The 49399-nt window shown below is 53.3% G+C and carries 44 protein-coding genes and 1 pseudogene; 39 read left to right on the forward strand and 6 right to left on the reverse strand.

Annotation, left to right across the window (positions count from 1 at the left end):
- The 22 genes from GPK89_RS08595 to GPK89_RS08700 form a co-directional block, all read left to right on the forward strand.
- Nucleotides 1–506, forward strand: a 506-nt coding sequence (locus GPK89_RS08595; protein ID WP_215692471.1) for a tyrosine-type recombinase/integrase, incomplete at its 5' end; no start/stop codon positions are given.
- Nucleotides 493–1509 carry a tyrosine-type recombinase/integrase gene (locus tag GPK89_RS08600; RefSeq protein ID WP_113999125.1) on the forward strand — a complete coding sequence of 339 codons (1017 nt, stop codon included), beginning with the start codon at nucleotides 493–495 and terminating at the stop codon, nucleotides 1507–1509. The genes GPK89_RS08595 and GPK89_RS08600, both read left to right, overlap by 14 nt.
- A gap of 2 nt (nucleotides 1510–1511) precedes the next feature.
- On the forward strand, nucleotides 1512–1895 hold the full coding sequence (locus GPK89_RS08605; RefSeq protein ID WP_215692472.1) for a DUF3846 domain-containing protein: 384 nt from the start codon (nucleotides 1512–1514) through the stop codon (nucleotides 1893–1895).
- A gap of 85 nt (nucleotides 1896–1980) precedes the next feature.
- Nucleotides 1981–3165: a methionine adenosyltransferase gene (gene metK, locus GPK89_RS08610; RefSeq protein ID WP_252261581.1), complete on the forward strand. Its 1185-nt coding sequence runs from the start codon at nucleotides 1981–1983 to the stop codon at nucleotides 3163–3165.
- On the forward strand, nucleotides 3166–4113 hold the full coding sequence (locus GPK89_RS08615) for a DUF3991 and TOPRIM domain-containing protein (protein WP_215692473.1): 948 nt from the start codon (nucleotides 3166–3168) through the stop codon (nucleotides 4111–4113). It begins immediately after the preceding gene.
- A gap of 68 nt (nucleotides 4114–4181) precedes the next feature.
- Nucleotides 4182–4988 carry a DUF6017 domain-containing protein gene (locus GPK89_RS08620; protein ID WP_215692474.1) on the forward strand — a complete coding sequence of 269 codons (807 nt, stop codon included), beginning with the start codon at nucleotides 4182–4184 and terminating at the stop codon, nucleotides 4986–4988.
- A 17-nt stretch (nucleotides 4989–5005) separates the two neighbouring features.
- Nucleotides 5006–5725, forward strand: coding sequence for a hypothetical protein (locus tag GPK89_RS08625; protein WP_252261582.1), 720 nt, complete (start codon nucleotides 5006–5008; stop codon nucleotides 5723–5725).
- On the forward strand, nucleotides 5722–6306 hold the full coding sequence (locus tag GPK89_RS08630) for a hypothetical protein (RefSeq protein ID WP_215692475.1): 585 nt from the start codon (nucleotides 5722–5724) through the stop codon (nucleotides 6304–6306). The genes GPK89_RS08625 and GPK89_RS08630 overlap by 4 nt, the downstream gene beginning before the upstream one ends.
- Nucleotides 6307–6372: 66 nt before the next feature.
- The gene (locus tag GPK89_RS08635; RefSeq protein WP_346344847.1) at nucleotides 6373–7119 is read left to right on the forward strand and encodes a DNA-methyltransferase; all 747 of its coding nucleotides are present in this window, start codon (nucleotides 6373–6375) and stop codon (nucleotides 7117–7119) included.
- Nucleotides 7120–7195: 76 nt separating this feature from the next.
- A complete protein-coding gene (locus tag GPK89_RS08640; protein WP_215692477.1) occupies nucleotides 7196–7534 on the forward strand; it encodes a hypothetical protein in 339 nt (112 codons plus the stop codon).
- Nucleotides 7535–7599: 65 nt separating this feature from the next.
- Nucleotides 7600–7926 (forward strand): plasmid mobilization protein, encoded by a 327-nt coding sequence (locus GPK89_RS08645; protein ID WP_252261583.1) that lies wholly within the window; start codon nucleotides 7600–7602, stop codon nucleotides 7924–7926.
- Nucleotides 7927–7988: 62 nt separating this feature from the next.
- The gene (locus tag GPK89_RS08650) at nucleotides 7989–9263 is read left to right on the forward strand and encodes a relaxase/mobilization nuclease domain-containing protein (RefSeq protein ID WP_346344845.1); all 1275 of its coding nucleotides are present in this window, start codon (nucleotides 7989–7991) and stop codon (nucleotides 9261–9263) included.
- Between the two features lie 20 nt (nucleotides 9264–9283).
- Nucleotides 9284–9535, forward strand: coding sequence for a DUF4314 domain-containing protein (locus GPK89_RS08655; protein WP_215692480.1), 252 nt, complete (start codon nucleotides 9284–9286; stop codon nucleotides 9533–9535).
- Nucleotides 9532–10272 carry a PcfB family protein gene (locus GPK89_RS08660; RefSeq protein ID WP_113999116.1) on the forward strand — a complete coding sequence of 247 codons (741 nt, stop codon included), beginning with the start codon at nucleotides 9532–9534 and terminating at the stop codon, nucleotides 10270–10272. Before GPK89_RS08655 ends, GPK89_RS08660 begins: the two co-directional genes overlap by 4 nt.
- Nucleotides 10273–11187 carry an ArdC family protein gene (locus GPK89_RS08665; RefSeq protein WP_215692481.1) on the forward strand — a complete coding sequence of 305 codons (915 nt, stop codon included), beginning with the start codon at nucleotides 10273–10275 and terminating at the stop codon, nucleotides 11185–11187.
- Between the two features lie 82 nt (nucleotides 11188–11269).
- Complete coding sequence (locus GPK89_RS08670) at nucleotides 11270–11575, forward strand: hypothetical protein (RefSeq protein ID WP_215692482.1); 306 nt, start codon at nucleotides 11270–11272, stop codon at nucleotides 11573–11575.
- Between the two features lie 8 nt (nucleotides 11576–11583).
- Nucleotides 11584–12375, forward strand: a complete 792-nt coding sequence (locus tag GPK89_RS08675) for a DUF4240 domain-containing protein (protein ID WP_215692483.1) — start codon at nucleotides 11584–11586, stop codon at nucleotides 12373–12375.
- A 102-nt stretch (nucleotides 12376–12477) separates the two neighbouring features.
- Nucleotides 12478–14172 (forward strand): VirD4-like conjugal transfer protein, CD1115 family, encoded by a 1695-nt coding sequence (locus tag GPK89_RS08680; RefSeq protein ID WP_215692484.1) that lies wholly within the window; start codon nucleotides 12478–12480, stop codon nucleotides 14170–14172.
- Nucleotides 14169–14489 carry a glutamyl-tRNA amidotransferase gene (locus GPK89_RS08685; RefSeq protein WP_215692485.1) on the forward strand — a complete coding sequence of 107 codons (321 nt, stop codon included), beginning with the start codon at nucleotides 14169–14171 and terminating at the stop codon, nucleotides 14487–14489. The genes GPK89_RS08680 and GPK89_RS08685 overlap by 4 nt, the downstream gene beginning before the upstream one ends.
- A gap of 33 nt (nucleotides 14490–14522) precedes the next feature.
- Complete coding sequence (locus GPK89_RS08690; protein WP_215692486.1) at nucleotides 14523–15359, forward strand: hypothetical protein; 837 nt, start codon at nucleotides 14523–14525, stop codon at nucleotides 15357–15359.
- A 14-nt stretch (nucleotides 15360–15373) separates the two neighbouring features.
- Nucleotides 15374–15772: a PrgI family mobile element protein gene (locus tag GPK89_RS08695; protein ID WP_215692542.1), complete on the forward strand. Its 399-nt coding sequence runs from the start codon at nucleotides 15374–15376 to the stop codon at nucleotides 15770–15772.
- Nucleotides 15769–18105 carry a VirB4-like conjugal transfer ATPase, CD1110 family gene (locus GPK89_RS08700; protein ID WP_346344846.1) on the forward strand — a complete coding sequence of 779 codons (2337 nt, stop codon included), beginning with the start codon at nucleotides 15769–15771 and terminating at the stop codon, nucleotides 18103–18105. The genes GPK89_RS08695 and GPK89_RS08700 overlap by 4 nt, the downstream gene beginning before the upstream one ends.
- A gap of 69 nt (nucleotides 18106–18174) precedes the next feature.
- Here GPK89_RS08700 and GPK89_RS08705 read toward each other — a convergent pair whose 3' ends face one another.
- On the reverse strand, nucleotides 18175–18429 hold the full coding sequence (locus GPK89_RS08705) for a CPCC family cysteine-rich protein (protein WP_078785334.1): 255 nt from the start codon (nucleotides 18427–18429) through the stop codon (nucleotides 18175–18177).
- Nucleotides 18430–18476: 47 nt separating this feature from the next.
- Complete coding sequence (locus GPK89_RS08710) at nucleotides 18477–18683, reverse strand: hypothetical protein (RefSeq protein WP_078785333.1); 207 nt, start codon at nucleotides 18681–18683, stop codon at nucleotides 18477–18479.
- A gap of 319 nt (nucleotides 18684–19002) precedes the next feature.
- On the opposite strand from GPK89_RS08710, the gene GPK89_RS16245 reads away from it, so the two are divergent.
- Nucleotides 19003–20736 (forward strand): M23 family metallopeptidase, encoded by a 1734-nt coding sequence (locus GPK89_RS16245; protein ID WP_242979474.1) that lies wholly within the window; start codon nucleotides 19003–19005, stop codon nucleotides 20734–20736.
- Nucleotides 20737–20772: 36 nt separating this feature from the next.
- Here the strand turns inward: GPK89_RS16245 and GPK89_RS08720 are convergent, their stop codons facing one another.
- From GPK89_RS08720 to GPK89_RS08730, 3 genes are all read right to left on the reverse strand, one after another.
- Entirely contained in the window at nucleotides 20773–23163 is a 2391-nt protein-coding gene (locus GPK89_RS08720; protein ID WP_215692487.1) for a hypothetical protein, read from the reverse strand.
- An 81-nt stretch (nucleotides 23164–23244) separates the two neighbouring features.
- The gene (locus tag GPK89_RS16755) at nucleotides 23245–23490 is read right to left on the reverse strand and encodes a beta-propeller fold lactonase family protein (RefSeq protein WP_430750602.1); all 246 of its coding nucleotides are present in this window, start codon (nucleotides 23488–23490) and stop codon (nucleotides 23245–23247) included.
- Nucleotides 23390–25126: a class I mannose-6-phosphate isomerase gene (locus GPK89_RS08730; RefSeq protein ID WP_215692489.1), complete on the reverse strand. Its 1737-nt coding sequence runs from the start codon at nucleotides 25124–25126 to the stop codon at nucleotides 23390–23392. The genes GPK89_RS16755 and GPK89_RS08730 overlap by 101 nt, the downstream gene beginning before the upstream one ends.
- Before the next feature lie 231 nt (nucleotides 25127–25357).
- Here GPK89_RS08730 and GPK89_RS08735 point away from each other — a divergent pair, with 231 nt between their 5' ends.
- The 3 genes and pseudogenes from GPK89_RS08735 to GPK89_RS08745 all read left to right on the forward strand — a co-directional run.
- The gene (locus GPK89_RS08735; protein WP_215692490.1) at nucleotides 25358–26086 is read left to right on the forward strand and encodes a GntR family transcriptional regulator; all 729 of its coding nucleotides are present in this window, start codon (nucleotides 25358–25360) and stop codon (nucleotides 26084–26086) included.
- A complete protein-coding gene (locus tag GPK89_RS08740; protein WP_215692491.1) occupies nucleotides 26010–26963 on the forward strand; it encodes an ROK family protein in 954 nt (317 codons plus the stop codon). The genes GPK89_RS08735 and GPK89_RS08740 overlap by 77 nt, the downstream gene beginning before the upstream one ends.
- Before the next feature lie 15 nt (nucleotides 26964–26978).
- Nucleotides 26979–27128 (forward strand): annotated as a pseudogene (locus GPK89_RS08745) (IS3 family transposase); the annotation flags it as partial.
- Between the two features lie 101 nt (nucleotides 27129–27229).
- On the opposite strand, the gene GPK89_RS08750 reads toward GPK89_RS08745, so the two are convergent.
- The gene (locus GPK89_RS08750; RefSeq protein WP_113999103.1) at nucleotides 27230–28300 is read right to left on the reverse strand and encodes a LacI family DNA-binding transcriptional regulator; all 1071 of its coding nucleotides are present in this window, start codon (nucleotides 28298–28300) and stop codon (nucleotides 27230–27232) included.
- A 326-nt stretch (nucleotides 28301–28626) separates the two neighbouring features.
- Here GPK89_RS08750 and GPK89_RS08755 point away from each other — a divergent pair, with 326 nt between their 5' ends.
- From GPK89_RS08755 to GPK89_RS08815, 13 genes are all read left to right on the forward strand, one after another.
- Nucleotides 28627–29598 carry an ABC transporter permease gene (locus GPK89_RS08755; RefSeq protein ID WP_215692492.1) on the forward strand — a complete coding sequence of 324 codons (972 nt, stop codon included), beginning with the start codon at nucleotides 28627–28629 and terminating at the stop codon, nucleotides 29596–29598.
- A gap of 18 nt (nucleotides 29599–29616) precedes the next feature.
- On the forward strand, nucleotides 29617–30582 hold the full coding sequence (locus tag GPK89_RS08760; protein ID WP_113999101.1) for a carbohydrate ABC transporter permease: 966 nt from the start codon (nucleotides 29617–29619) through the stop codon (nucleotides 30580–30582).
- 146 nt (nucleotides 30583–30728) lie between these two features.
- Entirely contained in the window at nucleotides 30729–32234 is a 1506-nt protein-coding gene (locus tag GPK89_RS08765; protein ID WP_215692493.1) for an ABC transporter substrate-binding protein, read from the forward strand.
- Between the two features lie 104 nt (nucleotides 32235–32338).
- Nucleotides 32339–33328 carry a glycoside hydrolase family 130 protein gene (locus GPK89_RS08770; protein ID WP_215692494.1) on the forward strand — a complete coding sequence of 330 codons (990 nt, stop codon included), beginning with the start codon at nucleotides 32339–32341 and terminating at the stop codon, nucleotides 33326–33328.
- 148 nt (nucleotides 33329–33476) lie between these two features.
- The gene (locus GPK89_RS08775; RefSeq protein WP_252261586.1) at nucleotides 33477–36578 is read left to right on the forward strand and encodes an alpha-mannosidase; all 3102 of its coding nucleotides are present in this window, start codon (nucleotides 33477–33479) and stop codon (nucleotides 36576–36578) included.
- Nucleotides 36579–36655: 77 nt separating this feature from the next.
- Entirely contained in the window at nucleotides 36656–38503 is a 1848-nt protein-coding gene (locus tag GPK89_RS08780) for a glycoside hydrolase family 20 zincin-like fold domain-containing protein (RefSeq protein WP_275951429.1), read from the forward strand.
- A 3-nt stretch (nucleotides 38504–38506) separates the two neighbouring features.
- The gene (locus GPK89_RS08785; protein WP_215692496.1) at nucleotides 38507–39784 is read left to right on the forward strand and encodes an MFS transporter; all 1278 of its coding nucleotides are present in this window, start codon (nucleotides 38507–38509) and stop codon (nucleotides 39782–39784) included.
- Between the two features lie 13 nt (nucleotides 39785–39797).
- The gene (locus tag GPK89_RS08790; protein WP_113999096.1) at nucleotides 39798–42398 is read left to right on the forward strand and encodes a glycoside hydrolase family 3 C-terminal domain-containing protein; all 2601 of its coding nucleotides are present in this window, start codon (nucleotides 39798–39800) and stop codon (nucleotides 42396–42398) included.
- A gap of 22 nt (nucleotides 42399–42420) precedes the next feature.
- Entirely contained in the window at nucleotides 42421–43365 is a 945-nt protein-coding gene (locus tag GPK89_RS08795; protein WP_215692497.1) for an ROK family protein, read from the forward strand.
- An 11-nt stretch (nucleotides 43366–43376) separates the two neighbouring features.
- A complete protein-coding gene (locus tag GPK89_RS08800) occupies nucleotides 43377–45050 on the forward strand; it encodes a phospho-sugar mutase (RefSeq protein WP_215692498.1) in 1674 nt (557 codons plus the stop codon).
- A gap of 216 nt (nucleotides 45051–45266) precedes the next feature.
- The gene (locus GPK89_RS08805; protein ID WP_113999093.1) at nucleotides 45267–46172 is read left to right on the forward strand and encodes a type I phosphomannose isomerase catalytic subunit; all 906 of its coding nucleotides are present in this window, start codon (nucleotides 45267–45269) and stop codon (nucleotides 46170–46172) included.
- A 540-nt stretch (nucleotides 46173–46712) separates the two neighbouring features.
- Complete coding sequence (locus tag GPK89_RS08810) at nucleotides 46713–47036, forward strand: HTH domain-containing protein (protein WP_215692499.1); 324 nt, start codon at nucleotides 46713–46715, stop codon at nucleotides 47034–47036.
- A gap of 381 nt (nucleotides 47037–47417) precedes the next feature.
- On the forward strand, nucleotides 47418–49337 hold the full coding sequence (locus tag GPK89_RS08815) for an ATP-dependent DNA helicase (RefSeq protein WP_215692500.1): 1920 nt from the start codon (nucleotides 47418–47420) through the stop codon (nucleotides 49335–49337).
- Nucleotides 49338–49399: the final 62 nt, after the last annotated feature.

Below are 49399 nucleotides of genomic sequence, written 5' to 3' on the forward strand. Positions count from 1 at the left end.
ATCCACAGCACCTTGTCTATTGTAGCATTTTGTCCTTGGAGAGGGACTCTAATAACTACTACTTTATAATACGAGGAGGTAAGGATAGACTTGTCCCTGTCCACAATAGCGTAATAGAGTATCTCCGAAGCTACTCTGCTCAGTTACCAGATGAAAGAGAATGGTTCTTTCCATCTGCTTGTGGCCATTATTCTATTAAAACAATCTATGATAATTTTCGCGAGCTGCTATTCGCATGCAATATTCCTCACACCGGCAATGGCCCTCGTGTGCATGATTTTCGGCATACATTCGCAGTTCATACACTGGAAAAACAACTTTCTGATGGGTATGATCCCATGGTAATCGTTCCTCGCCTTGCCGCGTATTTGGGACATAAGAGTTACCGTGAAACCTGTTGGTATATTCACCTGACGGTTGCTTCGTTCCCGGAACTTTCCCAAAAACTTGACAGAGCATTTGTCGGCATTATTCCGGTTGGAGGTGAGACGGATGAGGAAAACTGACTTTACCAAAGCACTGACCGAGTATTTCTCAATCTATCTGCCTACTACATGCGGGGTGAGTCCCAATACCACCAATTCATACAGAGATACTTTCAAGCAACTCCTTCTATTTTTTCAAGAAAAGAAAGGCATCTCCGCAAATTATATAGAATTGCGCTATCTGAATATGGAACTTGTTTCTGAATTTCTGGATTGGTTAGAAACATCCCGCCATATTGCGGTTACAACAAGAAACCAGCGACTTGCCGCCATAAAGGCCTTTGCTCATTTTGTACAGTACAAGTTTCCGGAAAACATAGAAAACTGCGTTGACATTATTAATCTGCGACCCAAAAAGTACGAAAAGGCATTGATACCGTTTTTGACGGAGGATGATCTGTCACTTCTTCTGTCCCAACCAGATGCATCTACCCGACAAGGGCTCCGAGATTTGACACTTCTTGCACTACTGTATGACTCTGGCGCACGGGTACAGGAATTGGTGGATCTTAGGCTGAAAGATGTCCGTCTAACACACCCCCCAATGGTTATTCTAACTGGAAAAGGACGAAAAGTTCGTCAGGTTCCCCTGATGAAGGATACCTGCAAACTGTTGGACAGATATATCCGCAGCTTTCATTCCGATTCTCAGTCTCAGATGATTCCGCTATTTTATAATGCAAAAAAGCAGGCTTTATCTCGCTATGGAGTCACCTATATTCTGAAGAAGTATGCGGCAAAGGCATCTCCGGTACTTGAACCACAGAATATATCTCCTCATGTATTACGCCACACCAAAGCCATGCACTTGCTGCGAGCTGGTGTTAACATGATATATATTCGAGATTTTCTTGGGCATGCAGACATCTCTACAACAGAGGTTTACGCTCGCATCGATGCAGAGATGAAGCGAAAAGTATTTGAGGAGAAAGTGCCGAATTACACACCCAATACCACAATGCCTTGGGAGGAGGATGAAGATTTATTGCAATGGTTAACACAATTTGGAAAGAAAACTTTCTGATTATGTGTAGTAAATTATGCTTAAACGCCCGGGATTCTGGGCATTTTGCTCAATTACTACTCATTTGTAGGAACTACTCATTACAGACGTTATGTGGTGCACCACATAACGTCTGTAATGACAACGGCATTGCAGAAAACCTGCCGCTGAATCGTATGCTGGGCGACTATGACATTATCCACGGCACATTTTTCGTCTGCGGGCTGACCAGCAACGATTTTACTGACCTTACCCCGCAGCAGATGAAGCGCTACGAGGAACTGTACCACGATCCGCAGCTGTTTTTCCTGCTGGGCAAGACCCTGTGCGTGGAACACACCACGCCGGAAGAATATACCCGCGTTATGGCTCCGCCGCCCAAAACAAAAGAATCCCCGGAGCGCTGATATGAATATCACCATCCTAGCCCGCAGCCCGCCTGCGGGCTTTTTTCTTTGTCCGAAATCATCCAACAAGCAAGGAGAAGAACTAATGAACGACATTTTTGAAAACACCGAAACCATGAAAGAAAACGAGCATCCCCGTTTTTTCACCGCAGAATCCGTCATGCGCGGCCATCCCGACAAGCTGTGCGACCTTATTGCCGACAGCGTGCTGGACGAGTGCTTAAAACATGACCCCGCCAGCCGTGTGGCCTGTGAGGTAATGGCAACCCACGGTCACATTATTGTGGCAGGCGAAATCACGACCAGCGCTAAGCCCGACGTGTTCAACATCGTCCGCGACACCCTGCGGGATGTCGGCTATGACCCGAAGGCGTACCAAATCGATTGCTACATCCACGACCAGAGTCCCGACATTGCGGGCGCTGTCGAGCCGGAATTGGCTGAGGGAGAGGACGAGGACACCCTCGGTGCGGGCGATCAGGGCGTTATGGTCGGCTACGCCTGTAACGAAACACCCGAATACCTGCCGATGCCTGTGGTTGCCGCCCAGCGCCTTGTAACGCTGTTGGAAATCTCCCGCATGACCGGCGTTATCCCCGACATCGGTCCGGATGGCAAGGTGCAGGTCACGATGGAATACAACGGCGACACGCCTGTGCGCATCACCACGGTGGTTGTTTCTGTCCAGCACAAGGAGGACACCGACATCAATAAGCTGGCGGATCTGCTGGACGAATATGTGTTCCCGCTGGCCTTTGACGGTATGCCCGCCGACGACGCGGAAATCATCCTGAACCCCAGCGGTAAGTTTGTGCAGGGCGGCCCGGATGCCGATACCGGCTTGACCGGGCGCAAGCTCATGGTGGACAGTTACGGCACATTTGCGCCCCACGGCGGCGGTGCGTTCAGCGGCAAGGATGCCACCAAGGTAGACCGCAGCGCCGCGTACATGGCGCGGTTTATTGCCAAAAATATCGTCGCGGCAGGCTTTGCCCAGCGCTGTCAGGTCACGCTGGCCTACGCCATCGGGGAGAAAGAGCCTGTCATGGTGGATGTGAATACGTTTGGCACAGGTGGTCCCTGCGAGGATGATTGCCTGTCGGCCGCTGTGCGCAAGGCGTATGACCTGACCCCTGCGGGCATCATCAAGCAGTTGAACTTGCTGAACCCCATTTATAGCCGCACGGCGGCGGGCGGTCACTTCGGACGCGAGGATTTTCCGTGGGAAAATATCGAACGTATGAGCGATCTCGCCGCTTACATTGTGTAATTGCCGCGCGTCAGCAAAGAGCAGGTCAATGCCGCCAACCGGATGACGGCGATAGAATTTCTGCGGAGGTACCGCCCCGGTTCGCTGGTGAAAAGCAGTGCGCGGGGCGAGTACCAGCTTGCGGAGCATGACAGCTTCAAGATAAACGGCGAATCCAGTGTGTGGCACTGGAAAAGCCGCGACATCGGCGGCAAGTCGGCGCTGAAATATTTGATTTATGTGGAAGGTGTACCGTTTGTAGAGGCGGTGCAGCTGCTGTGTGAGGAAAGCCCGATGTACATCCCAGTGCAGCATGAAGCGGTGGAGCGCGAGCGCCCACAGTTTAAACTCCCCCGAAAAGCACCCACCAATGACCGCGTAACGCGGTATCTGCTGGGGCGCGGCATCTCACTGCCCACCATCCGATACTGCATTGCGAGAAAGATTCTGTACGAAAGTGCAGAATATCACAACTGTGTTTTCTTGGGAAAAGACCCACAGGGCGTGCCGAAATATGCGGCTCTGCGCGGTATTTATGACTATGGGAAACCATTCAAGCGCGAGGCACCCGGCAGTCAGAAACAATACGGATTCTGCATCCCGCCGATGCAGCCCGGCACCACGGTGGCGGTGTTTGAAGCTGCCATAGATGCGATGGCCGAGATGACGCTCTGCGGGGATGCTGCGGACAAGTACCGTCTGTCGCTGGGCGGGGTTTCATCCTCCGGCAAAGAACCGCTGGCCTTGCAGGAATTTCTGCGCCAACACCCGGAAATCACCACGATAGAACTGCGGCTGGACAACGACGCCAAAGGGCGCATGGCGAGTGTCAACATCCGGAACCTTTACCGAGAAAAGTATCAAGTGTGCGACCTGCCGCCCAACATCGAGAATGGAGATTACGCTGATATGGCAAAAAACAACCTGGTGGCAAGAACTGCCGCCCACCGCGCGGCGGCTTGCCGATAGAGAGAAATCAACATGAAAGTTAGAAATCGTTCGCCCACTTATAGGGCATAAACAGGAGGTAAATCGTTATGGCTGTGTTCCGTGTACAAAAGACGCAAAATTATACCATTATGTCCAACCATCATCTGCGCAACAAGGCTCTTTCGCTCAAGGCGAAGGGGCTTTTATCTTTGATGCTGTCTCTGCCCGAAGATTGGGATTATACCACGCGCGGGTTGGCGTCCATCTGCAAAGAGGGCGTGGACAGCGTGTGTGCCACCGTGCGCGAGTTAGAAGCGGCGGGGTATATTATCCGCCGCCGCATCCGCGACAAGAACGGTCAGATGCGCGGTATGGAGTACACGGTTTTAGAGCAGCCGCAGCCCCCGGAACAGGACGAGCCTAGCTGTGCCCAACCAAAACAGACAGAGCCTAAACGGGAAAAACCTGTACAGGAAAATCCTGCACAATTAAATACTAAAGAAATAAAGAAAGAAGAAACAAATAACGTATCGAATCCTATCCGCGCGGCGGGCCAGCGGACAGAGTACCGCGCCCTGCTGCTGAAAAATATCGAGTATCCGATTTTGGCGCAGAATAACCCGATGGATACGATGCGATTGGATGAACTGGTGGAGTTGATGCTGGATGTGGTTTGCTCCAAACGGGCTGCTATCCGTATCGCTGGCGAAAATATGCCTGCAGAGGTAGTAAAATCCAGATTTCTCAAGCTGAACGCGGAACACATCCAGTATGTTCTGGATTGCCTCAAGGACAACCCGCCCCGCATCCGAAACATCAAGCAATACTTACTGGCGGCGCTCTACAATGCGCCGCTGACGATAGAAAATTACTATGCCGCGCAGATCGACCATGACCTGTGCGGCAGAAATTGAGGTGATGCAATTTGCAGATGAAATTTTATTCTCCCTTGACTGCGGACTTTTTCCCGAATGACACCGAGGATTTGGACGATGACTACAGCGAATACGAGGGTATCCCTTACACCGGCAAGGAATTGACCGGCTACCGCGATGTTATCCGCGATGCCATCTACGAGGATGTCAAAGATTTTTACGGCGACCTGATGCGATATTACCGTGAGGACGATTCCGTCCGCCGCAAGGTCGTCCGCGCCATTCCCACGGTGGACGAGGTGAACGGTGAACTGGTCGGCTCCCTGTGGGTCGATACGGACGCACCGCTTACCGCCGAGGAACAGGCCGTGTTCTGCGCATATATTTCCGGTCAGTACAGCGACGGCTGGGGCGAGGGCTTTGAGCAGCGGGAAATCGATGTTGGGGACGGCAAGCTGTATGTCCATTTCTGGCAGGATCACGATTTTGAACTGAAACGCGATGTGCCGGATATGACAGAGTTCAAAAAACTGATGAACCGTCCCAAGAAGCCCAAGATGCAGCTGATTGGGCAGGACGGCAACATTTTCGCCATCATGGGTCGCGCATCCCGGCTGCTGAAAAGCAGCGGGCAAGGTGACAAAGCCAAAGAAATGCGTGACCGCGTTATGTCCTGCGACAGCTACCAGAAAGCACTCAGCATCGTTTCCGAGTATGTGGAAACCGAACTGTCGCCCAGCCCTACGCCCAAGCGTGACCGGGGTGATGCCAGATGAAGAAATACGAGATCACCGACATCGCCCATCCCGATAACCCGAAGCTGCATCGCATTCGGGCTGTGACGGATCTGACCGAGGATCTCCTTGCCGGAATGCTCGGCGGCTATGTGGAAAGCTATGATAACCTCGACCAAGAGGGTCGCGCGTGGATTTCAGCGGATGCCATCGCCTGTGAAAATGCAGTTGTCTGCGGTGACGCCATCCTTACAGATCACGCCGTCGCAAAGGGCTGCGCCTATGTCGGCAATAGTGCCATGATGACCGGCCACGCCATCGCACAAGATGATGCGGCTATTTGCGGCGGGCTGCTCACGGGCAAAAGCTGTGTCTGCGGTTATGCCGTGATTCGGCAGGATGAGCAAACCTTGTGCGCACCGACCATTGACGGCAGCGCCCGCATCTATGGCGAAATCTCCGGCAATGTAGTCTGCCGCGGCAATGCTGTTGTCCTGCCCGGCACAAAGCTAGACAACAGGACGCAGGACTGCTTTGTACTCGAAGATGGCCGAGTTTCTGTGCAGACGGCCAGCCGGACACCGCCCCCGAAAGAACCCCGTACCCATGATTTTGAACGCTAAAACGAAAGGAAGATGCCTTTGACGAACACTCCCGAAACGCTCAACATTCTCAACCCTGATTTCCGGATGCCCGAACATTGCGGCGGTGACCGCTGGGCGATTCTGCACGGAGATTCCTTGCAAATCATCCGCCAGTTTGAGCCGAACAGCTTCGATGCCATCATCACCGACCCGCCCTATGCCAGCGGCGGCAGCGGTCAAACCAAGACCCGCACGCCCACCGAAAAATACAGCAGCATGAGCAAAGACAAAGCGCTTCCCGACTTTGACTCCGACCAGATGGACCAGCTCAGCTGGATGTTCTGGACGGCGGCATGGCTGCAGGATGCCCGCCGCATTGCCAAGCCCGGTGCGCCCGTCTGCCTGTTCATCGATTGGCGGCAGTTGCCCGCCATGACGCTGGCTTTGCAGTGGGCAGGCTGGACCTGGCGCGGTGTAGCCGTGTGGGATAAAGTTGCCAGCCGCCCACAGAAAGGACGCTTTCGTCAGCAGTCCGAGTACATTGTGTGGGGGTCCAACGGCAAAATGCCGCTTGAGAGAAATGTTGGGTGTCTGCCGGGCGTGTTCCGTTACCCGAACCCGCAGAACCGCATCCATGTCACCGAAAAGCCCTTGCAGCTCATGCGGGATATGGTGCAGATCTGCGAACCGGGAGGGCGCATCCTTGACCCCTTTGCGGGCGCTGGCACCACCGTGCTGGCCGCTGTGCAGGAAGGCTATGCGGCTGTCGGCATTGAAATGTCGGACGCCTACTTCCAACGCAGCGCCGAACGGCTGAAAACTGCCCTTGAATCCGAAGTGAATCAGAACTGATTCACTATTTTGCAAGAAATACCGGAAAGTGAATCAAATCTGATTCACTCCCGAAATTCAGAAAGGAAACACGAAAATGAAACGACCTTGGGCTTTTATCTGCGCCAGTGAGGGCGCAACCTCCAAACATCTCCGCAATTACTGCCGCGAGGTGTACCTGCTGGGCTACCTGCCGGTATGCCCCAAATTGCAGGACAGCCAGTATTTGGTGCTGGAAGATGCCGTGGAACGCAGCGAGTACACCGCCATTGTGCGGGATAAGCTGCTGCGCTGCCAGATGCTGGTGGTATGCAGCCGCAATCAGGATGCGACCACCAACGCGCAGATCGGTCTTGCACAGAAATACAACCGCATTGTCACAACCTTGGACGGTTTGAAGAAAGCCGTTTCGGAGGGCGACGACCTTGTGTCATGAACCGTTTTGCGGGGTGTCGTGTTTTGCTAGCATAGCGTCTGGTCGACCAGACGCACATTTTGGGGATGCCCCAAACCCCTGCCGTGCGTAAACGCAGATTTGTTGTCTCATTCCATGTCGATGAGAATGAATTATCATTCTTGAATCGGCAGGTTGCGGCCAGCAGTCTGAACCGAGAGGAATACCTGCGCACGCTCATTGTAGGCAAAGAAATCCATCCTCGTTCCTGCACGCACCACGCCGATCTGCTCCGCAAGGTGGCAGGGCTGTGCAACAATGCAAATCAGCTTGCCCACCGTGCCAACAGTACCGGAACAGCAGGGCAGGGGAGTGTGGATGAAATGACCCGGCTAACCCAAGAGGTCTGGCGGGAAGTAAAAGAAAACTGGTAAAGGAGTCACTATGAAAAATGGCTTACACATCCGTGATCCCTGTGCGCCGCCTTGACCGCACAGTGGACTATGTACAGAACAAAGAAAAAACAACACCGAAATCACTGGAAGAAGCTGTGGACTATGCGGCAAACCGGGATAAAACCGAATCAGCCTGTTTTGAAACGGGACTGGGCTGCACAACCACCAGCGCCTTTGAAGATATGCGATTGAATACGCTTCGCTGGCACAAAGAAACCGGTGTGCAGGGATACCATCTTGTCCAGAGTTTTGCAGAAGGGGAGGTGACTCCAGAACTGGCGCACCAGATCGGTGTCGAGTTTGCTGAGCAGCTACTGCATGGGAAATACCAAGCAATTGTGACAACGCATTTGAACACTAAGCATTACCACAACCACATTGTATGGAGCGCCGTCAGCTTGGAGGATGGGAAAAAGTACCACAGCAACAGCAAAAGCTATTACACTGAGGTACGCGCCCTTTCAGACACGCTTTGCCAAAAGTATGGGCTTTCCATCATTGAAACACCGGAATCACTGCGAGGAAAGCGGCAATATGAAAAGTGGAGGGCTGAGAAAAACAACCAGCCCACATGGCGCACAGCTATTCGGCAGGATGTGGACGATGCCATTCAGCAGAGCCTTACGTGGCGGCAGTTTCTTTCCGTGCTGGAACGCAAAGGGTATGAAGTCCGCATGGGGCGCAAGTATCCCGTTTTGCGTCCGCCCGGAAAAGAGCGCTTTGTTCGATTCAAAACGCTGGGCAAGCGGTATACGCCCGAAGCCATCCAGACGCGCATCTTGTATCCACAAACATACTGCCCTTATGTGGAAAAGCCACCCGCCATCCAGCATGGCCGCTTGCACAGCGAAAAGAAGCCCCGCCGCAAGCTGACCGGGCTGCGGGCGCTGTATTACCGATACTTATACGAGTTGGGCGCGTTGCCCCGCAAGCCGCGCCGTCCAAGTTATGCCGTGCGGCAGGATGCCTACAAGTTAGACCAGCGCATCCGGCAGATGGAGTTTTTATCTAAGAACAACATTGACACGCTGGCACAGCTGGAAACCTACCGACAAGCCAAGCTGGGTGAAATTGTCCAACTCACGGCAGAAAGGAAATCGCTGTGCAAGACAAACCCGGATAGCTCGCATATCCAGAAAATCAACACCGCCTTAAAGCAGCTTCGCCAAGAAGAACGCCTCTGCCGTAAAATCGCAGAACACTCCCTAGAGGTGCAGCAACACCTCACCGAAGCTCGCCGTGACCGCGCTGAACAACAACAGCGCGAACAGGAGCGTGCGCGTGACTGTCACCCCAATATTGATTTAACACTGTAACCATGAAAGGAAAGATGCCTATGAAATACCCTAACAAAGACTACATCGAACACCTGCGCCGCAAGTACCCGCCCGGCACGCGGCTGCAACTCAGCTGTATGGAAGATGAGATGGCCGTGCCTCCCGGCTCTATGGGAACCGTTGATTTCATCGATGATGCCGGACAAATCCACATGAATTGGGACTGCGGGCGCAGTCTTGCCCTCATCCCCGGCGTGGACTCGTTCAGCCGCTTGCCCTCGCCCAAAGAAAAGGCCGGTGATGCCAGATGAATTACGGCTCTGAACCCGCAGACCAGGTCGTCCGCTACTCGCTGGAGGGTGCAGAGTTTGCCCTGCGCATCTCCGGCACCGCTGCAAAAAACTTCTTTATTTTCGCACAGGCGGTGCTGCACGACAGCAAAAAGACCCACGGCAAAACCCATCTTATCCGCCTTTTGAAAGAACAGAAACCGCTGAAATTTTTCACGGTAGACAAAAACCGTATGCACGATTTTGCCCGCGCCGCCAAGGCGCATGGTCTGCTGTTTTGCCCCATCCGTGACAAGATGGACCCCGACCACATTGAGATCGCCATTTTACAGGATGATGCCTCCAAAGCCAACCGCATCATCGATAAGCTGCAACTGGCTATTGTGGACACCGGCACGGCAGAACTTATCGACACTGTGCAGCAGGAGCGTGGTGAAACCGCTCTGGAAACCGAGCGCGTCCAGACCGAGGACGGTGCGGTAGATTTTGAGGTTGGCGCAGACGAGGAACAGTTCAACATGGGTTTTCCGCAGGGCTCGGAGAACGCCAGTCCGTCCGAGCCTTTCTCCGACAGCAGCAAATCTTTTGCAAACTCGCTGTCGCCGCGCGCCGATCAGCTTCGGGCCAAGGGTGAGCGCCCCAGCGTGCGCATGGAATTAAGCGACATCACCGCCTACCTGCGCCGCAAGGTTGAGCCGCCCAAAGACCGAATGCCGAGGATGCCCGTAAAAATCAAGAGAAAGGAGAAAACACTGTAAATGGACTTGAATAAATATCTCAACAACGCCGCGCCGTCAGAACCGCAGTATTCTAAGGAAGAATACGCTGCCATGAAGAAAACCGAGCGTGAAGCGGTTTGGGCGCAGGTGGATGCCCGCATGGGTGAGGTACTGGCAGATGCCCCGGCCTTGCAGGAATTTCTCAACTTCATGTCGCAAAGCAGAAACTCGCTGCCGAACCAGCTTTTGCTCTCCGGCCAGAACGCCGACATCACGGATGCCCGCACATTCCAGCAATGGAAGGATGCCGGAAGGCATATCCGTACCGGCGAGGAAGGTTACACGGCCATTGTGGGGCAGGTGTACGAGAATAACGGCCGAAAAGCTTCCGGGTATAATATCGGCAAGGTGTTCGACATCACCCAGACGCGCGGCAGGCCTGTGCCACCGCCCGCCGAATACCAAGTGGATGAACTGATTGCCGCCTCCATCGAGAGCAGCCCAGTGCCGATTCAAATCTCGGATAGTCTGCCGGACGGCATCCAAGCGCAGTATGTTCCCAAGAACCGCACGATTTATGTCCGCAACGGCATGGATGCAGGCACGACGCTGTGCGCTATCGTTCGGGAGTGCGCACAGGCAGATTTTCACAAGGATTACACCTACAACCGCCAAGCCTACGCTGCGCCGAGTTACTGTGCCGCCTACATGGTCGCGCATCGGTATGGGCTTGACACCGCCGCTTTCAACTTTGACCGCGTGGTTGCCTTGTATGGCAATCTGGGCAAAGAACAGCAGCGGGGCTTTCTGTCGGATGTGAACACCGTTGGTGGTGGGCTGCTGCGCAGTCTGAGTCGCACACTGGCCGTGCAGACCCGTGAGCCTCCCACCGCAGAATACGCTGTTGCCGTGCCGTCTGCCAAGAAGCAATCTCGCCAGCAGGAGCGCGGCTGATTGTTTTCCGTTTGTTTTCAAATGACGGATAGCTATTGCAGCAGTTCTATGATATGCTGTGAGCAAAGGATGGTGAAAAACAATGACAGAACGTAAAGTTAAACTCGACCGTGCCAACAAAAGCATCCTGCTCCGGGCGCTGGGCGATGTCTACTACGGACAGCGAGCCCACGGCGGCAGCACCGAGGTGACGGGACGGCTCATCCTGCGGGTGAACGATTTACCCGCAGGAGGTAAGCTGACGATGTCGGCGGCAGAGTATCGGCTGGCAAAAGCAGCTCTCAACCAACTGCGCACCCAGCGCTTGGCCGAAGGTGGTTACACCGATGCCGTGGATGACGCACTGACCCGGCTGCTGCACGCGCACACGCCGCTGTTTATCTGGTGAATCCGACTATGACATGGGAAAAATTCTGGTCGATCATTGACCGAGTCCGCGCCAAAGCGGATATGCAGGATGAAGCGTCCGTGAAACAGTTCCTTTACACGGAACTCATGAAATTGCCGCAGGATGAACTGCTCGGCTTTGATTGCGTATGGCAAAGCTATCGCAATAAAGCCAACTTTCCTAAAATGGTCGCGGCAGCCTGCATCATCAATGACGGCAGTTCGGATGACAGATTTACCGATTTCCGTAACTGGCTGATTATGCAGGGGTACGATGCTTATCGGCAGGCGATGATTGACCCCGATAACCTTGCGGCGCTCAACATTCCGTTCCGAGATACTGAGTGGATGGGATGCGGGAATGTGGCGTGGTATGCCTACGCGGGGCAGAAGCTGCGCATCTATTTTGAGAAAGCGGGTGTCACTGCTGAACTGCACCGAAAGTATCCAACTCTGCTGAAATCGTCTGCCGATTTACATCAGGCAATCATGCAGGAGCAGCTTGCGCCGTGTCGTGCGCCGGAAACCGAATGGGAACGGCAAATGCTGCGGACGGAAGTTAAGCATTACATTGAAGTCAGTGACTTGGCATACAGCTACAACAAATTCTATGCCCAAAACATGCCCGACAAAGTGGCATGGGAAACACTGCAAAGCGATTTGTTTGCAAATCTGCCGCAAATCAAGGCGGAACGTATGCCGCGGGACTTTTCCGTAGTTTTGCCGAAGTTGTGGAGAAAACGTCAGGCATGGAATGCCGAGCGAACAAAACGCCCGCCCTATCGCGGCGAAGAAAGGTAGCCCACCACGCCGGGAAGAAAGAACCCTTGGTGGGTTTGGCTGCTGCCGCTGCCCCTCGTGTGGTGGGCGGCACTGGCGGTGGCTTGCCGCTGGCAGCCGGGAATGAAAATAACGGCTCTGTTGGATGCGCTGAACAGCGCACTGGCAGAGCCGTTTGATCTGTCTTGGAGCAGAGACAGCCTGCGCTTTTTGCTGGTGTTTACGGTGATTTACGCGGTGGTGGTTATCGTGGCAGTTACCGACCAGAAGAACACCCGCCCCGGTGCGGAGCATGGCTCGGCGGCGTGGGGCGATGTGTTCCGCTTGAACAAGTTCTACATGGACAGGCGAGGGCCGAATCTGCTGCTGACGCAACACTTTCACATTGGGATAGATGGCTACAAACACAGGCATAACACGAACATCCTCATTGTCGGCGGCTCCGGTGCAGGCAAGACCCGCACCTATGGCGTACCCAACGTGCTGGAATGTGCCTGTTCTATGGTAATTACAGATCCTAAGTCCGAAATTTTGCGTAAGACCGGGAATTTGTTGAAGCAGAAGGGATATGAGGTTATCGTTTTTGACCTTATAAATCCCGCTGCATCGTTCTGTTATAACCCGTTTGTGTATGTTCATGATGACCGTGAAGTGCTGACCTTGATTGAAAATCTGATTCAAAACACCACGCCATCACATTCAAAAAGCAGCGACCCCTTCTGGGAAAAGTCCGAAACTGCCCTTCTCCAAGCCCTTATGCTGTATCTGCTGCACGAGGCCCCGCCCGAAGAACAAAACTTCTCGATGGTGATGGAGATGATCTCCGCTGCTGAAGTCCACGAGGATGACGACAACTACCAATCCCCGCTGGACATCCTGTTCGAGCGCTTGGAAATGCGCGAACCCGACAGCATCGCTTGTAAGCAGTACCGCATTTTCAAACAAGCGGCTGGCAAGACCGCCAAGTCCATTTTGGTCAGCGTGGGTGTGCGCCTTGCCGCGTTCAATCTGCCGTCCATCGCCAAGCTGACGATGACAGACGAACTGCACTTGCAGGAATTGGGCGAGCGCAAAATTGCGCTGTTCTGCTGCATACCGGACTCGGATAAGTCGCTCAATTATCTGGTCGGCATGATTTACACACAACTCATCCAAACGCTGTATCGCCAAGCCGACCGCATACACAAAGGTCGTTTGCCTGTGCCTGTGCATTGCCTTATGGACGAGTACGCCAATATTTCCTTGCCAAAAGATACCTTTTTGTCGGCGTTGGCCACCATGCGTTCCCGCGCAATTTTCTGCTCCATCATCGTGCAGAACATGGCACAGTTAAAGGCTATGTACAAGGATGATTGGGAGTCGCTGGTGGGCTTATGTGACGAGTTTCTCTATCTCGGCGGCACCGAGAAAGAAACCCACAAATATGTTTCGGAACTGCTGGGCAAGGAGACTATCTCCACGACCAGCTATAACCAAAGCAAAGGGCGCAGCGGCAGTTACAGCATCAATCACCAGCAATCAGGGCGCGACTTGATGACCCCGGACGAGGTGCGCTTGTTGGATAACAGCAAGTGCATCTTGTTCATCCGAGGGGAGCGCCCGGTGGTGGACTACAAATACAATCTGCTGAAGCACCCAAACATCCGATGCACCGAGGACGGCGGCGCCGCACCCTACGATTACACCGCCGCCGACAACGCGCTGGACGATTTGTCCGGCACGCCCGAAAACTATGAACTGCTGGATATGGACGATTTTCTGCCCGCCGAAGCCGCAGAAATGAAGCCAACCATACAAAGAATTCGGAGGTCTACATGAAGCTGAATCATAACAAAAAATCCGTGAAAATTTCTCTCAATTTGTTTGCGCTGTACGCCGTCATGGTGTGCGGCATTGTTTTTGCGCTGCCCGCCTTTGCCGCCAGTGACCCGCTGGTAGTGGTCGAAAATCTTTCCACGTTCATCTTTTCGCTGATTCGCGCCGTGGGTCTTATCCTGCTGGGGTGGGGCATTGTGCAGGTCGGTCTGTCCCTGCAGAGCCACGACCCCAGCCAGCGCAGCCAAGGTTTCCTGACGCTGGCGGGCGGTCTGGTGATTACGTTCGCCAAAGAAATCCTCGACCTCATTACCGCGTGAGGATTGCTCCAAGAGGGAAGGCGGTGATGCCCTGTGGGTGAGTCATGGATCGTCAGCAACCTGAACGCCGCACTCTCCACATGGAACGACAAGCTGGAGGAAATCTGGTCGCTGCTGACCGAAAGCCCGCAGACGTTCAAGGGCGGGCAGGTCTGGAACGTAATGACCGGCATTCACGGCGCTTTGCAGGCAATCGGCTATGGGCTGCTGGTGCTGTTTTTTGCTGTGGGCGTTATGAAAACCTGCGGTAGCTTTGTGGAAGTGAAAAAGCCTGAACACGCGCTCAAGCTGTTTATCCGTTTTGCGCTGGCAAAGGGCGCGGTGACCTACGGGTTGGAATTGATGCTGGCGGTGTTTTCTATTGTGCAGGGCATGGTGTCCACCATTATTACGCAATCGGGCAGTTCCGGCATGAGCAGCGTGACGCTGCCGCAGGAGTTGATCGACGCCATCAACAATGTGGGCTTTTGGGATAGCATCCCGCTGTGGGCGGTTACGCTGATCGGCGGGCTGCTGATTACGGTTTTATCTTTTACCATGATCCTCACGGTCTACGGCAGAATGTTCAGCCTGTGGATGTATGCAGCCATTGCGCCGATACCGCTGTCTACCTTTGCGGGTGAACCCACCAGCAGCGTGGGTAAAAACTTCATTCGCAGTTATGCGGGTGTCTGCTTGCAGGGTGTGGTGATTGCACTCTCCTGCATTATTTTCTCTGCCATCTCGTCCAGCCCGCCCGCCGTGGATACCGGCGCATCCGTTGTCACGGCGGTATGGACTTACGTTGGGGAGTTGGCATTTAACCTGCTAGTGCTGGTCGGGGCGATAAAGGGCTGTGACCGCATCGTCAAAGAAATTATGGGATTGTAAAGAGGTGTTGCCTTATCGAAATCAAAATACCGAAAGAAGTCCGCGACTACCATGAAAACATCTTTTTCGGCTTGAACACCCGGCAGTTTATTTGCTCGGTGCTGGCGGTCGGTGTTGCAGTAGGCATTTACTTTGCCTTGCAGCCGTATGTCGGCACCGAAGAAATCGGCTGGATGTGCATTTTGGGCGCTGCGCCGTTTGCCGCCTGCGGCTTTTTCACCTACCATGGCATGACCGCCGAACAGGTGCTGTGGGCGTGGTTCAAGTCTGAAATCCTCTGCCCGAAACGCCTTGTGTTCAAGTCCGACAGTTACTACTACGAAGCCATGCAGCCCGCCATCCGCGCGGGCATAAAGCGAAAGAGAGGCAAGCCTATGAAGAAAAACACCCATGACAGCGAGGAAACCGCTTGATTAAAACCCTGTCAAAAGCGCAGAAGATGGAACGCGAAAAGTTCCGTATTCCGCGCAGTGTGCAGGACGCCATTCCCATCCGCCGCATCTTTGCGGATGGGATTTTCCAAGTCGGCAACCAGTATTCCAAAACGTGGTCCTTTACCGACATCAACTACGCCATCGCCAGCAAAGAGGACAAAACGTCCATGTTTCTCGACTATTCGGAACTGTTGAATGCTCTCGACTCCGGCGCATCTGCGAAAATCACGATTTATAACCGCCGTATCAACAAGGCTGAGCTCGAGCGCAGCGTCCTGTTGCCTGACAAGGCAGACGGTCTTGACGAATACCGCCATGAATTTAATAAAATGCTGACCGCACAGGTCACCGGCACCAGCAACAGCATTGTGCGGGAGCGTTATCTGACCGTAAGCGTGGTAAAGCGCAACGCGGACGAAGCCCGCAGCTACTTTGCCCGTGTCGGCACGGATCTGGTGACGCACCTTGCGCAGCTTTCCTCGGTGGCGCAGGAGTTGACGCTGACCGAGCGCCTGCACATTTTCCGCGACTTTTTCAAGGCCGGAGAGCAGGCTGCGGCAGAGTTCAACATTCACGAACACGCCAAACGCGGTCAACATTTCAAGGATTGGTTCTGCCCCGACAGCATGGAGTTTGCCGCCGACCATTTTAAGGTCGATGCGCGGTATGGCAGGGTGCTGTATTTGCAGGACTATGCCAGCTACATCAAGGACAGCTTTGTGTCGGAACTCTGCGACCTTGACCGCGATTTGATGCTGTCCGTTGACATCCTGCCGGTGCCTACGGATGAGGCCGCCCGCCAGCTGCAAAGTACACTGCTGGGCGTGGAAACGAATGTCGCCAACTGGCAGCGCCGCCAGAACGCCAACAACAATTTTACCGCGACCATTCCTTACGATATGGAATTGCAGCGCAAGGAAACCAAGGAAATGCTGGACGACCTGACCACCCGCGACCAACGAATGATGTTCGGGCTGGTGACGCTGGTGCATCTGGCTGACAGCAAAGAGCAGCTCGACAGCGACACCGAAACGCTCTACTCCACGGCGCGTAAGCACCTGTGCCAGCTTTCCACGCTGCGCTGGCAGCAGAAGGATGGGCTGGACACGGTGCTGCCCTATGGACTGCGGAAAATCCAAGCCCTGCGCACGCTTACCACCGAAAGCACCGCCGTGCTGATTCCGTTCCGTGCACAGGAAATCATGCAGCCGAACGGTCTGTACTATGGGCAGAACGCCGTCAGCAAGAACATGATCGTGGCAGATCGCCGCTTGCTGCTGAACGGCAACAGTTTTCGTTTGGGCGTGTCCGGTTCCGGCAAAAGCATGAGCGCCAAGGAAGAAATCGTGCAGATCGCGCTTTCCACCGAGGATGATATTCTCATCCTCGACCCGGAGTCGGAGTTCGGCTATCTGACCGAAGCCCTTGGCGGTGAAGTCATCCGCATTTCGGCCACGTCTGACACCCACATCAATGCGCTGGACATGGACCGTGCCTACGGTGACGAGCGAAACCCGATCGTGTCTAAATCCGAGTTTGTGCTGTCACTGTTTGAGCAGCTGATCGGTGACGGCATGGTGACGGCGAAAGAAAAGTCCATCCTCGGCCGCTGCACCGAGCAGGTGTACCTGCCCTACATTCGCAACGGCTATAAAGGCACACCGCCTACGCTGCAGGACTTTTACCGTCTGCTCCGGATGCAGCCCGAACCCGAAGCGCAGGGGCTGGCGCTGTCGTCCGAGTTGTTCATTACCGGCACGCTGAACACCTTTGCCCGGCACACCAATGTGGACACGCAGGCGCGGATCATCGCCTACGACATCCGCGAACTGGGTGAACAGCTTATGCCGCTGGGGATGCTGGTGACGCTGGATGCCATTTATAACCGTGTCATCCGTAACTGGAAAATCGGAAAAAGAACGTGGATTTTCATGGACGAAATTTACTTGCTTTTCCGTTATGAGTATAGCGCGAACTTTCTCTACAAGCTGTGGAAACGCATCCGCAAGTACAACGGACTTGTGACCGGGCTGACGCAGAATGTGGACGAACTGCTGCGCTCCGACACCGCCCGCCTGATGCTGGCTAACTCGGAGTTTCTGGTGATGCTGAACCAGAGCGCCACCGACCGCGTTGAACTGGCAAAGTTGCTGAACATCTCCGACAACCAGCTTGGCTACGTCACCAACGTCCCCGCAGGCTGCGGGCTGATTCGCTGCGCGGGCAACATCGTGCCTTTCACAAATTCTTTTCCCCGAAACACTAAGCTATATAAATTGATGTCGACTAACCCGTCCGAGAAAAAGGAGTAAAGCCATGCAATACAAAAATAGAGGACCGCCGAAGCGGTCCACAGGGGTGCTACAAACTTGAATTCGACGCTATGATATTTCCTTTTCGTCATCTCTCGGTGGTCGAACATAGCGTAGCATTTCTTTTACACAAGCACCGAATTGCAAGAAATTGGATTTTGCTTCTTTTAGTGTTATTCCATGATTGGAGTCGCTTGGCTCGTTATCAGAAGTGATGAACGGGTCATTCTCCCAAAAGCAAACGGGACAAATATACCCACAATCTTCATCTGCCGGGACATTGTAGGTAAGAAATCCACAACAAGGACATGGATATTTTTTCATTACGGAGTTTGTTCGCCCCTTTCATTTTTCAAATTTATAGACCTATTTTAATGCTGCCAAATATTGTTTTCCAAATCCCGCAGCCGTCCCTTATAGTCATCTATCAGAGCCTGAACATTTTCCCCCTGCGGGAAGGTCACCAGATAGCCGTCCCCAGCTTCATGAAAGCCGATGATTCCGGCAAGCCCTGCCATCTCGGCCACTTTCAGCAGGGTGTGGTAGTCATACTCGGCGGCACTGATATATAAATTCATGGGAGAAACCTCGCGTTTCAAAGAGATGATTCTATTATAGCAACATCTTTTCATAATTGCAAAGAAAATGCTGTATCGTCCAGAATCGGAAGATACAGCATTGCTTTTTTATATGTAATGGCCCTTTAGCCCAATTTGTTGTCTGGCCTTGACCGAGCGATTGCTCTGGCATGGTCTAAGGCGCAGTGGTGTGCGGGATGCTTCCCGCGTTTGTTTTGATTACGAGACTTATTATAGCGGCGACTTGTGTGTAGAATTTAAAAGCTGTTTGAACGATTTTGAAATTCAATTTGAATAATTTATGACGTGGGGTGATGCCATGAAAGATATTAAAGAAAAGCCAACCGCGCATATGCCGAGAAGCAATGCAACCGGGGAAATCCCGAAAGCTGCGCTGAAAAAGGCGTGGGCGGAGGCCAAGGAGAAAAGCCGAACCATGCTGCGAGAAAGCACTTCTACGCAGGGAGACGGTGATTATACAACTGCGCAAGATACCAGCTCGGTGGTAACCGATACATCCTATTCGGTCATCAAGCAAAACACAGATTTCACCGTGCAGCAAGGGCGCAAGATTGCCCGCAAACAGATAGAAAAATACCGGGAACGCCGTTCCGCCGAGCAAACCGAAACCATCCGCGTCCACACCGCCAATGAGCGCGGTGTCAGCCCCAAACAAGTCGAGTGCAGCACGCTGTCCGATGCAGAGCGGCACCCGCGCCGTGGGGCAGATTTGCCCCGCCAGCGGGCGAAAGAAAAAGTCGTCACCGCCAAGACCGCGCCACGAGATATTCGTGGTGTGACCCAAGGTCAGCGCCAACTGCGAACCGCCGCAAATGAAACTGTGCGGAGCATAACAACCCAAGCACAAATGCAGACCCGTACCCGTCAAGTGCAGCTTGCTATCCAGAAAGCCGCCAGCAGCACCTGCAAGACGGCTGTGGCGGTGCGCTCGGCAATACGGCATTTTCTTGTCGGCCTGCACAGTCTTGTCGCGGCCATTGCTGCAGGGATTAGCGTGGCACTCAGTATTATTATTGTCATCAGCCTTGTGGCCTTTGTGTCCGGCTCGGCCTATGGCATCTTTTTTGCCGCCAATGCCCCCAACGCCGACACAATTACCGTGCAACAGGCAGTAGAAACACTGACAGCAGAATACCGCGACAGGCTGGAAGAAATCTCCGACACCGTACAGCATGACCGCCAAGACATTACAGCCAACGATGACGTGTACTACATTCGTTGGCAAGATGTCCTGGCGGTCTTTTCTTCGTATGTTTCAGGAAATGAACAAGGCACACCCGTTGCGGCACTGACAGAGGAGCAGGTAGATAAACTGCGGGAAACTATGTGGGCGATGAATGCGGTGGATTGTTCCACCCACCCGGAGACTACCACAATAGAAACTACCGATGAGGACGGCAACCCGACTACCACAGAAATCACCGAAACTGTCCTCGTAATCGAACTGACCCACAAAACACCCGACGAGATGGCGGCAGATTATCATTTCACCACCCGCCAGAACACCTATCTGCAACTCCTGCAAGACCCACAGTATGAGGAACTGTGGGCAGAATTGCTCGGCGGTTTTGCACAGGGCGGTGGAGAACTTATGAACCCGGACAGCACCCGCATCCCGACAGGCACCCTGCAATGGCCGCTGCCTGTCGCGGGTACGATTACTTCTCAATTTGGTCACCGCGTGGACCCCATCACCGGCGAGGTAAGCTCCCACACCGGCACCGACATTGCCTGTGCCGAGGGTACGCCGATTCTCGCCGCCGCAGATGGCGTGGTCACTGTTGCCAATGGCCTTGACAGCTGGGGCGGCAGCTACGGCTATTACATCCAAATCGATCACGGCGGAGGGCTGGAAACTTTGTATGCACACTGTTCGTCCATCTGTGTAACTACCGGTCAGCAGGTGCAGGCCGGGCAGGTCATTGGCTATGTCGGGCATACAGGAAGGGCAACAGGCTCACATTTGCATTTCGAGATACACATAAATAAAATTAGGAAGGACGCAATGAGTTATTTCGGGATGCAATATTGAGAACAGATTTACAATTTGCAGCCGGTCACGGTCTGCTCAGCGCACGATCAGGACATAGGGATCAAACAGTTGTTCATGCAGCTCGTCCATGGCCTGTTCGGGGTCGGAAATATCGGTCAGCCAGAGCGAATAGTCATACTGGCAGAATCCGGACAAATCCATCTTGAAGTTTGTTTCCCAGTTGTTGTTCATGACCCAGGAATACAGCGGGCGGGCATTGTTTTCTGCTGCGCCGTCGCACAGGCGGATGGGGTGATGCTGCATCTCGCCGGTATAGAACATGGGAACATCTCTGGCTGCAATCAACACGCCGCCTTCGGGGGAAAGGCGTGCCGCGCCGTCATCCGACATATAGAATTCCATGCAGGTGCCGGGCAGCTGGTCAATGCCGGGGCGGAAAGCCTCACGCGCACCCTTGCGAAGCACGGTTCCGTTGCCGGGACGGTTCAGATCAAGCGACAGGAAAACACTCTCCACTTCGTCCGAAATTGTCTTGCCAAGTTCCAGGGTAAAGTCAATGCGGGGAATTGCTTCATACAGTTTCAGCAGAACATCAGCTTTTACTGTACCGGCAAGGCTGTAATGCAGACGCAACTGGGTGAACACAGGACCATGTTCCATGCAGGTGATTTCCATCAGTTTTCCGATGTGCGTTTCTGCGTGTTTGCCGCGAATATTGCGACCCAGTGCGCGGCGCTCCTCGTAAGAAGAGAACGGCACCTCCTGATGCAGAGGCGTACGCTGGTACACCGGCGTGAAGAATGGAATGGCAGTGCCGGCCATTTCGGTTCCGGTGCGCTTATCCACAAACGAAGTGATGCCATCGCCCGGCTTATAGCAGATGCGGAAGAATTTGTTTTCCACTTCATACGGCAGGCGGTACGTCACCGGGTCGTAGTCATTCACAATATCCCGTACTTCTTCAGCGCCCATATAGCAGTGACGTGTATTCAGCGTTTCCGGAGCTTTGTGACGGGCAGTGTAGATGTATTCTTTTTCTTCGCCGTAAGACAGCGTATCAATAAAGCTGATTTTGCGTCCGCGCGGGTGAGGGGATACCTGGCAGGTGTACAGGTTTCCTGCCAAATCACGCACCTCAACATCTTCAAGTGCAAGAGTTTCAATATAAAACTCGATCAGCTGGGGTTGGCTCGTGTGGCTGACGCCTACCGCACGCACAGCACCGGTGGTGTTGTAGTAGCGGAGCATATCGCCTTTCTTCTCGGCAATGGAGCAAAGCATAAGGGAGGCGGCTTCATGCGCCTTGGATGCGTAGCTGTTCTTACGCATATCCAGGTTCAGCACCATCGTGTCATATGGGTTAGTGATGGTGGAAGAATGTCCCCATGTATGCTCTGCATACAGCATCAAGTTGTCCTGCACGGTTTCGGACAATGCCGGATAGCGTGCTTCTGCATCCGGGTCCAGACGGTTTGCAAGCTGCCAACGGTGGTCGGCATCCTTGTAGTGCTTGACCGCATAAGGGGTACTGCCGACACCATTGGCCCACCAGTCCGTCCAGTCACCGCGGTAAACAGGTGCATCCGTAAGTTTCGGCGCGATGGCAGCGTACAGTTCCTGCAGCGAAACCATCTCAACGCGGACTTCCTGACCGTACTTTTCATTATAAGCACGGATGGTTTCCATAATCTCGGCAGACGGCGGCGCATTATCGCTGAAAACACCGGACACTGCGGTTACGATGAAATCATACGAATAGCCCTCGGTTTCACATTCGGTCAGATACTTGTCAAGATTTGTATGCAGCTGATCCGAGAAGGAAGTGCCGGCGTCGGCATCTTCACCCAGACGGTTGCGCATCATCCAGTTGACAGCGTGGTTGGGCTGAAGCCCCAGCACATTGCCCAGATTATAATGTTCGCCGTTCCAGACCAGCAGCCGCTGTCCGGAAGCGTTTTCCCAGAAGAAAGCATTCTGGTTCTGGTACAGCGGATACATACCGTGGTGGCAGTGAACATTCGTGAAGAAGAACTCCACACCGTTTTCAATCATGGCGTCACGGTAGCCCATGGAGAATCCATTGATATCGGCTGCCATGGCTGTGTGAATTTTTGTGCCGAACGGTTGCAGCTTGTCCTGCCATTTGGCCAGACGCTTGCCGAATACATCCGCATTGACAAGATCATTGAAGTTCAGATAGTTGGCCGAAATACCGATTTTGCCTTCCTTGACAAAACGGGCAAAGTCAGCGCGGTCGTCCTCACTGGCCTGTTTCCAGAACTCCTCTACGCAGTACAGCGTTTCGCAGTTCCAGCGGAAGTCAGCATATTCCGGCTGACGCATCATGGACAGCACGGTTTTGATATAGTTGACCTGAATTGCAATAACGCGTTCCTGCAGATCTGTGTAGCCTATGTCCGTGTGGGAATGGTGGACAACATAGACCGTCTTGATGGAATGTGCCATGATAAAATACCTCCTAATATTTGATTTGCGGTTTTCGGGGGAAAGCCACAGACTTTTGAGATTGATAAAATGTCGGCGATTCTACACCGGATGTGCCACAATGCATACCGGTACAGGGCAGGAGATTCCCGCTTTTTCCGGTTCCAGACGTCCCGCCTTTTCATCCCTGCGGAAGCAGGTGATGCAGCCGCTGTCCTGATTGGCAGCCAGCAGCATATAGGATAACTCAGTTGCGAACACAGGCAAGAATGACCTTGACCTCGCTGCCGTCCGGGCTGTAAATTTCATAATCGCCGGCTGCCTGAGGAACAATGCAGGTTTCGGCATAGTGCAGCTCCAGAGGAGGGAACGCATCGCTTTTGCTGCGCAGAACCGCCCGCGTACCATCAACCAGGTTCAGCATATGCACACTGCCGTTGCGATGTACCGGCAGGGCAGAAGATGTTGTAAAGCGGAATGTGTCCAGAAACTCCCGTTCATGCAAGCCGGTGCGCACAACGGTTCCGTTTTCGTCGGAATAAACTTCTGCGACGGCATTGATTAGATTTTTATGAACCCATTCGGTATTGCGATACCACTGGATGTTGGCCGCACCGTGTTCAAGGTGGATGGGACGCGGCTTGCCGTCAAGGTCAACGCGACCCCAGTCCCAGAGCTTGAATGTGAAAATATACGGCGTAGCGCTGATTTCCAGCACCATGGTATCTGCGCCGGAGCAATGTACAGTGCCGGCCGGAATCAGCACATGGTCATGCTTCTTGACAGGAATCTTGTTGACAAATTTTTCTGCAGGGAAAGGCTTGCCGCCGTTCTGGGCTTCCTGCAGGGCGCTGACCATTTCTTCCGGCTTTGTACCGGTTTTAATGCCCAGATAGACGCAAGGGGCTTCGCCGGCAGCATCCAGAAGATAGTAGCTCTCATCCTGTGTATAGTGCATATGGAAATGGCTCTGGATGTATTCGGTCAGGGGATGAACCTGAAGCGAAAGGTTCTGACCGTGCATGGTGTCCAGCATATCAAAACGAATGGGAAATTCCTTGCCGAAGCGCGCATGAACACGGTCGCCCAGAAGCTCACGCGGGTGCGCATAGACAAGGTTGAGCGCCGGTGTTTCCACAACACAGGAACCGAAATCCAACAGCAGGCTGTTTTCTTCCGGAACACCGTCAAAGCTCCATGCATAGTTGCTGCCGTTTTCGGGCAGGTCAAAATGCGTTTTCATCCAGTCGCCGCCCCAGACGCCCGGGTCAAAGTAAGGCACCATGCGGAACGGCTGCGCCGCAGCTTTGGACAGTGCTTCGCGGTAAGCAGCGCCCGGCACAATGGCAGGGTCACCGGCTGATGTGGTATCGAGATAATAGTCAAAAACCGGCAGCAGTTTGTCTTTGATCCGGTCGCCCCAGCGCCATTCGGCAAAATAGCCGCGCTTATATTTCGCGCGCTGCGGCAGGTCATGCATGGCTGTATGCCAGTTGTCCTGCCCTTTGCGGAAACGGAGCTGAATTTCCCACCGCGTAATGTCCGCATAGATGGTGATGTCTGCACGTTCCACAAGAGAGGCACCGACACCGTAAACCAGTACCAGACCATCCGTTACGGCATCAATTTTTCCCCGGGCGGCACACAGTGCTTCTTCCGGGTAAAAATTTTTCATCTGCCAGGTGGTCATGATGCCGAACACAGGGTCGTCCGTCAGTTCGTGTTCGATTTTTGCATCCAGCTCAGCGGGTTGGATTGCCAGATCATCTGCATGAATGATAAGTCCAGCGTGCGGGAACAGCGCAAGGATCTCCGCTTGATCGGTACCGGGGTAGCATTCAACCGTCACAACGGTTTTGCTGCTGCCTGCACACAGGGCGTGCAGTTCCTGTTTTACGGCATCGGTTCCCCGTGCAGCATGGTCGGCGGCGCCGGCCTGTATGGTGGGGAAGCGCCGGTAAGGGTAAGTAGAGGGATTCGGCATAAAAGGCACCTGCTTTCGGATATTTTGTACGATATAATCAACATACACGGAAGCGGGATAAATGTCAATACATTTCTGAATAAAATTAAATTAGTAATTACATCTTTACAAATTGCCGCCTGCATGGTATACTTGATTCAGAAGTGGTGTGCGGTATAAATCTGCGCTGTGACAATGTTTTTGTGCGGAGAACACCGGACACGGCACATCAGCAGGGAGGTTGGATATAGTATGCCGCAGCCGCGATATCTTCAGATTGTACAGCAGTTGAGGGATCGGATACAGAACGGGGAATACCCGCCGAACACCCGCATTCCCACAGAAAACGAGCTATCTGTTTCTATGGGGGTAAGCCGCCCCACGGTGCGTCAGGCGCTGAACCTGCTTGAACAGGAAGGACGCCTGACAAGGGTCAAGGGCAGCGGCACCTATGTGACAGAACCAAAAATACAGCACGAATCCACGCGGTTCTTGATCGGCTATCAGGAAGAAAGCCGGGAACGGCACAACCACCTGCACACCAGCGTGCTGGCACTGCAAAAAGAAAAACCGGGCAAGCTTGCCGCCAAAGCACTGGGTCTTGCCGAGGGGGAACGCGTGACCCGGATGGTTCGGCTGCGCTGGCTGGAAGGTATGTATAACGGTTGCCCCATTGTGTATACAACGGTGTATGTGCCGGTACGCCTTTTCCCGGAAATGGAAGAACAAAACTTTACGGATGCATCCTTTTACGAAATGCTGGACAGTCGCGGGCTGACCGTCATGCGAACCTCTCAGCGACTGGATGTGCGTATGCCCCCGGCAGAGGTCGCGGCAGAGCTTAAACTGTCGCCTTTTGAACCGACAGTCTATATTGTCTCGACCGGCTATAGCCAGAACGGTATTGCGGTGGAATACAGCGAAAGCTATTATCCGGCAAGCCGGAGCAGTTTTAATATTGAAATCAACCGGGGGAGATAAAATGCAGGAAGTGTATCTGTGTCTGGATGTGGGCGGTACGGAAATCAAGGCTGCGCCTCTGGATAAAAGAGGAAATTTTCTGGCACCTGTCCGCCATTTCCCGGCAATGGCCGGCGCGGACAGGCAAACGTTGCTTGAAAACTTTGGTTGGATTTTTAGCAGTATCTGCCCGGAAAATGCTGTTCCCATTGAAATTGATCTTGCGTTTCCGGGACCGTTTGACTATAAAAACGGCATCTGCCTTTTACAAGGACTGGACAAATACGATGCACTGTACGGCTGCAATCTGCGCCGAGCATTCTCCGAAATCAGCGGCTTGCCGGAGCAAAGGATTCAATTTATCAATGATGCAGCGGCCTTTGCGTTGGGGGAAATGACCTTTGGTCAGGCGACGCAAGCCGGGCGAGCTCTGTTTGTAGCAGTGGGAACCGGCTGCGGCAGTGCATTTGGGGTGAACGGATTTCTGGCTGAAGAAGGTACACCCGGTGTGCCGCCAAACGGATATTTTTATAATGCACCGTTTCGGGACAGCTGCGTAGACGACTATATTTCCCGGCGGGGGCTGGAAAAGCTGTCCGGCGAGATGCTGGGTGTGCCGCTGGATGGTCGTGCGCTTGCTGAACGCATCGCCGCCGGGGACGAACGGGCCAAAGCCTGTTTCCGGTGCTTTGGTGAACAGCTGTGCGATGCATTGCAGCCGCAGATCGAAGCATTCTGTCCGGACACGCTCTGCATGGGGGGACAGATTATGGAAAGCGCGGCATTATTTCTGCACCCGTTGGAAAAACTTTGTACAAACAAGAAGATTACTTTATATATTACACAGGATACTTCTCTGCGGACTATGCAGGGGCTGACAAGAGCTGCCAGCCGGTAGGCATATATCAATCTGCTTATATATCTGGAAAAATTTCAGTCCATGGAGCACTTCAAACAGGAACTCGTCGAATATCTGGATTACTACAACAACCGCAGAATCAGAGCAAAACGAAAGGGCTTGCCGCCTGCAATTCACAGACAACAAGCCCTTTCGGCTACTTGAACAATTTTTACTTCAAAATATGGCCCTGACTTTTTGGGATCACCTCAAAACCGCGGATGTCCTGCTATTTATTTGGTGAAAAAACCATGTAGCTGATTGCTTTATAGAATAGACTCGTCAGGATTTGAAGCTTTTGGATCGGATGCCAGCACGCCGCGGTAAAGCACTTCGGAAGAAACGTAACTGACTTCGGGCGCCGCTTTCGGGTGTTCTATCACAAAAAGAATCTTGGCGGCCAAGCGAGAACCGATGGTTTTCGGCTTTACATCGACTGTTGTAATACGGTCGGCAACGTTCAAATATTCGCTGTTGTTGTCAAAGCCCGTCAGTACGATACGTCCTTCAGGGTCTATCCCTTTTTCTTCAAGATAACGCTGGATGAAATGAGCAATATAGTCGCTGGCACAGACGATACCGTCCGGCATGGTTGGCAAAAAGTCCAGAAAGTGACTGATTTCCTCATAATGGGTACGAAGACCCAATGACCCGGTAAGGTAAAGACTGGGGTTTGGAATGATCCCATGCTCATGCAGCGCATCCAGAAATCCCTCGTAGCGTTCTTTGTTTGTCTGGGCATATTCTACATCGCCTATGAAACTGAGCTTTCGGCATCCATGACGGAGCAGATTGCTTGTAATCTGCCGGATAAGGTCGCGACCCTCAATAATGAGCAGATCCCCATGTAACTGGTTATAGGGGACAGAAGGAACCGTGTCCAGAAAAACCTTTGGTATAGGTAAAGAGGATAACAGCCGCAGCAAGGGCGCAGAGTACGTGTTCAGTACAATGACACCATCTACTGTACCGTTTGTCAAAGGCTCCGGCAACACATAGCCCGCTTTGTAATTTGTGGGAAGATATGTGTACATGAGGTTGACATTATGCTCGGAAAGATCTTTGGCAATCTGATGGATAATCTGCATCCAGAAAAGAGAGGACTCCGGTCGGCACACGGCTACCGCTACGGTGCGTGTGTGGGGAGGCAGTTGAGCAGAGACGGTCGCAGTGGTATCCTGAGAGGGAGTGTGGAAATAGCCCATCTCGGTGGCTTTTTGATGGATTTGGGCACGCATAGAATCCGAAACGCCGGGACGGTTGCTTAGCGCTTTCCATACGGTGATTCTGGAAACAGAAAGAGCATCAGCAATATCCTGCATGGTTGGTTTGCTCATGAAAGAAAGCCTCCGTTTTTTGAGTTTATAGTAAGTATAGCAAAATCATAAGAGAAAAGCAACACGAAAAGTTAACTTTTGCTAATGTTTGATGTTGAAAATGTTGGCCATCTTGCACAAAAAAACAATGCGAAAACCGTTGATATGCACGAATACAATGAAACGGTGCGCGATTTGTGCAAAATGACGATTGACAGGTACAAAAGTAAATGTTAATATTTGACTAACAAATGGCAACGAATGCTAACTATGGAGTTAACGCTTAGTTAGCACGAAATGCTGGCGGCTGTTAACACTTGGCTCGCCAAAAGAAAGGGGCACATTCTATGAAAAAGGATAAGCCGGCAGTTTCAACTTCAACGAAGCCACGCCGCAAACGTTGGACGAGTGATGACACGGAGCTGACACTGCTGGGGCTTCCGGCAGCCATCTGGTATGCGGTCTTTTGCTACCTGCCTATGTTCGGTCTGATTATTGCGTTCAAGAATTTCAAGATCACTCCGGGAAGGGGTTTCCTTTACAGCTTATTTCACAGTGACTGGGCAGGATTTGATAACTTCAAATTCTTTCTTACCAGCAACACCTTTACCATGCTGCTGCGCAATACGCTGTTATATAACATCTTATTTATCGTATTGAACATTGTAATTCCGGTTACATTGGCTGTGCTGATTAACCAGATTTACAGCCGAATCGCTTCTAAAGCATACCAGACCATGATGTTCTTCCCGTACTTCCTTTCGTGGGTTGTTGTCAGCTACTTTGTCTACGCCTTCCTGAACCCCGACAAGGGCTTGATGAACACTGTCATACAGTTTTTCGGCGGCGATAAAATCATGTGGTATTCTCAGCCAAAATGGTGGCCGCTGATTTTGACTTTCATGCAGGTCTGGAAATCCATGGGCTATAATATGGTTGTCTACCTTGCAAGTATTACCGGCATTGACAGTACGCTGTACGAGGCGGCAACGCTGGACGGCGCGACCAAGTGGCAGCAGACCAAATATATTACACTGCCGGCACTGAAACCCATCATCGTTATGATGTTCATTCTGAATGTCGGCCACATCTTCTATTCCGATTTCGGCTTGTTCTATCAGGTTACGCAGGGTGTTCCCAACTCACTGTACAACGTTGCCAGCACATTTGACACCTATGTCTACCAGGCTTTGCAGAGCAATGTGACAATCGGCAGAACTGCTGCCGCAGGTTTGTTCCAGGCTGCATGCTGCTGCGCGACCGTTCTGGTTGCCAACTTCATCGTTTCCAAGATTGATGAAGAAAGCGCGATTATTTGATGAAGGGAGAACACACAAATGACTCTGGCAGAAAAGCATAAGATAAAGGCCGAAGAAAAAAAGCTGGAAAAAGAGGAAGCTCGTGCGGCGTTCCGCTTAAACCAGATTAAGCCGACAACGAATGCCTGCTTTAACATTCTGTTTGTACTGCTTTCCTTCGTCTGTCTGTTTCCGGTGTTCTACGTCTTTATGATTTCCGTTTCCTCCACGGATTCTATCACAAAGTACGGGTACAGGCTTTTCCCGGATACATATTCCACGGCGGCGTACACGTTCCTTTGGAATGAACGCGGAACGATTTTTAATTCACTCATAATTTCCGTGGTGGTCACGGTTATGGGTACGGTGCTGGGTGTGCTGCTGACCACAATGATTGGCTATGTGCTTTCCCGCCCGAACTATAAACTCAAAGGCTTCTTCACTTGGATGGTGTTCATCCCGATGATTTTCAATGGCGGCATGGTTGCAAACTATGTGGTTGTTGCCAATATGCTGCGTTTGAACAACACCATCTGGTGTCTGATTCTGCCGCTGGCGATGAGCAGCTTCAATGTTATTATCTGCAAGACCTTCTTCCGAACAACGGTACCGGATTCCATCATTGAGTCGGCAAAGATTGACGGCGCATCCCAGATGAAAATTTTCTGGCGTATCGTGGTGCCCATCTCCAAGCCTGTTTTTGCCACAATTGCGCTGTTTTTGACCTTCGGCTACTGGAATGACTGGTTCCAGTCCGCCCTGTATATTTCGGATTCCAAGCTGGTATCCTTGCAGGCACTGCTGAACAACATGATGAAGAACCTGGAGTACATCGCCAATAACCCCAGCGCAGGTCTGAGTCTGCAGCAGTACCGTAACTCGATGCCGTCCGAATCCGTTCGTATGGCAATCGCAATCATTATCGTCATTCCCATTGCGTGCGCGTATCCGTTCTTCCAGAAGTACTTTATTTCCGGTCTGACGGTTGGTGCGGTTAAGGGCTAAGAGAAAGACTCTGAAAAAGAAAAACACTGTATAAGAACATCGATGCTAACAAATAAACCCATTCAATTTTCCCACCACATTTGGTTCTGTTCCCCTATAAGGGGAATGAAGATACACAACTTTACACAAGCAAAGGAGAAAAACAGATGAAAAAGTTCAACAAAGTGCTTGCGCTGGGCATGGCCGGTTCCATGGCCCTCAGCATGGCAGCCTGCGGCGGCAGTTCCTCTTCTGCCTCCACCGGCACCGATGGCAGCAGCACCTCTACGGCTGCTCCTACGGCTGCTCCCTCCAAGGACGTCGTCACCCTGAAATGGGTGGCCGTTGGTTCTGGCATGCCTTCTAACTACGATGCATGGCTGGCACAGATTAACCCGTATCTGGAAGATAAGATCGGCGTCAACATCGACATGGAGGTTATCTCCTGGGGCGACTGGGACACCCGCCGCAATGTTATTGTGAACACCAGCGGTGAATACGACATCCTGTTCACCAACGTCAACACCTATAACAACGACGTCAATACCGGTGCTTTCCTGGATATCACCGATATGCTCAAGGAAGCGGCTCCTGAACTGTACGCTTCCGTTCCGGAAGATTATTGGAAAGCCTGCGAAGTGGGCGGACGTGTTTATGGTGTGCCTACCTACAAGGATTCTTCTCAGAGCGAGTACGTTGTCTGGGATAAGGCAAAGATCGAGGCTGCCGGCTATGACTATACCAAGGAGCTGGGCATCACCGACCTGGATGAACTGACTGCGCCCCTGAAGGCTATCAAGGACACTGACGGCGAGGCTTCCTTCCCTCTGAACAAAAACGGCGGCGGCTACCAGTCCTATATGTATGACCAGCTTGGCGCCGGTCTGTATCCCCTGGGTGTGCGCTATGATGACAGCGAGGGTAAGGTTGTTGCTACTGTTGAGCAGGATGACGTCAAGCAGATTCTGAAAACCTTCCATGAGTGGTACAACGAAGGTATCATCAACTCTGACGCTGCAACCCGTCCCGAAGATGCAAACTACAAGGCTTGCTCCATTGCACAGGGCTGGTCCGGTGCGGCAATCACTTCCTGGGGTCCGCAGCTCGGCGTTGAGTGCGTTGCCCAGAAGTGGGGTCCGACCATCGTTTCCAATGAAACTGTCCGCGGCTCTCTGAACTGCATCTCCGCTAACTGCGCCAACCCCGAAAAAGCACTGCAATTCCTGCAGCTGGTAAACACCGACACCTACGTCCGTGACCTGTTCTACTACGGCGTTCAGGGCGACAACTGGGATTACACCGATGACAGCAAAACCTTCGTCCATAAGAACAACGCGGATTGGTCTATGGCAGGTTACACCCAGGGCAGCTTCTTCGCTATCACCCCGACCGACGATTTCGATTTCAACCAGTTCGACGAAGTTAAAGAGCTGAACGAAAAGGCTGAGCCTTCTGTCCTGCTTGGTTTCACTCTCGACACCACCCCCATCGCTGATGAACTGGCAAACTGCATCCAGATTGCAGAGCGTTACAAGGGCGAGCTGCTGACCGGTACGGCTGATCCCGAAGTTATGGTTCCCCAGATGATGCAAGAACTGCGCGCTGCCGGCTTTGACAAGATCGTTGCTGAGGCACAGAGCCAGGTTGACGCTTTCATGGCTACCAATAAGTAATCTTTAAAAATCCAAATACTATCCCTGCAGGCAGGGAAACCTTCGGGAGCGGGACGCTGAGTTCCCGCTCCCGATTTATTTTAAGTACACAAGGAGAATCAAGTATGGCTAAAATCATCGGCAGCGCACTGCCCAATATTCCGTGGCAGGAACCGCCTGCAAACACCCGCACCCCTTTCTGGCGCTATGATGCAAACCCCATCATCGGTCGTGACGGCAACGCACGCTCCAACAGCGTATTCAACAGCGCTGTTGTGCCGTTCGAGGATGGCTTTGCCGGAGTGTTCCGCTGTGACAGCCTGTCCATCAGCATGGACATTTTCGCGGGCTTCAGCAAGGACGGTCTGCACTGGGATATTGAGGATACCCCGATTCATCTGGTAGGGGATGACCCGGAAGTCACAACCCGTGAATGCCGCTATGACCCCCGTGTATGCTATATGGACGGCAAATACTATGTGACCTGGTGCAACGGCTACCACGGACCCACCATCGGCATTGCATGGACGGATGACTTCAAGACATTCCACCAGTTGGAAAATGCCTTCCTGCCGTACAACCGTAACGGTGTCCTTTTCCCGCGCAAGATTCAGGGGCGCTACATGATGATGAGCCGCCCGAGCGATACCGGGCATACCCCCTTCGGCGATATTTTTGTCAGCCAGAGCGAAGATATGATTTACTGGGGACGCCACCGCTTTATGATGGGTGCTGTAAAAGGCGATGAATCTGCATGGCAGAGCATGAAAATTGGCCCCGGCCCCATCCCCATTGAAACCGATGAGGGCTGGCTGCTGATTTACCATGGTGTTATCAACACCTGCAACGGCTATGTATACCGCATTGGTGCTGCTCTGCTGGATATTGACGAGCCGTGGAAGGTAAAATACCGCGGCAAGGATTACCTGCTGGCTCCTCATGAGCTGTATGAGTGTGTAGGCGACGTGCCGAACGTGACCTTCCCCTGCGCCACCTTGACGGATGCCGCGACCGGTCGTATTGCGATGTACTACGGCTGTGCCGATACCGTGACCGGTCTGGCGTTCACCACGGTGGATCGTGTATTGGACTATATCAAGAAGAACTCTTTCTGATGTTAAAGGGGCAAAGAGATGCCACAGGATAACATTTTGCTGATACCACGATTTCGGTGTAGATACGTTCCACTAACGCAAACAAAAATGCAAAAAACAGCCAGCTTTGAATTGCTGGAAGCCTCGTTATGAGGGAAAGGAAAGACCTATGCGCACCATTGATTTTCTTGACAAGCGCGTCACAGGTATCTGCAATGAGCTGAAAAAGCTTTCTGTAAAACAGAAGTTTGAAACGAGCGACTGGCTCATAAAGCCGGGCAACTTCCTGCGCCCGGAAGATGCCGATGCAGACCCTGCACCGTTTGAACCCTTTGACAGCCGCACCATGCATTGGTACGGACCGGACAAGCATTACTGGTTCCGCGCGGATGTGGCTGTGCCGCAGGAAATGGACGGAAAACCGCTGTGGATGCACGTCTGCACCCAGATTGATGAGTGGGACGATGCCAAAAACCCGCAGTTCCTGCTGTTTGTGGACGGCAAGGTGACACAGGGCGTGGATATGAACCACCGCGACATCCTGCTGGACCGCTGCGCCAAGGGCGGTCAAAAGTACCGTCTGGAATTGCAGTCCTACACCGGAACCCTGCATACCGAATTCAACCTGATTGTAGACCTGCGGGAAATCGACCCCGAAATTGAGGGTCTTTACTACGATATGGTTGTGCCGCTGGAGGCTTTTCCCCGGTTGGAAGAGGACGGCAAAGCCCGCCGCGATCTGGAAAACGTGCTGAACGAGGCTGTCAATCTGATCGACCTGCGCACACCTTATAACGAGAGCTTCTATCAAAGCATTGCTGCTGCCCGCCGGTATCTGGCAAAAGCACTTTATACCGACCTTGCCGGTCATGAGGAAGTCATTGCAAGCTGCATTGGTCACACGCACATTGACGTGGCGTGGTGGTGGACTGTGGCACAGACCCGGGAAAAGGTCTGCCGCAGCTTTGCAACTGTGCTGAAACTGATGGATGAATACCCTGATTATAAATTTATGTCCAGCCAGCCGCAGCTGTATTACTTCCTGAAGCAGCGCTACCCCGAACTGTATGAGCAGATCAAACAGCGCGTGGCAGAGGGACGCTGGGAACCGGAAGGCGGCATGTGGGTTGAGGCGGACTGCAACCTGACCAGCGGAGAAAGTCTGGTGCGCCAGTTCCTGTACGGCAAGCGTTTCTTCAAGGAAGAGTTCGGTGTGGACAACCGCATCCTCTGGCTGCCGGACGTATTCGGCTATTCGGGCGCACTGCCGCAGATTATGGCAAAGTGCGGTATTGATTATTTCATGACCACAAAACTGGCATGGAACCAGTTCAACAAAATGCCTTACGACACCTTCAAGTGGCGGGGCATTGACGGCACCGAAATCCTGACCCACCTTGTCACAACGCTGGGGGTCGGTCAGAGCGAGAATGACTTCTTCACGACTTACAACGGCATCCTGCATCCCGATGCGCTGATCGGCGGCTGGCACCGCTACCAGCAGAAGGACATCAACAATGATATCCTGATTTCCTACGGTTACGGTGACGGCGGCGGCGGTCCGACCCGCGCCATGCTGGAAACCTCCACCCGTATGGAAAAGGGCATCGAGGGACTGCCCAAAGTGCGTCAGGCATTTGCACGCACCTACTTTGATGAGCTGGCTGAGCGTGTGAAGGACAACCGCCGCCTGCCCACATGGGAAGGTGAACTCTACTTTGAGTATCACCGCGGCACATACACCTCCATGGCGCGCAACAAGCGTTCCAACCGTAAGATTGAGCTGCACATGATGGACTTGGAACTGCTCAGCCTGCTGGCACAAGCCAAGGTCGCATACCCAGAGGCAGAAATCGACAAGCTGTGGCATGGAATCCTCATCAATCAGTTCCATGATATTCTGCCCGGTTCCTCCATCCACGAAGTATACGAAGTCACCAAAAAAGAGTATGCCGAGATGGAAGCCGAAATCACGGCACTGCGCGAGGAGCGCCTGGATGCACTGACCCCCGCCGGGGAAGGCGTTACCGTGTACAACACTACCGGCTTTGTCCGCAGCGATGTGGTTGAACTGGGTGATTGCAAGGCAGAGGCTTTGCAGGACGAAGCCGGCAATGTCTATCCCGTACAAAAAACAGCCGATGGTGCCGTGGCGTTCCTGAACAACCTGCCTGCCAAGGGCAGCAAAACGTTTGCGGTCGTACCGGCACAGGTTTCGGCTGCGCCTTTTGAAATTGCGACCGATGGACATAAGATTGACACCCCGTTCTATACTGTCACCTTTGATGAACACGGTCAGATGACCGGCATCTTTGACAAAGAGAACCGCCGCGAAGTGCTCAAGCCCGGTCAGGCAGGCAACCTCTTCCGCGTATATGAGGATAAGCCCATCTATTATGACAACTGGGATATCGATATTTTCTATACCGAAAAGTTCTGGGATGTCACCGACCTGCAGGACTTCACATGGACGGAGAACGGTCCCGTGCGCGCCACACTGCACATCGAACGCAATTACAGCAACTCCACCCTGGTGCAGGATATCCATTTCTATGCAAAGCAGCGCCGGATTGAGTTTGTTACAACCGTGGACTGGCACGAACACCAGAGCCTGCTGAAGGTTCACTTCCCGGTAAATGTCCATACTGACGAAGCTACGTTTGAAATCCAGTACGGCAACCTGACCCGCAAGACGCACGCCAACACCAGCTGGGATCGCGCACGCTTTGAAAGCTGCGGTCAGAAGTGGATGGACCTGAGCGAAGGACATTACGGCGTCAGTATGCTGAACGACTGCAAGTACGGTCATTCCGTCAAGGATTCTGTGATTGGGCTGACCCTGATTAAGTCCGGCATTGAGCCGAATCCTACCACGGATCAGGAAGTTCACCATTTCACATATGCCATTTATCCGCACGCCGAAAAATGGCAGGCAGCCGGCACGGTGCCGCAGGCGTTCTTCCTGAACCAGCCCGCGTTGGCTGTGCAGGGCGGAAAGCCGGGCGAAAGCTTCAGCCTTGCCGGACTGGATGCACCCAATGTGGTGCTGGAAACCATCAAACGCGCCGAGGATGGCGATGGTGCCATTGTGCGTATGTATGAGTGCGAGAACAGCCTGACAAATGTCACCCTGGACTGGAACCTTCCCTTCCATGCGGCAGAAAGCTGCAACTGTCTGGAACAGCCCGACGGCGAGCCGGTTGAAGTCAAAGACGGCAAGATTACCTTTACGGTAAAGCCGTATGAAATCAAGACAATTCGTATCCGTTAAATAACAAAGTCCGAACATTCTGCACGGGCGGTTGGCAATGCGCCCGCCGCCCGTGCCTTTTTTTGGAGGAAATGATGATGGAGTTTATTCCGAATCCACATAAGATCGAACACCCTGCAGGGGTTCATATGCTGGACAATCAGAGCCGAATCACCCTGTGGCAGACCGAACCCGCCGCGTTGCTTTATGCACAGATGCTGCAGGGCTGCCTGCGGGAGTACGCCGGGCTGGAAGTGCCGTTCACCCGCGGTAAGCCCCGGGCAGGTGACGCCGTACTTACGGTGGATACCGCCCTGCCGCAAAACCGTTACACGCTGAGCATTATGCCGGAATGCATCACGCTGAAAGCCGGCAGCGATGAAGCACTCTGCAACGGTGTGCAGACACTGTGCCAGTATATTGAACAGCACGGAGCCGTACTGCCCGCACTGGAAATTGAGGACTGGCCCGATCTTGCCAACAGAGGCTATTATCAGGACTGCTCCCGCGGACGTGTCCCGAAGCTGGACTACCTGAAACAGGTGGCAGATATTCTCTGCCGCTACAAGATCAACCAATGGCAGCTTTATATTGAGCACACCTATCTTTTCCGTGACCTGAGCGAAGCATGGCGTGAGGATACGCCGCTGACCGCGCAGGAGATTATGGAACTGGATGATTACTGCGCAGCCCGGCACATTGAACTCGTTCCTTCCTTGTCTACCTTCGGGCATATGTACCGTATTCTCAGCACAAAAACCTGTTGCGACCTCTGCGAGCTGCCTGACTCGGAAAAGATTCCGTTCAGTTATACCTATGCAGGGAATCACCATACCCTGAACGTATCCAATCCCGATGCGCTGGGGTTTGTAAAAGGGCTGATTGACGAATACCGCCCGCTTTTCCGCAGCAGCAAATTCAATATCTGTGATGACGAAACGTTCGATTTGGGCAAGGGGCGCAGCAAGGCACTCGCCGAGGAGCAGAGCGAGCGCAGCCTGTATCTCAGCCATGTGAAGGCGCTGTGCGAATATCTTGTTGCGCAGGGGGTAACACCGCAGTTCTGGGGGGACATCATGTGGCGCTTCCCGGAAAGCTGTGCCGAGCTGCCCAAGGAAACCATCTGCCTGAACTGGGGCTATCTGCCGCATCAGCGGGAAAATGAGATTCGGGATATTGCCGCCAGCGGGATTACACAGTATGCCTGCCCCGGCGTTTGTGGCTGGAACCGTTGGATGCCTCTGATGTACAATTCTTACCTGAATATCCGTACCATGTGCCACCATGCACACAAGTACAACGCTATTGGCCTTTTGAACACTGACTGGGGCGATTATGGTCATGTCAATGACCCGCGCCTGACGATTCCGGGCGTCCTGTACGGTGCAGCGTTCGGTTGGAATGCAGAGCCTGTGGAATTTGACGAGCTGAATGAAGCGGTTTCCCGCCTGTATTACGGCGATGCCACCGGGCAGTTTGCCGGTCTGATGGCAAAACTGCAGGACTATGAAGTTTTTGACTGGCGGAATACCGTCAACTGGATAGAATGTGATGAGAAAACCCGCGCCGAGATCCTTTCCGAGGTGGACTTTACAAGGATTGACGATGCCAACCGCGCCGTAGAAAAGGCAAAGGCAGATATCCTTGCAGCCGCGGTAAACCTTCCTGCCGGCAAAAAGCAGATTGTACAGGTACTCTGCCAGACGGCAGACATCATTGTGCTGTGGAACCGTATTGGCGCATGGCTCAATGCAGGCTGCCCGCACGGCCCCGAAGCAGATGCCATGGCAGCTGCGCTGGAACACTGGCTGCAGCGCTACCGTGCGCAGTGGCGTCAGGTCAGCAAAGAAAGCAGCCTGTCGGTTCTGACAAACCTAATCTGCCGTTACGCGGATCTTCTCCGCGGACGCGCTTACGGAACCGTGGAGGCGCCTGCCGGGAGGTAAGCCATGGGCTGGCTTTATCAGCTGTTTTTTCCTGCGCATACACCGACCGAAAATGAACTGGAAATGGGTCGCTACCGGATTATTGCCGAAGGCGCAGTGGCCGGCGTGATTTATGCCGTTGCCACCGGCAACTTTCTGGCCGGGTATTTGAGCAGCCTTGGGGCGTCCGTATCCTTATGCGCCGCAGCGGCCATGATACCGTCTTTCGGGTGCGTACTGCAGTTTTTCTCGCCCTTTGTGTTTGAACGGATGCACCACCGCAAACTGGCTATATGGCTTATGTGCGTGGTGTTCAGGCTTTCCATCAGCAGCATTCTGCTGGTACCGCTGGCTCTGCCGGACCCCGGTCATGCCCGCGCTGTGGTGCTGGTGCTTTATACCATCGGCTTTTTCTCTGCGGGGCTTGTTACGCCGGGGCTGGAACACATGGTTTTGGGCATCGCCCCCCAAGGCGGGCGCGGTCAGTTCTACGCCGTCAAGAGCATTATCGGAACCTGCGTTTCCAGCGCGGCAACACTTGCACTTGGTCGCGTACTGGATTATTATCTGGAACAGGGGCAGGGCTATACCGGCTTTCTTATCATCGGTATTGTCAGCCTGTCGCTTACTGTGGTGGATGCCGTTCTGCTTGCTTCGGTAAGAGAGAACCCGGTAAAATTCACCTCCAAAATGCGCCCGGCGGATATTCTGCGCCCAGTGCGCGACCCTGCTTACCGTCCATTGCTTTTTTACTGCATCATCGGCGGGCTGACTGGCGGCTTTGCTTCTCCGTTCCTTTCCGTGTATGAGCTGCGGGTGCTGGGGCTCAGCCACACCTTCATCACATCGGTGGGTGTCGTGTCCGCTGTTGTGGGCATGGCAGGCAGCTGGGTGTGGGGGCGGCTGGCCGACCGCACTGCGTGGAACTGCGTTATTTGGCTTACTGCATTCCTGAATCTTTCCTGCACGCTGGGCTGGTCCTTTGTGCGCCCTTCCTTTGCACATTTGGTTGCGCCGGTTCTGATTGTCGTTGCGGCGGGCTGTGCAGGCGGCGCATCACTGGCAAGCACAAACCTGCAATTTGCATTGAGTCCTGAAAGCGGCAAAACCGCTTACTTTGGCGTAACGGCTGCCATGAGCAGCATTGCCACCTGCACATCGGCCGCAGTGGGAACCGCCATCCAGCCCATGCTGGAAAAATCTATGGGGGACAGCTCAATTTCGCTGCTGTTTTTTGTGGCAGGCATCGGCGGTTTTGCCAACCTGATTATAAATGGGCGAAAATTGCCCTCTGTAACATAAAGGGAGAAAAAAGATGTACCCATACCAGAACCCGGATCTTTCGACAGAAGAGCGCATTAGCGACCTGATGAGCCGGATGACCCTTGAAGAAAAGATCCTGCAGACAGATCAGTATTATTCCGGCGATTTTACAACGCAGGACGAAAACGGCAAGGTTACAGCCGTGGATATGCAGCGGTTTGATGCACTGATGCAGCACAATAGTGTCGGCAGTGTGCAACTGCGCGGTATGACTGCTGCCCAAGCCAATGTTGTGCAGCGGTATGCCATAGAAAACACACGTCTTGGCATCCCATACCTTTTTAGCGAGGAAGCACTGCATGGGCTGATGACAAACAACGCAACCAGTTTTCCGCAGCAAATTGGTCTGGCGGCAAGCTTTGAGCCTGAACTCGGGCGCGAGATGGGACACGCCATTGCGGCAGAGTCCCGGGCTTGCGGGATTCACGAAACATACAGCCCCGTCATGGATCTGATTCGTGATCCACGGTATGGTCGCGCGGAAGAATCCTATGGTGAGGACACATACCTTTGTGCTGAGTTTGCACGCGAAACCGTATTGGGTATGCAGGGGACAGACCTGACGACACCGGACACCGTGGCTGCCGAACCCAAGCACTACGTCGGCTACGGCAACCCTGTGGGGGGACTGAACTGCGCCCCCTGCACCATGGGTCGGCACGATGTATTCAGCGACTGTCTGCCTGTCTTTGAAGCGGCTTTTGCAGACGGCAAAGCGTGCGACGCTATGTGCAGCTACAACTCCATCGACAGTATTCCGGTATCCATGGACCATGAGCTTTTAACGGATGTCCTGCGCGGGCAGTTTGGTATGCCGGGGTTTGTCCGCAGCGACCTGACGGCGGTTTCCCGCCTGTATGACTGGCACTTTATTGCCGAAACGCCGGAGGAGGCCATCCGCCTTGGGCTGGAAGCCGGCGTGGACTTGCAGCTTTACGACTTTCCGCATGATGTCTGGCAGAAAGCGATTGCCCACCTGATTGAAAGCGGTTCCATGAAGATGTCGGTGCTGGATACGGCGTGTCGGCGTGTGCTGCGTATGAAATTTGCACTGGGGTTGTTTGAAAATCCTTATACGGATGAAAAACGCGCCGATAAAATCCTGCGCTGCCCGGAACACCTGACCACCGCGGAAAAAATAGCGGAAAAATCCATCGTATTGCTCAAGAATGACGGCTTGCTGCCGATCAGAAAAGACCTGCGCAGCGTGGCAGTCATCGGTCCGGCAGCTGATACGGTTTCTTATGGCGACTATACCGAAACACGCGGCCGTAAAGGCGGGGTTTCTGTGCTGGACGGAATCCGTGCTGCAGTCAGCCCTGAAACCGAGGTGCTGTATGAGCGCGGCTGCAACTTTTTGGGGCAGGCGCTGCACCCGTTTGATCCGTCCATGCTGCGCGATGAAAACGGCGAATCCGGGCTGACAGGTCACTATTATAACGGACCTGTGCCGCAGGGCGAACCGGTGCAGGTTCGCACGGATCGCACCGTCAACTTCAACTGGATTTTCGCACTGCCGCATCCTGCCCTGGATGCCAACTGTTTCAGCGTTGTCTGGACGGGTTCTGTGGTTATGCCCCGCACAATGGATGGCTGCATCGGGCTGAGTACGCAGGATAGTATGCGCCTGTACGTGGATGACAAACTGCTGATTGATGGCTGGGGCAAGGATAAGAGCGCTGACCAGGCATTGGATTTCCACTTTGAAGCCGGACGCACTTATAAAATCCGCATTGAGTTTGTCAACGACCGGCGGGGCGCCCGCGTGATTTTCGGGTACAGCGCCGGGCGGGAAAATTTCCCCGCAGCAGTGGAAGCCGCACGCAAAGCGGATGTCGCCATCCTTTGCATGGGCGACAACGAGGAGACCAGCGGCGAGAACTTTGACCGCACCGACCTGAACCTGCCCGGCAGACAGCTTGAGCTGGTACAGGCTGTTTATGCAACCGGAACCCCTGTGGTGCTGGTGCTGCAAAGCGGACGCCCCGTTACGGCGAATTGGGAAAACGATCATCTGCCTGCCATTCTGGAGGCGTGGTTCCCCGGTGAGCAGGGCGGCACCGCTATTGCAAAAACACTGTTTGGCGATGCAGCCCCGGGTGGACGGCTTCCCATCACATTCCCGCGCAGTGTCGGGCAGATTCCCTGCCATTACAGCCGGCGACCCGGCGGCGGAAAACGCTATGTGGAGATGGACTGGCTGCCGCTGTATCCGTTTGGCTACGGTCTGACCTACACAACATTTGCTTACCGCGATATGGCCCTGAGCCGCAGCGTGATCGACCCGCAGGACACGGTCACTGTCAGTGTCACGGTCACCAATACCGGCAAGTACACCGGCGATGCCGTGCCGCAGCTGTATGTGCGGGATATGTTCAGCTCCGTCGTAAAGCCGGAGCGCCAGCTGGCAGCTTTCCGCCGTCTGACGCTTGCGCCCGGTGAAAGCCGTCGGGTGGAACTGACTGTCGGACCAAAGCAGCTGCGTACCCTTGGTCCTGATTATGTATGGCGGGTAGAACCCGGAAAATTTGAACTCCAGCTTGGCGACAATGCAGAGAATATTCTGCTGCGCGCCGACCTGACCGTAGAGTAAAGCAAGGAAGGAGAAACGGCGTATGTTGTATCTGGGCGTAGATCTTGGCGGCACAAACATCAAGGCCGCACTTGTGAACAGCGAGGGTGAAATTCTGTGCGAAGCCAACACCCCCACAAACCTGCCGCGCCCGGCGGAAGCTGTCTGCGATGACATTGCAGCGCTGTGCCTGCAGCTGGCGGAGGGAAAGGACGTTGCAGGTGTTGGTGTCGGATGCCCGGGAACTGTGGACGGCGGAACGGTGCTGTATTCCAACAACCTAGATTGGCATGATTTTGCAATGGAGGAATATCTGGCGCAAAAGACAGGTCTGCCGGTTGCCGTTGGTAATGATGCAAATGTTGCTGCATTGGGCGAGGCTCTTGCGGGCTGCGCTAAAGGCGCACAGAGTACGGTTGTCGTTACTCTGGGTACCGGCGTTGGCGCAGGAGTTGTACTGGACGGAAAACTGCTGACAGGCTACACCGGCGCCGCCTCCGAAGCCGGACACATGGTGATTCTTGATACAGCAGACGCCCCGCGCTGCACCTGCGGACGTCATGGATGCCTTGAGGCACTGGCCAGTGCCACCGCACTGATCCGCATGACAAAAGAAGCACGGCTTGCCCACCCGGAAAGTGCGCTGAACGTGCTGGCCGCAAAGCCGGAAGACGTGAACGGTCGCACGGCATTTGATGCCGCTGCGCAGGGGGATGCCGCCGCACAGCAGGTTGTGGATACCTACATTCATTATCTTGCGGTAGGCATTGCCAACCTGATCAACATCTTCTTCCCGGAAGTTATCGGGCTGTCCGGCGGTGTGGCCAACCAGGGTGAAAACCTGCTGAAGCCGCTGCGTGCCGCCGTGGAACCCATGGTGTTCGGACACGATTTTGCAAAAAAACATACCCGCATTACGACCTGCACACTGGGCTACCGCGCAGGGGTCATCGGTGCAGCCCTGCTGGCCAAAAGCCGCATGGAATGAGGAAAATTAAGATGGACATCAAAAAAGAATATGAGCGATGGCTTGCTAATGCAACGGCAGATGCCGATGTTGCCGCCGAACTGAAAACGCTGGACGATGCCAAAATCGAGGATGCCTTCTACCGTGACCTTGCCTTTGGCACGGGTGGTCTGCGCGGCGTGATTGGTGCGGGCACCAACCGCATGAACATTTACACGGTAGCAAAAGCGTCGCAGGGATTGGCTGACTATCTGAAGAAAAACTTTGCAGAACCTTCTGTGGCAATCGGCTATGACAGCCGCATCAAGAGCGACGTGTTCGCAAAAGTTGCCGCTGGTGTGTTTGCAGCAAATGGAGTGAAAGTCAATATCTGGCCTGTTCTGATGCCTGTTCCTACAGTGTCCTTTGCGACCCGTTATCTGCATACCTCTGCGGGTGTCATGGTCACCGCTTCCCACAACCCCGGCAAATACAACGGCTACAAGGTTTACGGCGCAGATGGCTGCCAGATTACCACTGAGGCTGCTGCGGAGATTCTTGCCGAAATCGAGAAGCTGGACATTTTTGCAGACGTCAAGACTAGCGATTTTGAAGCAGGTGTTACAAGCGGCAACATCCAGTACATCCCGGACGAAGTCTATACCGCATTTGTGAATGAGGTCAAGAATCAGTCTGTCCTGTTTGGCGAAGAAGTCAATAAGGATGTGGCTATTGTTTACAGCCCGCTGAACGGCACCGGCCTGAAGCCTGTGACCCGCACACTGAAGGAGATGGGCTACACCAACATCACCGTGGTCAAGGAGCAGGAGCAGCCGGACGGGAACTTCCCGACTTGCCCGTACCCGAATCCGGAGATTAAAGAAGCTATGGCACTGGGCATGGAGTATGCCAAAAAGTGCAATGCGGATTTACTGCTTGCCACCGACCCGGACTGCGATCGTGTGGGCATTGCAGTCAAGAACAAGGCGGGTAAATATGAACTGCTGACCGGAAACCAGACAGGTATGCTGTTACTGGATTATATTTGCTGCCAGCGTGTGAAACACGGCAAGATGCCCGCCGACCCGGTCATGGTTAAGACCATCGTGACGATGGATATGGGGGAACAGATTGCCACCCATTATGGTTTGCGGACAATCAATGTGCTGACGGGATTCAAGTTTATCGGTGAGCAGATTGGCAAGCTGGAAAAGCAGGGCAGGGCAGACAGCTATGTGTTCGGCTTTGAGGAAAGCTACGGCTACCTGACCGGCTCCTACGTCCGCGATAAGGACGGCGTGGACGGTGCTTACATGATCTGCGAGATGTTCAGCTACTACGCCACCAAGGGCATCAGCCTGCTGGATAAGCTGGACGAGCTGTACAAGACCTATGGCTACTGCCTGAACACCCTGCACAGCTACGAGTTCGACGGCAGCGCCGGTTTTGCCAAGATGCAGAGCATTATGCAGGCATTCCGCGGCAATATCAAAGCGTTTGGCGGTAAGAAGGTTGTAAAGCTGCTGGATTATGCTTATGGCCTGGACGGGCTGCCCAAGTCTGAAGTGCTGAAGTTCCTGCTGGAAGATAACTGCTCTATTGTCGTGCGTCCCTCCGGCACGGAGCCGAAACTGAAAATTTACATTTCTGTCAGTGCCGAAAACAGAGAAGCTGCTGAAAAGGTCGAATGTGAAATTGTGAAAGACGCCGAGAAGTGGTTTGCTTAAAGTGAAGATTTTAGCGCCCTGTGCTGAGCGCCATAACCTATTTTGGTGCAGCTGCGACCGCACGGGGCATCGGCGGCATAGCCGAGGCTGGAATGCGGTGTTTCTACTCTGGCTGGGCATGACACAGTCAGCGTTTATTGTGTGCTATTTTTTGCGAGAACAGGAAACAGAAGATGCCTGAGTAAAAAATGAAATTTTGAGGTAAAGGAGATCCATATGAATATACTGAAATTGACTCCCAGCTGCAAGGATTACCTGTGGGGCGGCAGCCGCCTGCGCAGTGACTTTGGCATCAAGAGCGATCTGAACCCGCTGGCCGAGGCGTGGGTGCTTTCCTGCCACCCGGACGGTCCCAGCTATCTGGCGGACGGCACAACGCTGGCGGACTATGTGACCGCCCACCCGGGCTGCCTTGGCACCGACTGCGAGAAGTTTGAACAGTTCCCAATCCTGACAAAGTTCATTGACGCAAAGAACAATCTGTCCATTCAGGTACACCCCTCCAACGAGTACGCGCTGAAAAACGAGCATCAGTACGGCAAGACCGAAATGTGGTATGTGCTGGACTGTGAGCCGGGTGCCTTCCTGTACTATGGCTTTGACCATGAAATCTCCAAGGCGGAGTTTGAGGAGCGCATCAAGAATAACACCCTGACCGAGGTGTTGAACGCCGTGCCGGTGCACAAGGGTGACTGCTTCTTTATTCCGGCCGGCACGCTGCACGCCATTTGCAAGGGCATTGTCATTGCCGAGGTACAGCAGAACTCCAACGTGACCTACCGTGTGTACGATTACGGCCGTGTGGGGGCGGACGGCAAGCCCCGCGCCCTGCACGTGGAGAAGGCGTTGGACGTGACCCTGCGCACCCCGCCTGTCAAGCATGACTTCGGCAGCCATCTGGCGCAGGGTGAATATTTCACCGTGGATGCCAAGAACGGCGCGTTTGAGGACACAGCGGACGAGAAGAGCTTTGTTTCGCTGCTCGTCACAGACGGCGAGGGTGAGCTGACCTGCGGTGGTGAGACCGTGGTCGTCAAGAAAGGCGACAGCTTCTTCCTGCCCGCAGGCAGCGGCAGCTATGCCGTGCGCGGTACCTGTCAGACCTTGGTGACAAGGGTGTGAAGTAAGACTATTCGCTTGGCAGCGAACATCGGGATAGAAAAACACCGCAACTTAGAAATCAATCTGTGCTGGATACGCAAGCAAAACAGATGAAAAAAGTTTATAAAAGCAAGATGGTAAGGATACACATAATAATAGGTGAAGTAATATAAGGCAATACCGCATAATTCTAAGTACCGATACGGCGAGCAAGGTGCGGCAGCCGCCGGAACGGTGCTTAAGCCGTCAGGCGGGAATTGTGCGGTATTGCTATAAATTTTATGCTGTACCTGATACATTGCAAACAGCAGAAAAACTAGTACAGAGATATTTCATTGAAGAACTTACACTGAATCTTTCTGTATGAGACAGGAACTTTTCTGCTATTGGCATATAGTCGGAATAAAAAACTTCTAATGCAAAACACCGCTGATTCCTTTACTGAAATCGGCGGTGTTTTTTTAACTTCAAAAATTCACAAAAAGTTCAAATAATTAGTGCAAGGTTTTTGCACTAATTACATTTAAGATGGGGTTTAGAGAAATGAGAGGAGGTGATGGAGTGTCTGACGTCGAAATACGCCGCAATGAAATTATTGAGCTTTTATATACATATAAAAAATATAGCATCGATGATTTTGCGAAACGGTTCGGCGTTTCTCGCCGCACAATCAATTATGATATTGTTTACCTTATGGACTTTTACGAAATTGACACGAAGCCCGGTCCGCATGGAGGAATTTCTCTTATAGACCGCAGACCCAATTCTCATACAGCATACTTAAAACCGATAGAAATTGAGTGGCTTCGCAGGAAGTACAATGAGGCAGAAACAGAAGAAGATCGTATGGCGGCACACTCCATTCTCCGACGCTTTTCTCTTTAGCGGATATAGTCCGTTCCCCAGCACCTTGACAACTGAATACCCAGCATAACAGGTACGTTCCTTTTCCGGCAGACCCGATGGGCGGTTTGGCAAAACCATATGTTGCCAAGGAAAAGGCTATAATGATACACCTGCAGCCTCCCGCGTCAGAGGGGGTGACCGAGCCGGAGTTGTAAGCAGTAAGACTCCGGCAAAGTCAGTGAACGGCCATTGCCAGTGGCCTGCCTGTTGTGTTCCCGGTGTCAGGGGTGCGGGCGGCAAATGTGGCACAGTTTCTTAACTATCTACTTTTGCCGTTTAGGGCAAATCGTGGGCAGCAGGACCCCAAGCGCCTGCTGCCCATCATTTTGCTTTAAACGGGATGGAAAACAGGGGTGTAAAATGCAAACCTATCCAACGGGCTATGCGGAATCCCACCACATAGCCGAACAGATTTTCCGGGAGATTTTACCCCGGCACGGCATGGCGGTGCGCGAGGAACAAATCGCGCTTTGCCATGAAGTTTTAGATACCTTATATAATAAGGAAATTTCCCTGTGCGAAGCAGGCGTGGGTACCGGCAAGACGCTGGCCTACCTCGTGGGCTGTATTCTTTGGCAGATGAACCGTCCCGAACGGATGAAACTGCCTATCGTTATCTCCACTTCCAGCGTTGCCTTGCAGGACGCTATCCTTACTGAGTATCTGCCCGACCTGTCCGCTGTCTTGCTGGACGAAGGTATCATTACAGCACCCATCACAGCCGTTGTCCGCAAGGGCAAAGAACGCTTTGTCTGCGATGCCCGCCTTGCCGAAAGAGCATCGCTGGTGCAGCCAAGCAGAAAACGGCAGACCAACAGCCTGAACATTGCTGCGCACATTTTGGACATGGATCATATCCCGGAACTTTCCCGGTATGACCGCTGCCGAATTTGTGTGCCGCAGTCCTGCCCGCGAGATTGCTTTATGCGCTTGGATTGCCGCTACCAGCAGTATCTGCGGGATTCCATGAAACCCGACATCCAAATTTGCAATCACAATTATTTGCTGGCAGACGCATCGCACCGACTTGAAGATAGGCCGCTGCTCCTGCGCAGCTATCAGGCGCTGGTGGTGGACGAGGCACACAAACTGCCCGATGCCGCCCGTCAGATGTACACGGAAACACTATCCTCGCGCGCCATGGATGAATTGTGCCTTTTATTACAACAGGCGCACTACAAGGATTTTGCCAGACAGCTGCGGACGACGTTCCTTACGCTGTCGTTCTCCTGCACGCAGGGGTTTTCCAAGCTGCGAAGAAAAGTGAGCGAACCGTTCGTGCTTACACCGTTCCGCCGCGCTGCTCTCATCGACTGTATAGCACTGTTGCAAAATGCTGGCGGATTGCCGGATGTGCCGCGATACCTGCTGAACAGGCTGGGAGAAGCAGAAAGCCTCCTGCGCCTTTTTCTTTTGGAGGTGCCGACGCGCATCTTATACATCGACTACGATGCCGATGGCCAGCCCACATTCTGCGCAGCCAGCAACCGCGTACCGCAGCTGCTCCGCAGCGCCCTGTGGAACACACGCGAACCCGCGATTCTGACCTCCGGCACGCTGGCTGCAGCCGGAGATTTCAGCCACACCGAACAGCTTTTGGGGCTGACAACCTACCGGCCGTTGCGCCACTTCCGCGCGGATTCTCCGTTTAACTACAAGAAAAAATGTCTGTTATACTTTCCGCCGCGCACAAAAACGCGAATGGACAACCGCCGAATGGCAGAAGAAATCGTTCGGTTGGTTGGTGCCTGTCACGGTCATGCGCTGGTGCTGTTCACAGCGTACCGCCAGATGGCGGAAGTCCGCGCGCTGACGGACGGTCAGTGGCAATACCCGACCTATCAGGCATGGCGCAACGGCGGCAAAATCATCCAGAAGTTCAAGCAATCCGGCAACGGCGTTCTGTTTGCGGCAGGCTCCTGCTGGGAGGGCATCGACTTTCCCGGTGACATGGTGTCTTTGCTGATCATCGCCAAGCTGCCGTTTCCGATACCCGAACCGGTCAGCAACTACGAACGCCGGCAGTACCCGAATCTGCGCGACTACATAAACGCCGAAATTATCCCCGAAATGCAGAAAAAACTGCGGCAGGGCTTTGGTCGTGCCATCCGTACCGAGCAGGACTCCTGCGTGGTGGCGATTCTGGACGAACGTGCGGGCATCGGCGGCAAGTACCATGATGCCGCGCTGGCAGCGCTGCCGACCTGCCCAATCATCGAGAAAATTGAAGATGTGCAGCAATTCATCCGGGAGCAGAAGCGCCCGGATTACTTTTTGTGAAAAGAGGAACCTGAGATGTACCTTATGCGAAACCACGATGTCTGGATTTATGTGCGCTGCGC

This window comes from Gemmiger formicilis (assembly GCF_018784445.1).
GTDB lineage: Bacteria > Bacillota > Clostridia > Oscillospirales > Ruminococcaceae > Gemmiger.

Coding starts and splice junctions, on each gene's coding strand:
- metK (WP_252261581.1), top strand. CDS start 1,981: ATGAACGACATTTTTGAAAACACCGAAACCATGAAAGAAAACGAGCAT.
- GPK89_RS08755 (WP_215692492.1), top strand. CDS start 28,627: ATGAAAAAGGATAAGCCGGCAGTTTCAACTTCAACGAAGCCACGCCGC.
- GPK89_RS08760 (WP_113999101.1), top strand. CDS start 29,617: ATGACTCTGGCAGAAAAGCATAAGATAAAGGCCGAAGAAAAAAAGCTG.
- GPK89_RS08665 (WP_215692481.1), top strand. CDS start 10,273: ATGGACTTGAATAAATATCTCAACAACGCCGCGCCGTCAGAACCGCAG.
- GPK89_RS08720 (WP_215692487.1), bottom strand. CDS start 23,163: ATGGCACATTCCATCAAGACGGTCTATGTTGTCCACCATTCCCACACG.
- GPK89_RS08775 (WP_252261586.1), top strand. CDS start 33,477: ATGCGCACCATTGATTTTCTTGACAAGCGCGTCACAGGTATCTGCAAT.
- GPK89_RS16755 (WP_430750602.1), bottom strand. CDS start 23,490: ATGCCGAAACCTGCATTGTTCCTCAGGCAGCCGGCGATTATGAAATTT.
- GPK89_RS08655 (WP_215692480.1), top strand. CDS start 9,284: ATGAAATACCCTAACAAAGACTACATCGAACACCTGCGCCGCAAGTAC.
- GPK89_RS08625 (WP_252261582.1), top strand. CDS start 5,006: ATGAAATTTTATTCTCCCTTGACTGCGGACTTTTTCCCGAATGACACC.
- GPK89_RS08765 (WP_215692493.1), top strand. CDS start 30,729: ATGAAAAAGTTCAACAAAGTGCTTGCGCTGGGCATGGCCGGTTCCATG.
- GPK89_RS08815 (WP_215692500.1), top strand. CDS start 47,418: ATGCAAACCTATCCAACGGGCTATGCGGAATCCCACCACATAGCCGAA.
- GPK89_RS08780 (WP_275951429.1), top strand. CDS start 36,656: ATGGAGTTTATTCCGAATCCACATAAGATCGAACACCCTGCAGGGGTT.
- GPK89_RS08635 (WP_346344847.1), top strand. CDS start 6,373: ATGCCCGAACATTGCGGCGGTGACCGCTGGGCGATTCTGCACGGAGAT.
- GPK89_RS08730 (WP_215692489.1), bottom strand. CDS start 25,126: ATGCCGAATCCCTCTACTTACCCTTACCGGCGCTTCCCCACCATACAG.
- GPK89_RS08620 (WP_215692474.1), top strand. CDS start 4,182: ATGGCTGTGTTCCGTGTACAAAAGACGCAAAATTATACCATTATGTCC.
- GPK89_RS08735 (WP_215692490.1), top strand. CDS start 25,358: ATGCCGCAGCCGCGATATCTTCAGATTGTACAGCAGTTGAGGGATCGG.
- GPK89_RS08785 (WP_215692496.1), top strand. CDS start 38,507: ATGGGCTGGCTTTATCAGCTGTTTTTTCCTGCGCATACACCGACCGAA.
- GPK89_RS08660 (WP_113999116.1), top strand. CDS start 9,532: ATGAATTACGGCTCTGAACCCGCAGACCAGGTCGTCCGCTACTCGCTG.
- GPK89_RS08645 (WP_252261583.1), top strand. CDS start 7,600: ATGCCCCAAACCCCTGCCGTGCGTAAACGCAGATTTGTTGTCTCATTC.
- GPK89_RS08800 (WP_215692498.1), top strand. CDS start 43,377: ATGGACATCAAAAAAGAATATGAGCGATGGCTTGCTAATGCAACGGCA.
- GPK89_RS08710 (WP_078785333.1), bottom strand. CDS start 18,683: ATGAATTTATATATCAGTGCCGCCGAGTATGACTACCACACCCTGCTG.
- GPK89_RS08770 (WP_215692494.1), top strand. CDS start 32,339: ATGGCTAAAATCATCGGCAGCGCACTGCCCAATATTCCGTGGCAGGAA.
- GPK89_RS08640 (WP_215692477.1), top strand. CDS start 7,196: ATGAAACGACCTTGGGCTTTTATCTGCGCCAGTGAGGGCGCAACCTCC.
- GPK89_RS08685 (WP_215692485.1), top strand. CDS start 14,169: ATGAAGCTGAATCATAACAAAAAATCCGTGAAAATTTCTCTCAATTTG.
- GPK89_RS08790 (WP_113999096.1), top strand. CDS start 39,798: ATGTACCCATACCAGAACCCGGATCTTTCGACAGAAGAGCGCATTAGC.
- GPK89_RS08605 (WP_215692472.1), top strand. CDS start 1,512: ATGTGTAGTAAATTATGCTTAAACGCCCGGGATTCTGGGCATTTTGCT.
- GPK89_RS16245 (WP_242979474.1), top strand. CDS start 19,003: ATGAAAGATATTAAAGAAAAGCCAACCGCGCATATGCCGAGAAGCAAT.
- GPK89_RS08670 (WP_215692482.1), top strand. CDS start 11,270: ATGACAGAACGTAAAGTTAAACTCGACCGTGCCAACAAAAGCATCCTG.
- GPK89_RS08795 (WP_215692497.1), top strand. CDS start 42,421: ATGTTGTATCTGGGCGTAGATCTTGGCGGCACAAACATCAAGGCCGCA.
- GPK89_RS08630 (WP_215692475.1), top strand. CDS start 5,722: ATGAAGAAATACGAGATCACCGACATCGCCCATCCCGATAACCCGAAG.
- GPK89_RS08805 (WP_113999093.1), top strand. CDS start 45,267: ATGAATATACTGAAATTGACTCCCAGCTGCAAGGATTACCTGTGGGGC.
- GPK89_RS08680 (WP_215692484.1), top strand. CDS start 12,478: ATGAAAATAACGGCTCTGTTGGATGCGCTGAACAGCGCACTGGCAGAG.
- GPK89_RS08705 (WP_078785334.1), bottom strand. CDS start 18,429: ATGAAAAAATATCCATGTCCTTGTTGTGGATTTCTTACCTACAATGTC.
- GPK89_RS08675 (WP_215692483.1), top strand. CDS start 11,584: ATGACATGGGAAAAATTCTGGTCGATCATTGACCGAGTCCGCGCCAAA.
- GPK89_RS08750 (WP_113999103.1), bottom strand. CDS start 28,300: ATGAGCAAACCAACCATGCAGGATATTGCTGATGCTCTTTCTGTTTCC.
- GPK89_RS08600 (WP_113999125.1), top strand. CDS start 493: ATGAGGAAAACTGACTTTACCAAAGCACTGACCGAGTATTTCTCAATC.